At 67.2% G+C, this 50974-nt stretch carries 51 protein-coding genes, 3 tRNA genes and 1 pseudogene; 22 read left to right on the top strand and 33 right to left on the bottom strand.

Going from position 1 to position 50974, the window contains the following annotated elements:
- Positions 1–142: 142 nt before the first annotated feature.
- Positions 143–218 (top strand) — tRNA-Cys (locus ACFQEY_RS09155).
- Between the two features lie 101 nt (positions 219–319).
- Here the strand turns inward: ACFQEY_RS09155 and ACFQEY_RS09160 are convergent.
- Complete coding sequence (locus ACFQEY_RS09160) at positions 320–1123, bottom strand: DUF7839 domain-containing protein (protein ID WP_379767561.1); 804 nt, start codon at positions 1121–1123, stop codon at positions 320–322.
- 309 nt (positions 1124–1432) lie between these two features.
- On the opposite strand from ACFQEY_RS09160, the gene ACFQEY_RS09165 reads away from it, so the two are divergent.
- Entirely contained in the window at positions 1433–2239 is an 807-nt protein-coding gene (locus ACFQEY_RS09165; protein WP_379767962.1) for a hypothetical protein, read from the top strand.
- A gap of 134 nt (positions 2240–2373) precedes the next feature.
- Positions 2374–2583, top strand: coding sequence for a hypothetical protein (locus ACFQEY_RS09170; RefSeq protein ID WP_379767564.1), 210 nt, complete (start codon positions 2374–2376; stop codon positions 2581–2583).
- Between the two features lie 42 nt (positions 2584–2625).
- On the opposite strand, the gene ACFQEY_RS09175 is transcribed toward ACFQEY_RS09170, so the two are convergent.
- A complete protein-coding gene (locus ACFQEY_RS09175; RefSeq protein ID WP_379767567.1) occupies positions 2626–2772 on the bottom strand; it encodes a hypothetical protein in 147 nt (48 codons plus the stop codon).
- 159 nt (positions 2773–2931) lie between these two features.
- On the opposite strand from ACFQEY_RS09175, the gene ACFQEY_RS09180 reads away from it, so the two are divergent.
- Positions 2932–3546: a VOC family protein gene (locus ACFQEY_RS09180; protein ID WP_379767569.1), complete on the top strand. Its 615-nt coding sequence runs from the start codon at positions 2932–2934 to the stop codon at positions 3544–3546.
- A gap of 79 nt (positions 3547–3625) precedes the next feature.
- A complete protein-coding gene (locus ACFQEY_RS09185; RefSeq protein WP_379767572.1) occupies positions 3626–4324 on the top strand; it encodes a DUF1028 domain-containing protein in 699 nt (232 codons plus the stop codon).
- A gap of 32 nt (positions 4325–4356) precedes the next feature.
- On the opposite strand, the gene ACFQEY_RS09190 is transcribed toward ACFQEY_RS09185, so the two are convergent.
- The gene (locus ACFQEY_RS09190) at positions 4357–5259 is read right to left on the bottom strand and encodes an endonuclease/exonuclease/phosphatase family protein (protein ID WP_379767575.1); all 903 of its coding nucleotides are present in this window, start codon (positions 5257–5259) and stop codon (positions 4357–4359) included.
- Positions 5260–5329: 70 nt separating this feature from the next.
- Positions 5330–5812 carry an RNA-binding protein gene (locus tag ACFQEY_RS09195; RefSeq protein WP_379767578.1) on the bottom strand — a complete coding sequence of 161 codons (483 nt, stop codon included), beginning with the start codon at positions 5810–5812 and terminating at the stop codon, positions 5330–5332.
- 149 nt (positions 5813–5961) lie between these two features.
- Between ACFQEY_RS09195 and ACFQEY_RS09200 the strand changes: the two genes are divergently transcribed.
- The 3 genes from ACFQEY_RS09200 (at position 5962) to ACFQEY_RS09210 (ending at position 7469) form a co-directional block, all read left to right on the top strand.
- Complete coding sequence (locus tag ACFQEY_RS09200; protein ID WP_379767581.1) at positions 5962–6567, top strand: 2Fe-2S iron-sulfur cluster-binding protein; 606 nt, start codon at positions 5962–5964, stop codon at positions 6565–6567.
- A 127-nt stretch (positions 6568–6694) separates the two neighbouring features.
- Entirely contained in the window at positions 6695–7012 is a 318-nt protein-coding gene (locus ACFQEY_RS09205; RefSeq protein WP_379767584.1) for a hypothetical protein, read from the top strand.
- A gap of 130 nt (positions 7013–7142) precedes the next feature.
- Positions 7143–7469 carry a NifU family protein gene (locus tag ACFQEY_RS09210; RefSeq protein WP_379767587.1) on the top strand — a complete coding sequence of 109 codons (327 nt, stop codon included), beginning with the start codon at positions 7143–7145 and terminating at the stop codon, positions 7467–7469.
- A 1-nt stretch (position 7470) separates the two neighbouring features.
- Here ACFQEY_RS09210 and ACFQEY_RS09215 read toward each other — a convergent pair whose 3' ends face one another.
- Entirely contained in the window at positions 7471–8940 is a 1470-nt protein-coding gene (locus ACFQEY_RS09215) for a ribonuclease FAU-1 family protein (RefSeq protein ID WP_379767590.1), read from the bottom strand.
- Positions 8941–8942: 2 nt separating this feature from the next.
- Positions 8943–9332, bottom strand: a complete 390-nt coding sequence (locus tag ACFQEY_RS09220) for a DUF7532 family protein (protein ID WP_379767593.1) — start codon at positions 9330–9332, stop codon at positions 8943–8945.
- A 112-nt stretch (positions 9333–9444) separates the two neighbouring features.
- Here ACFQEY_RS09220 and ACFQEY_RS09225 point away from each other — a divergent pair, with 112 nt between their 5' ends.
- Entirely contained in the window at positions 9445–10455 is a 1011-nt protein-coding gene (locus ACFQEY_RS09225) for a PrsW family intramembrane metalloprotease (protein ID WP_379767596.1), read from the top strand.
- Positions 10456–10534: 79 nt separating this feature from the next.
- Here ACFQEY_RS09225 and ACFQEY_RS09230 read toward each other — a convergent pair whose 3' ends face one another.
- From ACFQEY_RS09230 to ACFQEY_RS09290, 13 genes are all read right to left on the bottom strand, one after another.
- Positions 10535–11515, bottom strand: a complete 981-nt coding sequence (locus ACFQEY_RS09230) for an ROK family protein (protein ID WP_379767599.1) — start codon at positions 11513–11515, stop codon at positions 10535–10537.
- Between the two features lie 90 nt (positions 11516–11605).
- Positions 11606–12064, bottom strand: a complete 459-nt coding sequence (locus ACFQEY_RS09235) for a universal stress protein (protein ID WP_379767602.1) — start codon at positions 12062–12064, stop codon at positions 11606–11608.
- A 210-nt stretch (positions 12065–12274) separates the two neighbouring features.
- A complete protein-coding gene (locus tag ACFQEY_RS09240) occupies positions 12275–12658 on the bottom strand; it encodes a DUF5611 family protein (RefSeq protein ID WP_379767964.1) in 384 nt (127 codons plus the stop codon).
- An 82-nt stretch (positions 12659–12740) separates the two neighbouring features.
- Entirely contained in the window at positions 12741–14003 is a 1263-nt protein-coding gene (locus ACFQEY_RS09245; protein ID WP_379767605.1) for a DUF7093 family protein, read from the bottom strand.
- A gap of 492 nt (positions 14004–14495) precedes the next feature.
- On the bottom strand, positions 14496–14690 hold the full coding sequence (locus ACFQEY_RS09250) for a cold-shock protein (protein ID WP_004048101.1): 195 nt from the start codon (positions 14688–14690) through the stop codon (positions 14496–14498).
- Positions 14691–15328: 638 nt separating this feature from the next.
- Positions 15329–15402 (bottom strand) — tRNA-Phe (locus tag ACFQEY_RS09255).
- A 237-nt stretch (positions 15403–15639) separates the two neighbouring features.
- Positions 15640–15710, bottom strand: a tRNA-Pro gene (locus ACFQEY_RS09260).
- A gap of 71 nt (positions 15711–15781) precedes the next feature.
- Positions 15782–17836: a DEAD/DEAH box helicase gene (locus ACFQEY_RS09265; RefSeq protein WP_379767609.1), complete on the bottom strand. Its 2055-nt coding sequence runs from the start codon at positions 17834–17836 to the stop codon at positions 15782–15784.
- Positions 17837–18042: 206 nt separating this feature from the next.
- Positions 18043–18573, bottom strand: coding sequence for a 50S ribosomal protein L16 (locus ACFQEY_RS09270; RefSeq protein ID WP_379767612.1), 531 nt, complete (start codon positions 18571–18573; stop codon positions 18043–18045).
- Positions 18574–18703: 130 nt separating this feature from the next.
- Positions 18704–19438, bottom strand: coding sequence for an endonuclease NucS (gene nucS, locus ACFQEY_RS09275; RefSeq protein ID WP_379767615.1), 735 nt, complete (start codon positions 19436–19438; stop codon positions 18704–18706).
- Between the two features lie 462 nt (positions 19439–19900).
- Complete coding sequence (locus ACFQEY_RS09280) at positions 19901–21190, bottom strand: adenosylhomocysteinase (RefSeq protein ID WP_379767618.1); 1290 nt, start codon at positions 21188–21190, stop codon at positions 19901–19903.
- Positions 21191–21330: 140 nt separating this feature from the next.
- Positions 21331–22425, bottom strand: coding sequence for a hypothetical protein (locus tag ACFQEY_RS09285; protein ID WP_379767621.1), 1095 nt, complete (start codon positions 22423–22425; stop codon positions 21331–21333).
- Positions 22426–23342: 917 nt separating this feature from the next.
- Positions 23343–24689: an amidohydrolase gene (locus ACFQEY_RS09290; RefSeq protein WP_379767623.1), complete on the bottom strand. Its 1347-nt coding sequence runs from the start codon at positions 24687–24689 to the stop codon at positions 23343–23345.
- 142 nt (positions 24690–24831) lie between these two features.
- On the opposite strand from ACFQEY_RS09290, the gene ACFQEY_RS09295 reads away from it, so the two are divergent.
- A complete protein-coding gene (locus ACFQEY_RS09295) occupies positions 24832–25176 on the top strand; it encodes a dihydroneopterin aldolase family protein (protein WP_379767624.1) in 345 nt (114 codons plus the stop codon).
- Between the two features lie 69 nt (positions 25177–25245).
- On the opposite strand, the gene ACFQEY_RS09300 is transcribed toward ACFQEY_RS09295, so the two are convergent.
- Positions 25246–26883, bottom strand: coding sequence for a GTPBP1 family GTP-binding protein (locus tag ACFQEY_RS09300; RefSeq protein WP_379767626.1), 1638 nt, complete (start codon positions 26881–26883; stop codon positions 25246–25248).
- Positions 26884–27005: 122 nt separating this feature from the next.
- Here ACFQEY_RS09300 and ACFQEY_RS09305 point away from each other — a divergent pair, with 122 nt between their 5' ends.
- Complete coding sequence (locus ACFQEY_RS09305; protein WP_379767628.1) at positions 27006–27851, top strand: HFX_2341 family transcriptional regulator domain-containing protein; 846 nt, start codon at positions 27006–27008, stop codon at positions 27849–27851.
- 607 nt (positions 27852–28458) lie between these two features.
- On the opposite strand, the gene ACFQEY_RS09310 is transcribed toward ACFQEY_RS09305, so the two are convergent.
- Positions 28459–29472, bottom strand: a complete 1014-nt coding sequence (locus tag ACFQEY_RS09310; protein ID WP_379767630.1) for a transcription initiation factor IIB — start codon at positions 29470–29472, stop codon at positions 28459–28461.
- 163 nt (positions 29473–29635) lie between these two features.
- Here ACFQEY_RS09310 and ACFQEY_RS09315 point away from each other — a divergent pair, with 163 nt between their 5' ends.
- A complete protein-coding gene (locus ACFQEY_RS09315) occupies positions 29636–30181 on the top strand; it encodes a DUF7858 family protein (RefSeq protein WP_379767633.1) in 546 nt (181 codons plus the stop codon).
- Between the two features lie 98 nt (positions 30182–30279).
- Here the strand turns inward: ACFQEY_RS09315 and ACFQEY_RS09320 are convergent, their stop codons facing one another.
- The 4 genes from ACFQEY_RS09320 to rnz all read right to left on the bottom strand — a co-directional run bounded on the left by ACFQEY_RS09320 (position 30280) and on the right by rnz (position 33346).
- Positions 30280–31098, bottom strand: coding sequence for a P-loop NTPase family protein (locus ACFQEY_RS09320; protein ID WP_379767636.1), 819 nt, complete (start codon positions 31096–31098; stop codon positions 30280–30282).
- A 159-nt stretch (positions 31099–31257) separates the two neighbouring features.
- Positions 31258–31689, bottom strand: a complete 432-nt coding sequence (locus ACFQEY_RS09325; RefSeq protein WP_379767639.1) for an HIT family protein — start codon at positions 31687–31689, stop codon at positions 31258–31260.
- 78 nt (positions 31690–31767) lie between these two features.
- Positions 31768–32301, bottom strand: coding sequence for a hypothetical protein (locus tag ACFQEY_RS09330; RefSeq protein WP_379767642.1), 534 nt, complete (start codon positions 32299–32301; stop codon positions 31768–31770).
- Between the two features lie 112 nt (positions 32302–32413).
- The gene (gene rnz / locus ACFQEY_RS09335; protein WP_379767645.1) at positions 32414–33346 is read right to left on the bottom strand and encodes a ribonuclease Z; all 933 of its coding nucleotides are present in this window, start codon (positions 33344–33346) and stop codon (positions 32414–32416) included.
- Between the two features lie 127 nt (positions 33347–33473).
- Here rnz and ACFQEY_RS09340 point away from each other — a divergent pair, with 127 nt between their 5' ends.
- Together ACFQEY_RS09340 and ACFQEY_RS09345 are read left to right on the top strand one after the other, a co-directional pair.
- Positions 33474–33842, top strand: coding sequence for a DUF7538 family protein (locus ACFQEY_RS09340; protein ID WP_379767648.1), 369 nt, complete (start codon positions 33474–33476; stop codon positions 33840–33842).
- A gap of 63 nt (positions 33843–33905) precedes the next feature.
- A complete protein-coding gene (locus ACFQEY_RS09345; protein ID WP_379767651.1) occupies positions 33906–35852 on the top strand; it encodes an ABC transporter ATP-binding protein in 1947 nt (648 codons plus the stop codon).
- A gap of 27 nt (positions 35853–35879) precedes the next feature.
- Here the strand turns inward: ACFQEY_RS09345 and ACFQEY_RS09350 are convergent, their stop codons facing one another.
- The gene (locus ACFQEY_RS09350; protein ID WP_379767654.1) at positions 35880–36242 is read right to left on the bottom strand and encodes a DUF5789 family protein; all 363 of its coding nucleotides are present in this window, start codon (positions 36240–36242) and stop codon (positions 35880–35882) included.
- A gap of 301 nt (positions 36243–36543) precedes the next feature.
- On the opposite strand from ACFQEY_RS09350, the gene ACFQEY_RS09355 reads away from it, so the two are divergent.
- Positions 36544–37305, top strand: a complete 762-nt coding sequence (locus ACFQEY_RS09355; RefSeq protein ID WP_379767657.1) for a creatininase family protein — start codon at positions 36544–36546, stop codon at positions 37303–37305.
- An 11-nt stretch (positions 37306–37316) separates the two neighbouring features.
- Here the strand turns inward: ACFQEY_RS09355 and ACFQEY_RS09360 are convergent, their stop codons facing one another.
- On the bottom strand, positions 37317–37742 hold the full coding sequence (locus ACFQEY_RS09360; protein ID WP_379767660.1) for a DUF5790 family protein: 426 nt from the start codon (positions 37740–37742) through the stop codon (positions 37317–37319).
- 306 nt (positions 37743–38048) lie between these two features.
- Between ACFQEY_RS09360 and ACFQEY_RS09365 the strand changes: the two genes are divergently transcribed.
- Entirely contained in the window at positions 38049–38603 is a 555-nt protein-coding gene (locus ACFQEY_RS09365) for a DoxX family protein (protein ID WP_379767663.1), read from the top strand.
- Between the two features lie 76 nt (positions 38604–38679).
- Here the strand turns inward: ACFQEY_RS09365 and ahbB are convergent, their stop codons facing one another.
- Both ahbB and ACFQEY_RS09375 read right to left on the bottom strand, forming a co-directional pair.
- The gene (gene ahbB, locus ACFQEY_RS09370) at positions 38680–39861 is read right to left on the bottom strand and encodes a siroheme decarboxylase subunit beta (protein WP_379767666.1); all 1182 of its coding nucleotides are present in this window, start codon (positions 39859–39861) and stop codon (positions 38680–38682) included.
- Positions 39862–39930: 69 nt separating this feature from the next.
- Positions 39931–40084 (bottom strand): annotated as a pseudogene (locus ACFQEY_RS09375) (DUF7317 family protein).
- Between the two features lie 356 nt (positions 40085–40440).
- Between ACFQEY_RS09375 and ACFQEY_RS09380 the strand changes: the two are divergent.
- The gene (locus tag ACFQEY_RS09380; RefSeq protein ID WP_379767669.1) at positions 40441–41556 is read left to right on the top strand and encodes an anthranilate phosphoribosyltransferase; all 1116 of its coding nucleotides are present in this window, start codon (positions 40441–40443) and stop codon (positions 41554–41556) included.
- 177 nt (positions 41557–41733) lie between these two features.
- A complete protein-coding gene (locus ACFQEY_RS09385; RefSeq protein ID WP_379767672.1) occupies positions 41734–42159 on the top strand; it encodes a hypothetical protein in 426 nt (141 codons plus the stop codon).
- Positions 42160–42332: 173 nt separating this feature from the next.
- On the opposite strand, the gene ACFQEY_RS09390 is transcribed toward ACFQEY_RS09385, so the two are convergent.
- The 3 genes from ACFQEY_RS09390 to ACFQEY_RS09400 all read right to left on the bottom strand — a co-directional run bounded on the left by ACFQEY_RS09390 (position 42333) and on the right by ACFQEY_RS09400 (position 44328).
- Positions 42333–43172 carry an NAD+ synthase gene (locus tag ACFQEY_RS09390; protein WP_379767675.1) on the bottom strand — a complete coding sequence of 280 codons (840 nt, stop codon included), beginning with the start codon at positions 43170–43172 and terminating at the stop codon, positions 42333–42335.
- 125 nt (positions 43173–43297) lie between these two features.
- The gene (locus tag ACFQEY_RS09395; protein WP_379767967.1) at positions 43298–43906 is read right to left on the bottom strand and encodes an NUDIX hydrolase; all 609 of its coding nucleotides are present in this window, start codon (positions 43904–43906) and stop codon (positions 43298–43300) included.
- A gap of 38 nt (positions 43907–43944) precedes the next feature.
- A complete protein-coding gene (locus ACFQEY_RS09400) occupies positions 43945–44328 on the bottom strand; it encodes a hypothetical protein (RefSeq protein ID WP_379767677.1) in 384 nt (127 codons plus the stop codon).
- Between the two features lie 135 nt (positions 44329–44463).
- On the opposite strand from ACFQEY_RS09400, the gene ACFQEY_RS09405 reads away from it, so the two are divergent.
- The 3 genes from ACFQEY_RS09405 to ACFQEY_RS09415 all read left to right on the top strand — a co-directional run bounded on the left by ACFQEY_RS09405 (position 44464) and on the right by ACFQEY_RS09415 (position 47481).
- The gene (locus tag ACFQEY_RS09405) at positions 44464–45420 is read left to right on the top strand and encodes a DUF5787 family protein (protein WP_379767680.1); all 957 of its coding nucleotides are present in this window, start codon (positions 44464–44466) and stop codon (positions 45418–45420) included.
- Between the two features lie 85 nt (positions 45421–45505).
- Positions 45506–45913 carry a CBS domain-containing protein gene (locus ACFQEY_RS09410; RefSeq protein ID WP_379767683.1) on the top strand — a complete coding sequence of 136 codons (408 nt, stop codon included), beginning with the start codon at positions 45506–45508 and terminating at the stop codon, positions 45911–45913.
- Positions 45914–46017: 104 nt separating this feature from the next.
- Positions 46018–47481 (top strand): LLM class flavin-dependent oxidoreductase, encoded by a 1464-nt coding sequence (locus ACFQEY_RS09415; RefSeq protein WP_379767686.1) that lies wholly within the window; start codon positions 46018–46020, stop codon positions 47479–47481.
- Positions 47482–47762: 281 nt separating this feature from the next.
- On the opposite strand, the gene ACFQEY_RS09420 is transcribed toward ACFQEY_RS09415, so the two are convergent.
- On the bottom strand, positions 47763–48236 hold the full coding sequence (locus ACFQEY_RS09420) for a deoxyuridine 5'-triphosphate nucleotidohydrolase (RefSeq protein WP_379767689.1): 474 nt from the start codon (positions 48234–48236) through the stop codon (positions 47763–47765).
- Positions 48237–48502: 266 nt separating this feature from the next.
- On the opposite strand from ACFQEY_RS09420, the gene ACFQEY_RS09425 reads away from it, so the two are divergent.
- Positions 48503–50488 (top strand): aconitate hydratase, encoded by a 1986-nt coding sequence (locus ACFQEY_RS09425; RefSeq protein ID WP_379767692.1) that lies wholly within the window; start codon positions 48503–48505, stop codon positions 50486–50488.
- The last annotated feature ends 486 nt before the right edge of the window (positions 50489–50974 follow it).

Here is a 50974-nt window from a genome sequence, read left to right on the forward strand (position 1 = left end):
GAGAGAATATTGCTCTCCAGGAAGCTCACGGATAGTGTGTCCGTGGGCTTTTTTCATGTCTTGAAGACGCGAATTCCGCGACGCCAGCGGCTCATTCGCCGACCGCTAGGCTTAAACGCACGACTACGGTACCTTCGATAGCGCCAAGGTGGCAGAGTCTGGTCAGACGCAGCGGCCTGCAGAGCCGCCCAACGCCGGTTCAAATCCGGCCCTTGGCTTACTTTCTGTCATCCAATACGTGTATTTGCACACTCACCTGTGGGAGGCGGTGTCGTGTCTCGGAGGAGGCGATTGCTGATTGGGGGCCAATCTCGCTCGGTTACAGATCGATCGCGTCGAGTACCTCGTGTGGGATGTTTTCGTCTCGGAGCTTGGCCGTGTGCTGCGGTAACTGATCTGCTCCGACGACGAGTAGAACGTCCAATCCGCGGACTGCAGCCTCGGTGACACCGTCGACCGTTCCGAAGCGGATGTCGGGAGTGACGGCGGCGCGAGCGGCCAGCGCGTACGATTCCGTTCCCGCAACTGCGAGCAACCCCGTCGCGGGGAGGTGATCGTCGATGACTCTCGGATCCAGCGTTTCCCTGTCGGTGACCGCCGGCACGGGAACAACCGTGACGTATCCGGTTTCGTAGTCGAGCACGCCCTCGAAATCGGCGACCCCGACGGCTTCTCCGCCCTTCGCACCGGTGACGGTGACGGCCGTCGCGGCTCCGCCCGCGGGGTCCGCGTGGAGGACACCGTTGCGCATGACGAGTCCAACCTCGCTCCCCTCGTCGATATCGTCGATCGCGATCGCGGCGTCGACTTCGACGCTCCCGAGAACGTCCGAGTTGACGCGATCGAGGTACGCTTCCAGATTGTCGGTCCGGGAGATGAGCCAATCGACGCCTTCCTTCGTCACCTCGTATCGTCCCCGGCCGCCTTTCTTGACGTACTTGTGCTCCATGAGATCCCTGACGTAATCGCTGACGGCCTGCGACGTCACGCCGATCGCCTCGGCAATCTCGTGTTGACTCACGGCGGGTTGACGCGCGGCGATTTCCACCAGTACCTGATACCGCGTCGCGTCACGTTTACTGTCGAGGACTTCCGGTGGGCCGTCCCGGTCGGGATCTGCCATCGTTCGCGTTCGGCGTTCCATAATTAAAGTACTGTTGTAGTGCTCTCTCACAGCACAGCCCTCGTGCGTCACCGGTCTCGACGCTGATTCCTCGTTTCTCTGCTCGACGCAAGCGCGTTTCGGAGGCGAGTAGGCTTGTTCAGATCGAGGTAACTACTGCGCGTCTCCTGACGTGTCGGTGGGCAGTTTCGGAGCCTCTCGACAGTCGTCGACCGGCGCTGAAAGGGGCCCGCTCATCCGAAATACGAGGTCGGCTTAGTAACCGTTATACACCGGGTGACCCATGCTGGAACTATGCAACGACGCGCTGTGGCCGTGTACGCCGCGCTCTTCATTCTCATCGCGGGCGCGGCCGGTGTCCTCACTGCGACGGCTGAGAGTCCGGAAATAGCGCTCGAAAACCCCGATTTTGAGGTTTCGGAAGGAGACCAGCTCGACGTAGACGGTGAGACGTATACGGTTGCTGGGATCTCGGAAGGTGACGACGGGGTCACCGGTACTCTCGAGCAGGAGGAGGAAACCGAACTCTCCGAAACGTGGGCGAACGAATCGACGGTTGAGTTCGAAGACGGCGAGTGGCGGGTGGAGATCACGGGCGAGGAGCCCACCGAATTCACGCTCGTAGAGGTGCTCGATCGACAGGCGATCCTCGAGAACGACGACTCGGCGGACAACGAAACGGTCGAGCGTGACGACGGCGAGTACGTCGCTGTCACGGAGGACGGCGAAACGACGCTCGTCCCGGTCGACGAGTACTTCCCCACTCCAGAAGAGCAGACGTACGCGACCGGTGATTCGATCGAATACGACGGACAGACGGTAACGGTCGACGAGGTTACCACGGACCAGGCCGTGATCGTTTGGCAGGGGACACAGACGACGACGATCGAGGTCGCACAGGAGACGACCGTCACGATCGGCCAGACGGAGTTCATCGCTCACTTCCCCGATGCGTCGACGATGACGCTATCGACGGATGTCGCCGGATATGAAGCGCAGGTCGCGGAGATCGATCGGTTCGATCAGTACAACAGCGGATTGACGCGTGTGATCGTTCTCGCCTTCCTCTCGACGGTGCTGCTCGCCGCGGCGGCGTTCGTACCGTCGCGGTACTGAGACGTTTCGCTCTCTGCCGATCCGGAGCGGTTTGGGGTTCGGCCGCCCGATCCCAACTGTTCTATCGTTCCGTTCAGGCGGCAATCCGGATCGCCGACCGACAACCTATACCTCCCGCCCCCGTTTCGGACGGTATGACTTCAACTGCGGAGAAGATTCGACAGCTCGCGCCCCACTGGGGCGTAATGTTCCTCGCGATGTTCGTCGCGTTGGCGCTCGTTGAGCGCGCCATCGGCGATCTCGGATTTCTCCAGTCGATGATTCTCGTCGTCGCAATCGCGTTTGGGTACCCGTTCGTCGTCAGGGCGCTCGGCGTCGCACCCCCCGTCTGGCAGCGTCCGTGACGGCAGCTCCGGTGCTCACCAACCGTCGCTCCCCGACGGAAATCACTCCTCCGCGCGATCGCGGAACGGATTCGTTACGTTCCGCCCGTACGCCCCGGCGACGACGCCGAAGACGAAGGCAACGATCGCGCTGACCGCGATCCAGAGGGTGTTCGGATGTTCGAGCCCGGAGTGAAGTAATATCTCCATGCTGGTCACTTCTGCTTGTCCCGATTAAGCGGATCGGTTTCGGCAGTGTTTGATATCGCCGGCGTCCGGCCGTCGCTCGTCGTTCGCGATAACACCGATGTCAGCCGGTCACCCGACGGTCCCGTCCGCTTTTTTACGTCCTCGTCTCGTACGGAGTGCATGAACGACGAATCACCGGCTCCGGTTACGTCGGAGCTTCCGGACGCACCGTTTCACACCGCCGGCACCGACCACATCACCGTTTGGGGGAGCAACGAGGCGGACACGATCGCGTTCTACCGAGACCTCCTCGGAATGCCGCTCGTCCTGCGGCAGCCGAATCTTGACGATCCTTCGCAGACCCACCTCTTTTTCGACACCGGTGACGGTCGCATTCTGACGTTCTTCGTGAGCGACGACCGACCGTCCGCACGCGGCCAGCGAGCGGGAACCGGTGCGGTCCATCACCTCTGTTTCAGCGTCGATCCCGACGAGTACGAGGATATCATGGCGGCGCTCGAAGACGCCGGTAAGGGGTACAACGTGTTCGATCGAGGGATATTCCACTCGATCTACACCCAGGACAACAACGGTCTGGTCATCGAGCTGTCCTCTGACAAGTACGAGATACCCGATGACCGAAAGGGTGAGGTGCTCGCGACCGCTCAGCGTTTCCGCGAGGAGGACGGCGCTGACTTCGCACAGGACCGTCACATGGAGGCGGCGTTGGAGGATCTCGGACTCCCGATCAACAAGTACGACCTGCCCGACGCGGACGCGGGCGTCGGCGTCTGAACCCCCGATTCGCACGCGGTCGACGGATCCGCACGCTGCCGGGCCGCAGCCTTTTGTCGATCGGCGACGCAGGGCGGGTGTGACGTTCAGTATCTGCGTTCGCGAGCGGTACACTGATGACGACGGTGACGATCAGGCCCGCTACGGGGTGGCGGTGACGACGCGGCTTCCGGGCGTCGGCACGCTGTGCCCGTTCGCCTCTTCGGACGGTGCCGTCGCGACTCAGTCGCTCGTCAACGTCGAACTCGGCCGGAAGGGGATCGAGTACCTCGGCGACGGACTATCGATCGACGACGCGCTGGAATCCCTGTTGAACGCCGACGAGGGCCGCGACCAGCGACAGCTTCACGGCGTCGACATCGACGGGACGTTCGCGTTCTCCGGCGACGAGTGCAACGACTGGTACGGCCACGCGGTCGGCGAGAACTACACCGTCGCCGGTAACCTCCTGGCCGGCGAGGACGTGATCGATGACGCGGCCGCCGCCTACGAGTCGAGCGCTCACGGCGACGCCCCGCTCGCAGAGCGATTGATCGACGCCCTCGCGGCCGGTCACGCCGCGGGCGGCGACAAACGCGAGGACCTCGAGGTCCAGTCTGCGGCGCTGATCGTGACGAACACCGAGACGGGCGAGGACGATCCGTACTACAACGATCTCCGAGTTGATGCCTCTGAGACGCCCGTCGCGGACCTTCGAGAGACGTACGAGGCGGCGACGCGCGGCTACGGGGCGGTCCTCGAAAAATACGCGGCGGAGTCGAACGGCGGTGCGGAGTGACTATCCGAGCGCTCACGAATGCCGTGACCCGGCTACAGCGCCAGCTGTGAGATGATCGGCAGGTGATCCGAGGGGTACCGCCCCCTCTCGTCTCGGTCGGCGAGGGTCGCGAACGCCTCGACGTCGACGTCAGTCGAGACGAACGCGTGATCGATCCGGCGGCCGTCGATCAGTCGCGCGAAGTCGGTGAGGCTGGTCTCGGGACCGTGGCAGAGGTCGGCCACCGCCGCGGCGTCTCGGAGGTGGAGCGCGTCGTCCCGGCCATCCGTATCGTCCGTCAGGCCCGCTCCGTTCCCTTCCCCAGCCGGGTCGTCCCCGAGGAGTATTCGGTGGGGATCGGATCCCGGCGTACAGTTGAGATCGCCGACGAACGCGACGGGGCGTCTTGCGTCCCCGTCGTCGGTAGTCGCGTCGGTCCCCGAGCGTTCGGGATCCGGCCGAGACGCCGCGAGCGCAGGGAGGCGGTCGCGGATCAGGCGGGCGGATGCCCGTCGCGCGCGAGCGCTTACGTGATCGAAGTGGGCGTTGACCACGAGCAGCTCCGATCCTCCCTCGGCGTCGGACGCGGCTCGCACCCGCGCCCACGTGGCGATCCGGGGATGGGCGGCGTCCCAACCGATCGAAGGTTCCGCGGGCGTCTCCGAGAGCCAGAACGTGCCGTCGTCGACGATTTGCCAGCGATCGGTTCGCGCACCGATCGGACACCCCTCCCCGTCGCCGTCGGCGGCGCGGCCGCGGCCGACGAACTCGTACGCCGGGAGTCGGTCGCGCAGGTCCCGTCGCTGCTCCGGGAGCGGCTCCTGAAAGGCGACGACGTCCGGGCGGTGAAAGCGGACGAGCCGACCGACGGCGTCGCGGCGGTCGTGCCACGCGTCGTGGTGGTCACCGCGGTTGGCGTAGCGGACGTTGTAGCTCAGCACCCGGATCCGGGTCATTACCGAGGCAGTCGCGGGCGAGGCGATTAAAAGTCGCGGAGGCTCACTCGTCGCCCCCGGTTGCGTCCACTCAAGCGGAGAACTCGTACAGCTCGTCGCCGACGTGGTGGATCGATTCCACGACCTTCCCGCTGTCTCCGACCATCGCGTCGCCGTCGGCGAGGGCGCGGCCCACCGCGAGCACCTTCCCGTGCGTCTCCTCGGCGATCACGACGAGGTCGCCGTTGCGAATCGCGTCGTCGGCGTCGACGATCCCGGGCCGCATCACGTCAGCGCCGTCGGAGACGAACGAGATCGCGCCGGCGTCGACCGTGACGATCCCCGTTTGCGGCTCGTAGTCGTTCGCGCCGCGAACGGTCAGGAACGGCTCGTCGTCGTCGACGTAGAAGACGGCCGGCTCGCCGTCGACCAGGACGAGTTCGTAGTCCGCGTCGACGAACTCGACCAATTCGAAGGTATCGCCGTCGATGTCGACCCCGAGGTGATCCGCGACCGCTTCGCGGATCGAGCCGATATCGTCGCTTCGGAGGTGATGCCGAGATTTCACTTGCATGGGCGTCCAGTCGGCCGCTCGGCCGATAAATGGACCGCTCCGTTGCGTCGGCCGATCCCGGAACGAGCGGTCGCCTCGTCGCTCGGGTGCGATCTCACACGGTTGGACCGATCAAAACGGCCTTAAACCACCTCTTCATATCCGTTCGTATGCTCAACCCACTGGCGATCACCTCGCTCGCGAACCCGCTCGCGATCGTTATCGCGGGGATCGCGACGTTGACGATCGTCCTCGTCAGCTCGCTGAACGGGACGGGGTGGGAACCGACCACCGACATCTCGGACCGGGTGCTCGAACGGCGCGCGTCAGCGGTTCCCGAGACCGACTTCCCCGAACCCGGCAGCCGCGCGATCGGCGGCGGTGGCGGCGGCGGTGCGATCCCCGCAGGCGGCGACGGCGAAGAGGGCGAACTGGAAGACGGGAGCGCAGCGAGCGCCGGTCCCGGAGACATCCCCGAAGACGAGGTCGAGTACTTCGAGGTCGAGTTCGTTAAGCAGGGCGAGACGGTCGAACTCTCCAACGACCAACCGATCCTCGAACAGGGCGAAGACCAGGGCTGGGACCTGCCGTACGCATGTAGACAGGGTCAGTGCGTCTCCTGTGCCGGCCACATCACCGACGGCCCCTCCGAGGACTACGTCGAGCACGACAATCAGCAGATGCTCGAAGACGCGGAGATTGACGACGGGTACACGCTGACCTGCGTCGCCTACCCCCGCGACGCCTTCAGCATCGAAACCGGCGAGGCACCCTAACTCGGGCGTCGCCGATCGGTTCCTCGCTTCCCTCTCCCCCTTACTTCTCACTTCGTCCGCTTCCCTCTCCCCGTTCCCCGTCATCCGCTCGCGACACCCTTTTTCGCGTCTCGACCGAAACACGGCTATGTCACCGCTCACGACCGCAGTCGGCGGAGTCGCTACCGTCGTCGCGGCGGCGCTCGTCTATCGCGACGCCGTGCGGGTCGGCGTCGACCTCGGATCTCCGGTCCTGTGGGCCTCCCTCGTCGTTCTCACCGCCGGCGCGAGCCTGACTACCGCGCTGTTGGTCCCCGACGCTCCCCTTCCGGGAATCCTCGTATTGACGGCCCTCGGTCCGCTTTTGTACGTCCTCGAACGCGACGACTCGATGCACGGCGACGATCCGGCCGATCCCACGCTGCTCCCGAGCGAGTCGGAATCCGGAAACGATTCCGACGAGTGACCGCCCACGACGTCCGCCCGCGGCGTCGCCGCCGAATTCCCGCCGCATCGACGATGACACAGTTCGTTTCGTCCACTCGGCGTGCTCGCAAACCGCAAGCTTCCATAGGTTCGGGCGTCAAGGTTCCACAATGAGCGACGAGAGCCTCGCGGAGCGAGTCGAGCGGTGGATGGTCGGACAGATGCCGATCATCCAGATGCATGGCGGCACGAGCGTCGTGCGCGAGGCGGACGCGGAGACCGGCGAGGTCGTCGTCGAACTCGGCGGCACCTGCTCCGGCTGTGGCATCTCGAACGTCACCGCGGACAACATCCGCCGCGATCTAATCATGGATTTCGACGAGGTCACCGACGTCACCGTCCGGACCGCCTCTTCCGGCGATCAGGGCGCGTCCACGGTCGAAGGGGGACGCGGCGGCGATCTCCAACACGAGACCGAGCCCGCGAACCACTTTTAATTCATAGCGCGCTCTCCAACGCCGACGCGACGCTCCTCGCCTTCTCCGCCAGCGGCTCCGGCGTGTCGCCGGCGGCGACGGACTCTCGGAGCACGTCGTCGTCGACGCGCTCGACCGTGCCGTCCGGCAGTTTCACAACGTCGACGTGGAGATCCACGTACCGGGCGGCGTCGGGGAACACCTCGACGGGCGTGCAGACGTTGACGTAGGTCCCGCGGACCGTCCCGTCTCGTCCCCGGTACGTCGTCGGGTACCACCACCGTCCCTCCTTCAGGCTCGTCTCCGCGACGTCGCCGGCTTCTCGGGGGACGTCCAGTCCGTCGTAGGTGCCGCCGCCGGTCATTTCGCGCTCGACCGAAACCGAACCGTCTGCTCCGACCGTGGTTACGGTCCCCTCGCCGAGCGTGATGAGCCGCCCGTCGGGCTTGCCGTGTTCGATCCGGAGCGCGTCGCCCGTCGCCGGTCCGAACGCGTCCGTCACGACTCCGAACGGGAACGCACTGTCCGGATCGGGAGCGCAAAGCGCCTCCGCGAGGTCGACGCCCGTGGACGCGTCGGCAGACCCTGCCTTCACTCGGTGATGGCCCGGCATCGTCGCGGTCGCCTCCCGTCGCGCGTCGTCGAGCGCGAACCGGCTCTCGCGACCGAACCAGGCCCAGAATCCGTCGTTCGGCGTCGCGATCGGACCGTCTCCAAGGCGGTCCGAACCGTCGAGGACGCCCGCGCCGCCGGCCGCGTCGACGGCCGCGTCGAGGTTCTCTGCGGCGTCCACCGCCCGGCGCAGGCTCGCTTTCAGCTCCTCGGTGCCCGCGTCGACCGCGGGGCGCTTCCAGACCGCCCGCCAGCCGTCCGGGGGCTTCAACCCGAGCAGGTCGAGCATCCCCGCGAGCTCCCGCGCGGCCTCGTCGTTCCGGACGTCGACGCGCGTCCCCGACCCCGGTTCGAGCGCGACGAGATCGCCTCCGACACGGAGCGAGCCGTCGAGTTCGGGACGACGATCACCCCACGGCGGCGCGGACTCGCGGACTTGGACGCGGACCGGATCCCCGGCCTCGACGCGGTCGTCGACGCGCCCGTACGGGAGGTATCCCTCAGCGGTCGGGCCACTCTTGTGTTCGCCGTCCCCTCTGTCGCTCCCCACGCGAAGCCGCACCACGGCTCCCCCGCCGAGCGTCTCGGTCACTTCGCCGTCGAGCACCGCCCCTGGCGGCGTCGGGTCCGTCCACGCGAGCGCGTCGAGCCCGACGCCGGTCAGCCGGTCGCGGAGCGTTTCCACCGCGTCCGGATCCCCGTGAGCGCCGACGCCCTGCCGATCCGCCGAGGTCGACACTCGGACGTCGGGCGGCGCGTTCGGAAATTCGGCGTCGAACCGCCGACGGATCGGCGCGGACGCGTCGACGACTCCGTGATCCGCCTCCAACAGGAGCCGTGTGATCGCCGTGGCGTAAATACCGCGAACGCGCGCGTTCACGGTCACAACTCCCCGCGGTCGCGCGAGAAGCGAACGCGACCGTGTATCGTCGCGCCGAGCGAGAGTTCGATGAGGGCGGGAGAGCCGTCCCCCTCTCGCAGCACCCGTCCCCCCTCGACTGGGATGCCCCACCCGTCGAGCGAGAGGTAGCCGCGGAGGTCGTCCCCGTGCGTGAACAGGTCGACGTCCGCGGTCGGGTGCTCCTGCGTCTCCGCGGTGCTGTGGGCCAGTTCCATGTCCGAGTAGTACGGTCCGTCGCGATCGAAGAAATCGCCGAGCCGGTCGGCGTCCTTGGCCGTCAGGTCGGCGATTCGCTCGGAAGCCGCGACGATCGCCTCGGCATCGAGCCCCGCCTCGCGAAGGGCCTGCTGCGTCCGTCCGTCGAAGTGCATGCCCGCTCTTCGGGCGGAGCGGTTTCAATTCTGTCGGCTCGGAGGTGGCCGTGCCGCCCCCGGAGCTCGCTCCTCGCCACGGCTTAAGTTGCCGGGGGCCGAATCCGGTTACATGCCATCCCGGTCGGACCCGATAGAGTCGCGCGCAGACGACGACCGAGACCTCTACGACGTCGCCACGTGGGAGGAACGGACCTCCCTCGACGGACTCTCCGTCGCGCTGTACTGGCTCATCACTCGATCGGCGAAGGGACTCGTCGTGTTCATCGCCCTCGTCGGTCTCCTCGCGATCCTCGGCTCCTTCGGACTCGGACTCGTGTTCGACCCCGCGGTGGCGGTGCTCGTTGGGCTGTCCGCGTTCCCGGCGCTGGGGTTGGCGGCGTACGTGTACGTCTCGGACGTCACGACGGGAGAGCCGCTCTCGCTGCTCGTGGCGACGTTCCTGCTGTCGATCCTGACCGCCACGTTCGCGGCGATCCTCAACAGCGTTGCGCAGCCGTACTTTCGTCCGTTCGGCTTCCTCGGCACGGTCGTCTTCTTCTTCGTTATCGTCGGTCCGATCGAGGAGACGGTGAAGCTGCTCGCGGTTCGGCTGTACGCGTACACGGACGACCGCTTCGACGCGGTCATCGACGGGGCGGTGTACGGGGCGATCGCCGGACTCGGGTTCGTCGTCATCGAGAACCTCGTGTACATCGCGCAGACCGTCGACTTGGGCGAGTTGACGATCGGGATCGCGGCGCTCGGCGCGGGCGACGGTATCGCCGCGTTGCGCGCGCTGGCCGGTCCGGGACACGTCATCTACTCTGCCTTCGCCGGCTACTACCTCGGACTCGCGAAGTTCAACCCCGAGAACCGCGGCCCGATCGTCGTGAAGGGGCTGATCATCGCCGCCGCGATCCACGCGCTGTACAACACACTCGTCGGACCGGTCACGACCGTCGTCTCCGCGGCGACTGGCCTCCACCGAGTCCCCGCCCTGTTCCTCTTCGTCATCGCGTTCCAGGGAGCGTTCGCGTACGTCTTGGTGCGAAAGATCCGACGCTACCGCGACGCGTACCTCGACACGCGGGACGCGGTCGATCCGACGATCGAGCCGGAGCTCACGGAGTTCGAGGACTGACCCGGCGACCGGTGAGGATCGTCGCCGACACCTGCTGCGCGGTCGGCGTGGGTGGCCGCCGTCGCTCTCGGCGGGCGCGTCACGGCGTCGATCGGTCCAGCCGCGAGCGGTCGCCGGTTCCGCCCGTGAGCGCGCTCGCGAGCGCACCCTTGACGACAACCTCGTCGCCGAGGTTCGTCACCCTGATCTCGGGGACGTTGATGAACACCATGTCGGCGAGCTTCTCGCGGACCGGGTCGAGGACCCGATCGGGGTTGTTGAGCGCGACCGCACCGCCAACGCTCACGACGAGCGGGGCGTACGCGTGAATGACGTTGGCGACGCCCATCGCGTTCCAGTGGGCGACCTGGTCGATCACGTGATCGGCGAACGTGTCCTCGTCCGCGGCCTCGAACACGTCGACCGCGGAGAAGTCCGGATCATCGATCGGGAGGGCTGTCTCGACCGGGTCCTCCTCGTGGAGTTCGCGGGCGTAGTCGGGAATGTTGCTGCCGGCGCAGTACCCCTCCCAGTGGCCGTCGAGACCGCACCCGCAGGTCATGAACCCCTGGGGATCGACGGTCATGTGACCGACCTCGCCGGCGTTTCCGTCCCATCCGGAGAGCACGTTTCCGTCGACGGCGACCCCCGCGCCGATCCCCGTCGAAATCGTGAGGTAGACCATGTCGTCGGGGTTTCGATCGGCGTGGAACCGCTCGCCGATGACGCCGGCGACGGTGTCGTTGTGGAGGTGAACCTCGTCGGTGTCGAGCAGTTGAGATACCGGGCCGACGAGCGGTATCCGCTCGACGGTGTCCGGGAGGTTCGCGGGGCCCTGTACGACCCCCGCCGCGAGGTCCAGCGGGCCGATAGAGCCGATCCCGGCCGCGACGACCGTCGACGGATCGACCCCCGCGTCGGCGCACGCGCCGCGTACGACGCCCAACACCGCCTCGGTCACGGCGATCCCGTTCGGTCTGCGGGGCGTCCTCCGCGAGTCCGTTCCGAGAACGGTCGCCGATCCGTCGCCGACGACCGCTCGGACGTTCGTCGCCCCGAGGTCGACGCCCACGTAGTACATCGGATAAACGGGCGAACCGGTGTCACTTAAGCGGGACGCTTCCGGGGACTCGTCGACGTCCCTCGCATCGTCGCATCGCCTCGTCACGCGTTACGACGCGGTCTCCCGGACGAAGGTCACCGGACACGGTGCCGAGAGCATGACTTCCTGTGCGACGCTCCCGAAGACGGCTTTTCCCGTCGGCGACCGGCGTCGGCCGCCCACGACGACCCGGTCGGCGTCGACGTTCGACGCGGCCTCGACGACCTCGTCGGCGAGGTCGCCGACCGCGCCCCGGACCGAGTGGTCGACGCCGGCGTCGGACAGCGCCCGTGAGAGCTCCCGCGTCGTCGTGTGTCGATGGGCGACGGCGTCAGGGGCCGATTGCTCGCTCCCCTCGTCGACGCCAAGCCGATCTCTGATCCCGGCGAAGTCCTCGCTCGTGAACACGTGGGTCAACACGACCTCCGCGCCCGTCGGTTCGGCCACGGCGATCGCCTCTCTCGCGAGCTGTTCGGTTCGTTCCTCGTCCTCAGTCCCGACCGCAAGCAGTACTGTCTCGATGCTCATACTTCCCCTTTGACACCGCGGATATTAAAGTCATCATGTTTTAACTCGACTCCGAATAAATTTTCATCCGATCGATCCTGATGGTTCTCCGCGGTTCGGCGTTGGGCGTCGTTTCCGCTATCACGCTCGGCGTTGGGCGTCGTTTCCGCTATCGACGCTCGCCGATGCAGTCGCTCGCACGGCCGTCGCCGCCTGAACAGAGAATTCTGTTCAGTAGTCGGGGGCGTCGTCCTCGACCTCGCGCTTCAGCGAGTCGCGCCGGGACTTCGCGTCGCGACCGGTGGCCTCCAACAGGAATTCGTTTTTGGCGTCGACCGCGTCGGCGGCGGCGTCGGCGTTCCCCTCGGCGATGACGTCTTCGGCGGGACGCTCCTCGAAGTGGACCGCGAGCTTGTCCTTCTTCCCGCTGTACTCGGTCGCACCGACGACGATCCGATCGAACACCGGATTGTCGGGGTCTCCGACGACGTACAGCTCGTGGCCGTTCCACTCTTCGGTGCCGGAGACCTCGCCGAAGTACTCTTCGACGGAAGCTTTCAGGTCGGGCATGCGGTCGTCCAGATGCTCGCCGCGTCGCATCTTGTACTCCTTCATGTCGCCACCGTTCGACAGGGTAGCGTAAACCAGTTTCGTCACGGGGTTTCGCCGGCGCTGAGCGTTTTTCACCGGTGGCGGCTCAGATCGGGCGCTCGTCGACGTAGCCGCGCTTGCACTCGGGACAGATGTCTCCCGCACGCATGGAATTCCCGTCGGCGTCCCGGGTCATCTCGCACTCGGGGCAGTAGTACTCCGTCGTCACGTCCGCGGTCGAAACCTCGATATCGGGGCTCTCACCGCGAGTGATCTCCGCGCCTTCGTCGACGGTCCGATCCCCGACCGCTGCACCCCTCGAACCGGTACCTCTCGACCCGGCACTGCCCGGCCCGGGGTCACTCGACCCGGCACTGCTCGGCCCGGGGTCACCCGACCCGGTATCGCCCCGCCCGGGGTCGCCCGCATAGTCGTTCGAGTTACGCTCCGGCGCTTCGACGTACTCGGCGTCCGCGTCGTCGATCGAACCGTCGGCGACCTCGGGGGTGAGCCCGCCGCCGAACTCGACTGCCCCCTCCGCCTCGCCGTCGTCGATCTCGGCGCTGAACCCCTCGTCATCGCCGCGCTGCTCGGGCCACGGCGTCGGTTCCGCGCCCGCGGTCTCGTCCTCGTCGACCGCGGGCCAAGCACCTCGCTCTCGGTCGCCGCTCGAATCCCCGTCCTCGTCGAGGATCACGCCGTCGTCGGTCTCGGCGTCTTCCTCGTCGTTCGTCGATGTCCCGGTGGGCTCGCCGTCGGGATACTCCACGTACTCGCTCACCCCGTCGCCGCCTTCGAGAGCGTCGGCTTCCTCGCCGTCGTCTTTCTCGGCGTCGCCCGCCGACGGCCCGTCGTCGAGCAACTCCGCGCCGTCGTCCTCGGCGGACGACTTCGTGTCCGGCTCGGATTCGGCGACCGTCGCCGTCGAATCGTCCGACATCGGGGCGTCGGCCGCCGCTGAATCGTCCCCGGCCGTCGGTTTTCCTTCTCCCGCCTGCGAGGGGCCATCGTCGAGGATCACGGCGTCGTCGTCCGTCGCCTCCGTCTCGTCGAAATCAACGGCGATGTCCGCGGCGCGTTCGTCTGCCGCCCCGCCTGTGCGCTCGGGCTCCGCCGCAGATCCGGGAGGGCTCGAACCGCCGCTCGGCGACTTGGTGCTTGCCGCGTCGGCGCTCGCGGCGGCGACTTCGTCGGTCAACTGTTCCATCGTCGTGACCTCGGTGTTCTCGCTGACGATCTGCGTCTCGCCGCAGCGAGCGCAGGTCTTCACCTCGGTGACGGTCGTGACGACCTCGTTCCCGTCCTCCTCGCGCTCGCGCTGTAGTTCGGGCTCGCCGAAGTCGTGCCCGAGCAGACACCTGAGTCCCATTATGCCTTCTCTGCGGTTCCGAGGGTAAAAAACGCCCCGTCCGGTGTCCGACGCCCGGCAGACGGGCCGCCTCGATCCGAGGCAAACCGGTCGCAATCCCCGGGATCGATCGATTCGTTCATCGCTGTCGTCCTTGACGACCCCTATGGGAACAGCTCACACGTCTCTCGTCCGTCCTTGCCGACCGCATCCGACCGAGGCGAGGAGATTGAGTGCGAGGCGGGGACGATTCTCCGCGACGTGCTCGCGGAGGCGAGCTTCTCGGTGTACAACTGACCGGCCGCGGAGTCTGGAGACAACAATCTGTGGGCTCGGTCGGTCGTCGGAAACAGCCGAAGCTCGTCGTCGAGAACCTCCCGGATCGGCGGCACCGACGCTCGTCGGTGTAATAAAAACCCGGGCGGACGTGAATCCGCGGCGGGCAAAAGTCTCGTTGTCGCGTGTCAGAGCCGTGTTCGGCGTCAGCCGGACCGACCCACCTATCGGATCGGCTTACTGCCGAACGACGTTGGACGCGCGCGGGCCCTTGGGCGAGGACTCGATGTCGAACTCGAGCTCCTGGCCCTCTTCGAGGTCCGGCCCTTCGACGTCTTCCATGTGGAAGAACACGTCGTCGTCAGCGTCGTCAGTCTCAATAAATCCGTAGCCGCCAGTGTCGTTGAAGAAATCAACCTTTCCGGTCGCCATTGCGTATCAATATAGGCCCCCTTCGGGGATAAGGATTGCGAGTGTACAGTTACCACGACGGTCGGCGGACATTCGTTTTGGAATCGTTGTGTATCTCGGTGATCGGTGACCGTACACGCGGACTCGGCGGGTGAGTGCGAACGGATCGTCGGTTCCTCACCGAAAACGCGTCGAAGTCGCGATCCGGCCGTCTCTGTATCTTCGACGCCGAGGACCGCCGCCGGTCGCGGTCTGCTCCGTGCCGAACCCCTCGCCGACGCCCGTGCGATCGGTCTCGATGCGATCGGGTTCGTGGCCGAGATCCCGAATGATGCGCCGCGGTACGTGGTGTGCTTCGAAGTATATTCGAATAGAATCGGATTGCCGCCTCCCCGATTTGAACTCCGGAAGACGGTCGCGCTCATTTCGTTCGCGCGCTGCAACTTCCGTGCTCAAATCGGTTCGGGAGCATTTTCTCTGCTCACGGTTCGATCGCTCCGATCCCTCACGAGTTCGCGGGAAAATGCCGCCTCCCCGATTTGAAACGCGTGAGACTCCCTCCGGTCGTCTCACTGTTCCCCGCTCGCTGCGCTCGCGGGGACGGGGGACAGCTCGATCTTCAGTCGAGACTAACGAATGCGGATCGCGCTGAAAAGCCATGCCGCCTCCCCGATTTGAACGGGGGACAGCTCGATCTTCAGTCGAGTGCTCTCCCAGTCTGAGCTAAGGCGGCTCGCACTCGGAACAACGCCGATTCGAGACAAAAGGATTTCGAAAGGCGGCGGGCGGATCGCCCGCGATGACCAACGCTGCTGCGATGCTCGCGGCAGTGCTCACAGACTGCTCGCAGCAGCAGAATGGGGCCGCCCGGATTCGAACTTCACTCGTTCCGCTCGCGTCGCTCGCTTCACTTCCTAGTTCGAATCCGCTTCATCAGCTGCTGCTCGCAGGGTTGCTCGCAGCAGCAGAATGGGACCGCCCGGATTCGAACCGGGGTCACGGGCACCCAAGGCCCGGAGTATACCACTAACCCACGGTCCCGTACCAATACATACCCACATCGTCCGCTAAAGCGTTTCGTTGCGCGGACGGAGGCTTTCGCTCGAACCGACTCACTCCTCGTCGTCGCGCAGTTCGAGGTCGGCGACGATGTCGTAGGGATCGGTCCCCGTCCGGATCGCGTCGAGGATAAAAAACGCCTCGTCCGGTGCGAGGAAGTGCCGCGTGATACCGCGACCGAGTGGCGTCGGCGAGAAGCCGTCGATGAACTCCCACTCCAGCAGCTTGCCGATCGCGTGTTTCGTCGGCACCTCACCGATCATCCGATCGTTGAGTCGCTTTGCCTTCTTGCCCGCGACGACGACGTTCGCCAGCGTCTCCTCGACGGCGGCCGTCTCGTCGTAGTGGGTCGCGACGTCCTCCATCTCGCCTTTAAGCAGGGTGAACGCGACCTCGTCCTCCGTGCGGTCCATCGAGTTGTGGTAGACGCCGTCGGGCTCGACGAGGAGGTAGACGCGCCCGCGATCGTGGTAGTCTGGCCGTCCGGCACGCCCGAGCATCTGCGAGAATTCCTGGACGGAGAGCCACTCGATCCCCATCGCCAGCGAGTCGAATATCACCTGCGAGGCGGGAAAGTCGACGCCGGCCGCCAACGCCGCGGTCGTGACGACCGCAGAGAGGTCCTGGTTCCCGAACTGCCGCTCCACCGTCTTGCGCCGACCGTAGTCGAGCCCGGCGTGATACGGCGCGGAGTCGTACCGGAGCTTCCGGCTGATCTCGTGACAGCGCCGCCGCGAGTTCGTGAAGATGATCGTCTGTCCGCGGTATCCCTTCGACGACTTCGTGTCGAACTCGCGTTTCACGAGCTTGTCGGCGATATCCGCCTTCTCGCGGCCGTCCGCGAAGGTGACGTGGCGCTCGATGGGGACGGGTCGCTCCTCGTACTCGATGAGCGTCGCCCGCAGCTTCTCGGCGAGCCACTCGGGGTTCCCGACCGTCGCCGAGAGGTAGACGAACTGCGTGCCGTCGTACCCTGTATGCGTCTCCTGACGTTGCTCGCTGTAGTACTTCAACCGCGAGATGAGCCCGTCGAGTCGGTGGCCGCGCTCGCCCTCCTTCAGGGTGTGGACCTCGTCGATGACGACCGTCCCCACGTCGCCCAGATCCTTCCCGGTCCGGAGCGCGTGGTCGATCCCCTCGTAGGTCCCGACGATCACGTCCGCCCGCGGATCGAATCGGTTACCGTCGTCGTTCACCCGCGAGGAACCGACCCGGATCGAGACGTCGAGCAGGTCACCGTAGCGATCCTCGAAGTCCTCGTGTTTCTGGTTGGCGAGCGCGACGAGCGGGACGAGAAAGAGCAGCTTCCCGTCGCCCTTCAGCGCCCGGTCGATCCCCGCCAGTTCGCCGACCAGGGTCTTGCCCGTCGCTGTCGCGCTCACGACGAGCTGGTCGTCGCCGTCCAGGAGCCCGTTTCGCACCGAGAGGCTCTGGACCGGGAGCAACTCCTCGAAGCGTCCCTGGAGGTGCGATGAGAGGTCCGGGTGCAGATCGAGGTCTTCGGTCCGAACCGGGGAGATGTCGTCGACGTTCGCGGAGACTTCGTCGTACTTCGTGAGGTCGGGATCGAGTCCACCCTGCAGGAGGTTGACGATCCGGTCCAAGTCGCCGGACTCGTAGAGAAGCTCCTCCAACCGCTCCTCGGCGGCCCCCGTGAACTCGCCTTTGTACGACAGTTCGCGCTCCAGCTCCCGGCGGGCGCAGTCCCGACAGATCAGCTCGTCATTGTGCTCGATGGCGGTATCGGCCGTGATCGGCCCGTATCGCCCGTCGTTCGCGCAGCGCCGGCAGGTCCTGACGGTCAGCGACTCCAGTTGGTAGCCGTCCAGCATCGTCTCCAATCGCGTTCGATTCTCCGGGGAAGTCTGCTCGGAGATGCGGATGCGGTCGGCCGCCCGGGCGAGTTCGACGAACTCGTCGGGCTGCCGGGGATGGTCCTCGCCGTCTCGGATGACGCGGAATTTCCCCGGGCGTGGGCCGGCGGACGTCTCCTTGAGTTCGAGCCGCCCGCGGAGCACCCGGTTGCCGTCCCGGTTCGCGACGACCGTGTAGTCGCTCCGCGCCTCGTGGAGAAACAGCGTCCCGACCTCGGCCAACTGCTGTGACACTGCCCGTCGGTACGCGAGCGAGGTATTTCAGGCGTTCGGCTCGGTGTGTCCCAGCGCCCCCGGCGCGACGATCCGAACTGTACCGCCGTTCGAGCAATGGTATCGCGGTTCGTGGCCGATAGGGTTGCTCGTGGCCGGTAGTGCGATCGACGATCCCGTGGCTGGAGGGAGCGAGAACCGCGCCTCGAAAGGATTCGGTCGGTCGTCTACGAGACGAGGAGTTTCTCGCCGCGATCGACCGTGATCCGACACGGGGGCGAGAGTTTGTTGTACGCGCGGCGGAACGCTTCCTTCACGACGGGTGCCTGGTCGGCGTTGCAGTAGGCGGTGAAGACGATGTCGTCTTTGTTGAGCCGCGCGGCGGTCCCGACCGGCTTGCCGAACGCCTGGCGCATCCCGTCGGAGACGCGGTCTGCGCCCGCGCCGGTCGCCTGCTTGTTCTCCCGAATGACCTGGTGGGGGAACTTACGGAGGGTCATCTTGTAGTTGCCCTCGCCGAGCTCCTTGATGAGGTGACGGTTGGCCGAGAGCCGGGAGCTCTCCAACGAGCCGTGGCGGATCTGGAGCTCCTCCTCGACGCGGAGGCTGATCTGGACGGGGTAATCGTCCGGCTCCGCGGACAGATCGCCCATGTTGTGCTGGGCGATCTTCGACCCCGGAATGCCCGTGATGTATTCGCGGCGGGTGTACGACGGCTTGTCGATCGTCCGATACATAGAGGCGGGTTTGTCAGACATGGCTACTTGTCCGATGTAGCCTCCGCTGCGGCGATAAACCCTTCGATACCACGGCGTCGGCGGCGGTTCGACGGCAACTCCGGACCCCTCTGTGTCGATTTCGGTGTCGCTCTCGGCGTCGCCCTCGGAGTCACTCTTCGGCCGTCGGTTCGAGCGCGACGTGGTCGAACCCTCGGTCCGAGAGGCGCTCCGCGGCCCGGTCGGTGATCGAGGGCGCGACGAGGACGCCGCGGACGGTGCGATCGCGCTCTTCGGCTCCCAGCTCCTCGCGGAGCGCCCGAACGTACCGCGCGAGCTGACCGACCGCATCGGGGCCGACTCGCCGCCGTTTCAGCTCGACGACGACCGGGTTGCCGTCGGCGTCGACGCCGAACACGTCCATCGGCCCGGCGCTGGAGGGGCGCTCCGTCGCCGTCGGTTCGAACCCGGGCTCGACGAGTTCGGGCTGTTCGAGGATCCGAGTCCGGAGGTCCTCCTCGCTCCCGTGGAGGGTGAGGTCGCGACCGCCCGTCACGGCCATCGCGGTGAGCCGGTGCACGTCGGAAAAGCGGACAGTCAGGGTCTCGTCGGGGTTGTTTCGGGTGGAGCGCACGCGGAGCCGGCCCTCACGGACCGCGGCGCGGTGCTCAGACCCCGGCGGTTGCCAGTTGACTGGCCGGTGTCCCTCGTCGGTGTGGACGAGCGCCGCGCCGTCGGGTTTCAACACGAGCAGCCGGTCTCCGGTGCCGAGGTCCGTGGCAGCGCGTCCCTCGTAGACGATCGTACAACGCCCGAAGATGCTTATCAGGTCGCCGCGATCGAAGGCGTCCTCCAACTCCCAGAGGGCTTCGCGGTGGCTCGGGTCGTGGACGCTCGTGACTGTCACTACTACTCGTACGTGGTTGCGGCTCAAAAAGGGCGCGAGGGAGAGGTCGGTGAGAGTGATCGGGTGTCCGTCGCCGGTATCGCCGGTGAGGTGCTGTAAGAGTTCGACGCTTCCGTTGACTACTTATCAATCGTTGCTGGCGTGGCGAACACCTCCAAAGCCCCACCGCGAGGGCCCGATGTGCTCGCTGCGGTCCTCGTCGCTCGCTTCGCTCGTTCCTGCGGTCCTTACATCACGCGTCTTCGTCCTCGCGACTGCCCCTTTGAGTCCCACCCGCACAGCACCGCACCCGCACCTCACGCCTCCCCAGCCTCGTCAGTCGCCTCGTGGCGTCCCTCGCGGGCTCTCGCCGGCGGCTTCGCCGCCGGCTGTCAGAGGGACCTTCGGTCCCTCCCTACTCGCGGCCTACCGGCCGCTCGGAGGCGCGCCACCGCGTTATCCGTTATAAATATCGCTACCGTCCTATGTCCCGTGCTCCCAGCTGTCCATGTACTCGCGCTGCTCGGCGGAGAGGGCGTCGTGTTCGACGCCCTCCGCGGCGAGTTTGATCTCGGCAACCTCGCGGTCGAGCTCGTCGGGGACGTCGTGGACGCCGGGTTCGTAGCGCTCCCCGTTCTCCGCGAGTTCGCGGACGACGACCGCCTGCACGCCGAAGCTCTGGTCCATCACCTCGACGGGATGGCCGAGCGAGATGGGCGCGGCGAGGTTGACGAGTCGGCCCTCCGCGAGCACGTTCAGAACGCGGCCGTCGGCCATTTCGAAGCCTTCGACGCCGTCCCGGGCCTCGAAGCGGTCGACGGCCAAATCGTCGAGATCCTCGAGGTTCACTTCGACGTCGAAGTGCCCGGCGTTGGCGAGAAGCACGCCGTCCGGCATCTGCTCGAAGTGCTCGCGGGTGATCACGTCGCGGTTGCCCGTCGTCGTGATGAAGACGTCGCCCTTCTTCGCGGCCTCGATCATCGGCAGCACCTCGTACCCCTCCATGTGCGCTTCGAGCGCCTTGCGGGGGTCGACCTCGCAGACGATGACGTTCGCGTTCTGTCCCGAGGCCTTCTTGGCGACGCCCTTCCCGCACTGGCCGAATCCGCCGACGACGACGTTCTTGCCGGCCCACGAGAGGTTCGTCGTCATCGCGATGGTCGCGAGCGACGACTCGCCCGTCCCGTGGACGTTGTCGAACAGCTGTTTCATCGGCGTGTCGTTCACGGCGAAGACCGGGTAGTGGAGCTCGCCGTCGGCGTCCATCGCGCGCAGGCGGTGAACTCCGGTGGTCGTTTCCTCCGCGCCGCCGACGATGGAGTCGATCAGCTCGGGATACTCCTCGTGGGCGAGCTTGACCATGTCCATCCCGTCGTCGACGGTGATGGTGGGCTCGTGGGCGAGACAGGCGTGCATCGCGTCGTAGTACTCCTCGTCGTCGACGCCGCGCACCGCATAGGAAGTGATCGACTCGTGGGTGTCGAGCGCGGCCGACACGTCGTCGTGCGTCGAGAGGGGGTTACAGCCGGTGATCGCGACCTCGGCACCGCCGTCGGCGAGCAGCTCGACGAGGTTCGCCGTCTTCGCCTCGACGTGCATCGCCATCGCGATCGTCTCGCCGTCGAGCGGTTGTTCCGATTCGAACTCCTCGCGGAGCGCGTTCAGGATCGGCATGTGCTGGAGCGCCCAGTCCATCTTCCGGCGTCCCTCTTCTCGGGCCGCTTCGAGGTCCGAGAGATGCTTTGACACCGGCGAGTACGCGGTTTCGCTCATGTCTCCCGATTCGCTCACGCCGCACTAAACCCTGCCGACAGCGGACGATCGCAAAAAAAGACCACCGCGTCGGCGGTCCGTGGGAGAGGACACTCTCGCCGTTCGGCGGACGCAACCTCTCGGGTTCATCGTCCCGTCAGCTACGGCGGGCCGCCGCCGTTACCGTTGCCGGCACCGTTGCTGTTTCCTTGACCGTTGGCGGCGCTCCCGCCGCCGTCAGCGTCGTCCTCGTCGTCTTCGTCAGCCTCATCGGCGTCGTCATCGACGTTTCCGTCTCCGTTACCCGCGTGGTCCGGGGGTCCCTGGCCGTCGTCGCTCTCGTTATCGTTGCCCGCGTGGTCCGGCGGACCCTGCTCGCCGCCGTTTCCGCTCCCTGCGTTGTCCGGCGCGTTGCCGGGGCCCTCGCTCGCGTTGCTCGCGTTACTCGCGTCGCTGTCGCCGTCGCTCGCGTTACCGGCCGCGTCGTTCGGGCCGCCGGGGTTCCCCGCGTGGTCCGGGGCGTTCCCCGGGTTGTTCTCCGTCACGAAATCCGAGACAGCGGTGCCGATGCCGCCCTCGCGGTCGCTGATGCGGTCGACGAAGTCTTGCACCAACTGACCGAACGGCCGCTCTTCGGCCGCCCCGTCCTCGCCGTCACCGGCGGTCAGGTCCGCGGTCGTCGAGACGGATTCGTTCTCGAACGTCGCGATGACGTCGACCGTGACGTTCTCCTCGGCGGCGTCGAGCGTCACCGTCCCGTTCGCGTCGGTCTCGTAGTCGCCCTCGCCGACGTACGTGACGTTCTGGTCGTCGGCCGTCGTCACGTTCACCGAGGCGTTCTCGACAGCGTCGTCGTCGTCAGTCACCGTGACGACCGGCTCCCCGTCGGCGTTCTCCACGTCGACGGCGAGTTCGACCGGCGCTTCGAGATCGACGGTCGTTGACGCGGTCCGGTTCTCGGACGCGGCGGTCACCTCGACCGTCACGTCCTCCTCGGCGGCGGGCAGCCCGACGGTGCCGTTCGTGTCGGTCTCGTACTCGCCGGTCCCCGCGTACGACTCGTTCGTCTCGTCGACGACGCTCACGTTCACCGTCGCGTTCTCGACCGCGGTGTCGTTCTCGGTCACCGTGACCGTCGGTTCCCCGTCCGCGTCGTCGACGGTCACGCCGAGGTCGCCCTCGGCGGCCGCGACGCCGGTCATCGCGCCGAGCGCGACGACCACGACCAACAGCAGGCCAATCGTGCGTTCTCTCATGTCCACTCGGGCCGTGTCGCCGGTACCCTATAAAAAGGAAACTCCGTTAAGCCCGTTTAAACCGGATTGTATTCGGGTTAACGGCGCTGTCTCAGCGATTCGGTGATTCAGTGGGATCGGGTCGTCGATCGACCCGAATTGACGTCGATTCGCGTTCGGATGGGGCCGGTCCGCGGTTCGGACGCGGCTCAATTTCGATCGGTCCGTGACCGTGAGTCAGATCAGGAGTAGGTATGTCAATTCGGAGGAGTGGTTGTTTATACGTGACAGAGTGGTGTTGCCGGCGGCTGTTTATATCTCGTTGCTGGCGCGGTAGAGTGCTGTATCTCTAGCGGTGATTGCTTATAAGTGATTGACGGTGCGGTGAACACTTACAAAGCCCCAGCCGCGAGGACTCGCGCGGCTTGTTGCGCGCCTCGCTCGCTCGCTTCGCTCACTCGCTGCGGTGTCGCCGGACTACGTCCGGCTTCAAGAGGGACCTCCGGTCCCTCCCTGCTTACTGCGCCGTGCTTCGCCCTCGCGGCAGCGAGGCGCGGAGCGCCTCTGGCAGCCGGCGGCAGAGCCGCCGGCGACTGCCCCTTTGAGCCCCACCCCGCACAGCACAGCACCGCAACCGCACCTCACGCCTCCCCAGCCTCGCCGCTTCGCGCCTTTAAAAGGCGCTCGCGGCGTCCCTCGCGGGCTCTCGCCGGCGGCTTCGCCGCCGGCTGTCAGAGGGACCTTCGGTCCCTCCCTACTCGCGACCATTCGGTCGCTCGGAGGCGCAGGGCGAGAGCGAAGCTCTCGCTTGAAGCCGGCGCGGAGCGCCGGCGACGCCACCGCCACGTTCATTTATAGGCAGTCATCGCCGCCCCCGCTCACTCCTTTTATATACCAATCGTTGGCGGCGGTCTGCAATACCTACACCCACGGTATTGCTACTCGCCGACCCGATCGACGAGATCGCTTGCGGCCGTGGCGGCCCGCTCCTGAACCGCGTCCGCGTCGAGCGTCAGCACCTCGCGGTCGCGCATGAGCACCTCGCCGTCGCACACGGTGTGGCGTACGTCGCTGCCGCGGGCCGCGTACGCGAGGTGCGAGACCGGGTCATGGACCGGCGTGAGGTGCGGCGCGTCGAGGTCGACGACGGCGAGGTCGGCGGCCGCGCCCGGTTCGATTCGACCGCCCGGGAGTCCGAGGGCGTCCGCGCCGCCGGCCGTCGCCATCTCCACGACCGCTTCGGCGGGGACCGCGGCGGCGTCGTCCGCGGCGAGCTTGCCGAGCATCGCGGCGTCACGCATCTCGTCGAACACATCGAGATCGTTGTTCGAGGCCGCCCCGTCGGTGCCGAGCGCGACCGTCACGCCCGCGTCGCGGAGCCGCTGGACGGGGGCCATCCCGCTGGCGAGTTTCATGTTCGAGGCCGGACAGTGGACGACCGCGGTGCCTGCCCCGGCGAGCCGGTCGATCTCCGAACCGTCGAGGTGGACACCGTGCGCGAAGAAGTCGTCCGAACCGAGCGCGCCGACATCGGCGGCGTACGCGATCGGTCGCTCGCCGCGTTCGTCCACGATCGGATCGACCTCGTCGGTCGTCTCGTTCGCGTGGAGGTGGATCGGGACGCCCGCCTCGCGAGCCTCGGCGACGCCCTCGCGTAGGTACTCCTCGCCGACTGTGGTCATCGAGTGAGGCATGAAGGCGGTTCGAATCCGGCCGTCCGCCGCGCCGTCCAGTTCGCTGGCGACGGCGAGGCTCTCCTCGACGTCCGCGCGCGCGTCGCCTTCGTCCTTCCCGACCGTCACGACGCCGTGCCCGAGTCGCGCGCGCAGTCCCGCGCGCTCGACCACGTCGGCGACGCGGTCCATCGCGAAGTACATGTCCGCGAACGCGGTCGTCCCCGATCGGATCATCTCCAGCGCGCCGAGCTCGGCTCCGGCCTCGACGTCGTCCGGCGTGAGCGCCGCCTCGGCCGGCCAGATGTCTTCTCGCAGCCACGGATCGAGCGGTTTGTCATCGGCGTACCCGCGCAGCAGCGTCATCGCGACGTGCGTGTGCGCGTTCACGAGTCCGGGGATCACGAGCCCGCCGTCGGCGTCGAGGGTCTCTTCGGCGGCCGTTCTCTCACCGGCAGCGGTCTCCCCACTACCGGCCGTCTCCCCACCATCGGCCGTCTCCTCGCCGACCGCGAGTATCGTCCCCGCGTCGCGGTCGATCGTCACGTCCGACTCGGTCACGCGGCCGTCCGGGCGGAGCACCCGTCCGCCCGTCACGCGAAGCGCGTTCATACCCCCCGATTTCGGCCGCCGGACCTAACGCCTTCCGTTCGGCGTCGGCGAAGAGGCGGCCGCCATTGCCCGCACGTCCTGTGAGGCCGCCGATGCGGACTGTCCCCGAACGTTCTTTCCCCGCCGCCGCCGGAGTTCACCCATGGCAACCGACGCCCAGCAGGCGTGTTTCGAGGCCGGGATCAAGTTCGGCTCGCTGTACCACCAGTTCGCGGGGACGCCGGTCAGCCCGTCGAGCACCCGAAGCCTGGAGGCCGCGATGGCGGAGGCGATCGAGAACCAGCCGTTCTGCGAGTCGGTGACCGTCGCGATCCGCGACGATCGCGTCGCCGACGCGATCGATCACGACAACGGCTACACGGAGCTCACGGGCTCGCTGATGGACGTCGAGATGCGGATCGACTACGAGGGCGTCCGCGTCCGCACCCGGATGTCGATGGTCGACGGCTACCCGCTGATGGAGCTCGTCGAGGTGGTCGACGACTGAGCTATCGTCGTCGTCTGAACGATCGCGGTTGTCCGAACAGTTGCCGTCGACCGACCAGCCGCTATCGACTCACTTTCCCGAACTCACGTCCCGGATCGTCCCGACGCCCTTGCTCGATCCCTCGCGGAAGACGAACCGCTGGCCCTCCTCGATCAGGTACGGACGGAACTTGAACCGGACCCGCGTCCGCCCGGTGTCGCCGGGGAGGAGCTGACCGCCCTCGGGGGAGAAGACGGCCGCCTCCGAGACGGTCTCGACGTGCACGACCGGTTCGTACCCCTCCTGTATCCGCGTCGGGTGGTTGAGTACCATCGCCTCCGCCTCGAACTCGCGGACCGGTTCCGGGTCGCTCGCGCGCGGTACGAGCGCCATCCCGCGTTCGATCTCAACTTCGTCGACGCCCTTGAGCGCGATCCCAACGATTCGCCCGGCCTTCGCCTTGTCGACCCGGTGGTAGTGCATCTCGATCGAGCGCACCTCCACCTCCCGGAACGAGCCGTCGGCCATCGGCCCGAGGAGGAGTTCGTCGCCGGCCTCGACGGTCCCGGAGTTGACGGTTCCGGACGCGACCGCGCCGACGCCCGTCACCTTGTAGCTGCGGTCGACGTACATCCGGAACTCCGCGCGCTCGGGGGTCGCCCGCTTCGGGAGCGTCTCGAAGAGCCTGTCGAGCGCCTCGACTCCCGCTTTCGTCACCGCGCTCGTCGACAGCAGGGGGACGACGCCGTCGCCGATCTCCGCGACCGCTGCGTCGATCCCGTGCCGGTCGACGAGGAGCGGAGTCTGTCCCGCGTCTCGGAGCATCGACTCGACCTCGCGTTCGGCCGCGGCGAGGCGCTCGTCGCTCACGGCGTCCGCCTTCGTGATCGCGACGATGGTGGGAAGCTCCGTCGCCAGCAGGATGCCGAGGTGCTCGCGCGTCGTCTTCGTCGGGCCGTCGTCGGCCGCGACGACGAGCAGCCCGTAGTCGAGCTTCTGGCCCACGAGCCCGCGGATCGTCGTCCGGAGCCACGGCTCGTGGCCCACCGTGTCGACGAACGAGACCAGTCGGTCGGCCTCCTCGACGATCCGGGCGCGGTCGGACTTCCGGTGGGGGTTGTCCATCCGTATCGGTCCGTCGGCATCGGCGTCGTCGTCGAACCCGTAGACCGCGTACGAGAGGTCCGCGGAGAGTCCCCGCTCGACCTCGTGGGGCTGCACGTCGAGGAACCCGCGCGTTCCGCCCTGTCCGTCGTCCGCTCGCCCCGTGACGAGCGTTCCGACGAGCGTCGACTTCCCGTGGTCGACGTGACCCGCCGTCCCGACCACGAGGTGCTCGTCGTCGGTCTCGAACATCCCGCCGTCGCGGAGGGTGGCGAGCCCGACGAGCCCGTCGGCACCACCGTTACCGGCAGATCCCGCGCTCCACGTCTCCACGTCGGCGATGTGGGCGTCGGCCTCGTCGGCGAGCAGCGAGAGCACGTCCATCGTCTCGGAGAAGGTCTCGGGATCGACGCCCGCCAGCCCGCCGTCGTCGGTGACGCCGACGACGTAAGTCGCCTCTCCGTCGCCGGAGAGCACGCGATGCCGGAGCTGGGCCACGAGCGATTCCCGCCGGCCGTCGGCGAGGTGGACCTCGCGAGTCAACCGCTCTTTGAACTCGATCGCGCCGCCGTCCCGTTCACCGCGCTCGATGGCCCGCCGTAACGCGGACCGGTCAGCGCTCATGGGCGCTCGTAGGCGACAGCCGGGCTTAACGGTTTTCGTGCGATCCGTCCGCACGTGACGCACTCGTTCGAACCGATGCCGCTCGACGTACCTTTTAACCGAGCGCCGTGGGGAACGGGGATATGGACACAACGGTCCCCCGCGTCGCCGAACGGCGCGTCCATGTCGCGCCGCTCGGCCACGAGCACGACCGAATCGTCGAGCCGCTCCGTCGTCACGGCGCGGACGTGGTGTACCTGCTGGCTGACGCCCCCGACCGCGCCGCCGACCGCGGCGCTGTCGACTTCGAGGCGGCGAGCGCGACCGACCCGGCGGACACCCGCGTCGACGTCGACCGCCTCACCGACTACCAGCGCGACGCGTGGGCGGACGCCGCCGAGTTCGCCGCCGTGCGCGCGCTTCCCGTCGAACTCGCGGACGTGTACGACGTACTCGGCGTGACGACGACGATCGCCGCCCGCCACCGGGCCGGCGAGTCCGACGGTGACCGGCTGTTCGCCAACGTCTCGACCGGCCCGCGGATCGCGGCGGTCGGCGTCGCCATCGCGTGCATGATCGTCGGCGCGCGACCCTACAGCGTCGAGCCCGAGACTCACCAACACGACGTGGACGAGACGCCACTCACCGCCGGCGTCGTGGAGACGGTCGACCTCCCGCTGTATCCGATGGACGCGCCGACGACCGACCAGGTCGCGGTGCTCGGCCGGCTCCACGAGAGAGCCGGCGACCACCTGGCGACGGACAAATGGAACCTGATCGAGTGGGCCCGCGAGGGCGACCTCGCGTTCCTGCGCGAGGCCGGTGAGAGCCGTACCGCGAAGTACCGCGCACTGGAGACGCACGTGCTCTCGCCACTGCGCGACCGCGGATACATCGAACTGGAAGATGTGGGTCGGTCCGATACCGTCCGGCTCACGGAGACCGGCCGACGCGTCTACTTCGCGTTCCAGCACAAACTCGGCGGATAGTGAGTTCGTTCGAGTGTGGGACGGGCGCGGCGAGCGTGTTGATTGGGTGAGCGTGCTGAGGGTGTGAGCGTGCTGGCGGGATGGACGCTCGGCCGACACGTCCGTCGCGGTTCGTCCGCCGTGCGCGGATTGTACGGTTTATCCGGACTGTCGACGGCTAACGTAGAATGTTCAACCGGGCCTCGATTCAAGTGCGTGACGCCCGGGCGGTCGCGGTTCCCTCTGCCCTCCCCACCGCTCCGCCCTCCCCACCGGTTCGACCGTCGGCTCGCTGCGGCCTTCGCAGCGGTCCCCGCTGACGCGTTCGCGGCCGTTCGGAGCGTCACGGACGGCGGTTCTTACCGTCGTTTTTCCCGATACTGACCTTCCGACGGCAAGCCGCTCGTTTCTAAGCAGTTGGCTACACGGGTACACCTCCAAGACCCCGCACCGCCGCCCAGCAACAGCAGCCTCACGCCTCCCCAGCCTCGTCGCCGACCGCTCTGTCCGTTATAAGTAGTTGTCACTGCCGTCGTATTCGTTTATATTCGCGATCGTGGCTCGCTGTTTCGCGTTCGCTTCTTCTATCGGCGTTCGTCCGTCCGCTCCGTCGGATCGAGTTCGCCGCTCACTCGTCGGTCAGGTCGACGTACGTCCGGCGGACCGTCACCGGCGTCACGTCGGCGACGTCGGCGGCCTCCTTTTGGGTGCAGTCCCCGTCGCACTCGCGGGCGGCGGTGTACAGGCAGGCGGCGGCGACGCCGACCGGGTTGCGGCCGTTCGCAATCCCCTCCGTGACGGCGCGCTCGGCGAGTTCGCCCGCGCGTCGCTCGACGGCGGCCCCGACGTCGAGGTCGCTCGCGAACCGCGGGAGGTACTCGGCGGGGCCGGTCGGGCCGATCGGGAGCCCGAGTTCGCGGTTCATCGCGTCGAAGGCGGCGCGGTGTTCATCCTTCGTCGCCTTCGCCGCGTCGCAGATCTCGCCGACGGTCCGGGCCACGTCGGCGGTGCGGCAGGCGACGTAGACGCAGGCGGCCGAAAAGCCCTCCAGCGAGCGGCCGCGGAGCAGGCTCTCGTCCTGCGCGGAGTCGAAGAGCGTGCAGGCGGTGTCGCGGACGCTGGTCGGCAGTTCGAGCGCGCCGGTCAGCCGCCGGATCTCGGTGTAGGCGTACACCTTGTTGCGGTCGCGCTTCGTCGAGATCCGCGCGCGGTTGTGCTGAGTCCGCATCCGCGCGAGTCGCCGACGCTTCCGACCCTTCACGCGCGTCGACCGACCGATCTCGGTCGAGAGCCCGCGGTCGTGCCGGGAACGGGTCAGCGGCGCGCCGGTGCGCTTCGGGTTCGTGTCGTCGTCCGCGAACGACCGCCACTCCGGGCCGTGGTCGATCCGGTCGGCCTCGACCACGAGCCCGCAATCTGTACAGACGCGTTCGGCGGCGTCGACGCGGGTCCGCCCCCCGCACTCGGGGCACTCGTCGACGGCGACCGCCGTCGCCTCCTCGTCGGTGGCGGCGGTCGTCACCTCGTCATCGTGGCCGGCAGCGGTTTTCGCCTCCTCGTCGTTGGCGGCGGTCGTCTCCTCGGCGCTATCTGTCGTCTCGGTGCGGTGCGAACGGACGCGGGTCGAGCGTGCCTGACTCATCACACATCGTACTCGGGCCCGATGCCTTACTTAAACCCGGGCCGATCGGCGGTGTTTCGTCCCAATCGGCGCAGTCGAACCGACCGGTTATCGGTCGGTAATCGGGATCGCTATCACGGCGCAGTACGGTGGTTTTAACACCGCGACCGGCACAGCTGTGTGCATGACGCTGTCGGAGATCGCGGACGGCCTCGAAGTGACCGCGAGCCAGCGCGACCGCGGGGTCGCCGTCGCGGACGACACGGAGACGCCGCTCGTCGATCGACTGTCCGAGCACGGCGACGACCTCCCGTGCACGCCGGCCGCGACCGCAACGCTCGTCGACGCCTACACCGCCGGACGGAGCGTGGGCGAGGCCGCCCGCGAGGCCGGGGTCACCCCGATGACCGGGGCGAAGGCGCTCCATCGCTGCGGCGTCTCCGGGGTCTGCCCGCTCGCGCCGAGCCGCCGCGGCGTCGTCCGCGACTGGCTGGACGGACGGATCGCCCGCAGCGAGGCGGTTTCCCTCGCCGGCGGCGACGAGCCGGACTTCGCGCTGGCGACGTACGTCGAGACGCACGACCCGGTCCCGGTGGTCGCCGACGCGGTCGACGCGCACCTCGCGGGATCCGCCCCGCTGGGCGACGGCCTCGGTGGGGGAGGAGGGGCGAACCGCGGAGACGACGGCGTGCTCTCCGGCGCGCTCGGCAATCCGGACGAAGTCCGTTGATCCGACGTTCCAAACGGGCTCCGTTGATCCGACGTTCCAAACGGGCTCCGCTGATCCGACGCTCCGTCGATTTCTGATGGATCGGCCGCGACGCGATCTCAGTTCGAGGGTTTCAGCCGATCGATCAGTCCGGGATCCTCGAACTCGATCCCGAGCGACGTGTCGAACGCTCGCTCGTACGCGTCCGCGATAGCTCGCGCGTACTCCCCGGTCGCAGTCGTCGCCGTCGGCGCGGCCGCGATTGCGGGATCGATAGCCGGGAGGACGGTGTCGGCGTCTTCGATCTCCGCGTCTCCGTCGGTTTCCGTACCCGATCCGATCCCCGCACGCACCGCGATCGACCCGTCCACGGTCCCGCCGACGTCCGCGATCCGCCCGCGGAGCCGCTGGAGCGCGTCGCGACCGTGCGCCGTCGCCGGGCGCACCGTCTCCACGCGGTCGGCGGCGGTGACCGCGGCGACCGCCTCGTTGGATCCCGCGGGAGCCGCGTCGACGATCACGGCATCGTACGCGGTCGCCGCTTCGCCGATTCGGCGCTCTAGCTTCCGGGCCGCCTCGGCCGTCTTCGCCCGAGCCACCCGTTCGAACGGAGCACGAGCGGGGATCGCGTCGGCCCGGCCGGGCGAGTCGACGCGCCCGGGCGAACCGCCGCGGTGTTCGGGGCGCTCATCGCCGCCGCCGTCGAGCGGGTACGTCGCCGCCGACAGCGACACCTCGGTCTCGTCGGTGATCAGTGCGGTGAGATCGGTGCCGATCCGACCGGTCGCGTACTCGGAGAGCCCCTGCGTCGTGAACGCGGCGTCGACGACGGCCACGTTCTGGCCGCCGCGCGCGCCCATCGCCGCCAGCTCGACGGCGGTCCGAGTCGTCCCCGCGCCGCCGGCCGCACCGACGAGCGCGAGCGTGGTGGTGTGCATGGATCCGCCTCTCGCCGTTCGGTTCTTAAGCGCCGCGAACCGCGACGGCGACGGAGAGGGTGAGGAGTGGGGGTGAGATGACGAATCGGGGGGTGAGATGACGAATCGGGGGGTGAGATGACGAGTGAGGGACGGCTGTCGTCGGCACCCGCCGTTCGCTCAGCGGCCGATCGCGGCCGTCACGTCGGTAGCGATGGCGTCCAGCTCCTCCTCAGAGAGGTCGGGCCGCTTCCCGGCGACCGCGTGGATCGGCGCGCCGCCGTCGCCGTCGAACCGCGGGACGACGTGGACGTGAACGTGCGGAACCTCCTGTCCGGCTGCCTCGCCGTCGTTGATCCCGACGTTCGCGCCGTCGGCGTCGACGGCGGCCTCGATCTCGGGCGCGATCGCCGCGACCGCGTCGAACACCGCACCCGCGAGGTCGGGGTCGAGGTCGCCGAGGCGCTCGGCGTGCGTCTTGGGAATGACGAGAGCATGCCCCGGCGCGAGCGGGTTCGCGTCGAGGAAGGCCAGCACGTCGTCGGTCTCGTGGACAGTCCGAGCCGGGATGTCGCCGTCGACGATCGAACAGAAGATGCAGTCGTCGGACATACGCGAGGGGTCGTGGCGGCGACTCATCAAGGTTTCCCGGGGCGCGGACCGCCGTCCGCGCGGTTCGGCTCGGGTCGGCTACTCGCCGGCGTCTTCGTGGGCGGCCTCATCGGTGTCTTCTCGGACGGTCCCGCCGACGACGAGCGCGGCTCCGATGATTACGAGATTCTTGATGATGTACTGTCCCTCCACGGTCAGCTCGTGCGGGAACGTGACGAACACGACCTCCGGGAGGAGCAGGACCGGCAGGAAGGTACCGGGCATCTGGAGGAACAAGAGCAGGATCCCGACCCTGATGAGCGGCCGGTACAGCAGACACAACCCGATGAGCACCTCCCAGACGCCCAAAATTGGGACGAACAGCTCGGCGGGCACCACGTACACCGTCGCGGCGACGAGCTCCGCGGCCGGGCTCCCGCCCACCACCTTCAGTCCGCCGAACCAAACGAACACGATCCCGAGCGCAACGCGAAGGGCGGGGATCCCGAACCGGCTCATTTGCCGCGCTATCTCGCGGTCGATCCGATCGAAGCGCTCCCGAGCCAAGCCGAGCCGATCAGTCGCGTCGGGATCGCCCTCGGTTTCGGTTTGGGTCCTCTGTGAGGCGGGCATTGGCGTACGCGATCGCTAGGAGATCGATACGCAAAAACCCTCGTTGGGTGCTCTCAAGCGCCTGAAAAACACATCTTCCCGTGAATGGATCTCGCAACTCGGTGTCTTTCGCTCAGTCGTCGTCGTCCGGGAACGGCACCTCGATCAGGTCGCCGTCGTCCGGGAGGAGGCAGTCCCCGTCGAACGCCTCCCGAGCCTCGCGGACGATCGGCGACGCGTCGCCCGCGTATCGCGAGGAGATGTGGACGAGCGCGAGCCGTTTCGCGTTCGCGCGGGCTGCAATCGATCCCGCCTCTCGGCCGGTCGAGTGGGCGGTGTCTCGCGCGCGGTCGGCCATGTCGTCGGCGAAGGTGGCGTCGTGGACGAGAAGGTCGGCGTCGGCGGCGGCCTCGACGGTGCCCTCTCGCGGGCGCGTGTCGGCGGTGTAGGCGAACGTTCGGCCGGGTCGTGGCGGGCCGACGACCCGATCGGGCTCGACGACGGTCCCGTCCTCGGCCTCGACGGGCTCTCCCGAGTGAAGGCGGCCGAACTTCGGACCGACGGGGACGCCGAGCTCTTCCGCCTTCGGGCGGTCGAACCGCCCAGGACGGTCGTCTTCGTCGAGAACATACCCCTGCGAGCGGGTCCGGTGCTCCGTCTCGAAGGCGCGGACTTCGTAGCCGTCGGCGTCGAGCGCGACCTCGCCGGGGGCGACGGGCTCGATCCGGACGCGGAACGCGGGGTCGTGCCCGACCGCGTGCACGAGGTCACGGAGATCGCCGTCGGTTCCCGGCGGGCAGTGGATCGTCAGCGGCTCCGCCCGGTCGTTGAAGCCCAGCGTCTGAATCAGTCCGGGGATTCCGAGGACGTGATCGCCGTGGAGGTGCGAGACGAACAGGTGGTCGATGCCGAATCCGGTGCCGTACCGCATCATGCCGCGCTGGGTGCCCTCGCCGCAGTCGAAGAGGAGGCGGTCGCCCTCGCGGTTGACGAACAGTGCGCTCGGCGCGCGCTCGGTTGTCGGGACGGCACCGCCCGTCCCGAGGAAGGTGACGCGAAGGGACATACCGGTCCTGCGACCGGCGGCGATAAACTCCTTTCGAGGCACCGCTGTCCGCGGGGCGTCGGTCGAGGGGTTCACGGAGGCGGCCGCCGGTCGAAGCCGACATGTGTTCGCGCCCCCGAGATCAACCATGTACGAGTCGATCGCCGCGCTCGTCGATCAGGAGGGATGGCGCGCCGAGGGGGCCGCCGCGCGCGTCCACTACGACGGCGGCGGCGACAGAGTCGCGATCGAGTTCTACGCCGCCGCCGGCCGCGTCCTCTACTGGCGGGTGCCGTCTCGGTCCGACGCGAGCGGTGGTGCGAGCGACACCGACGCTCCCGCCAACGCCGACGCTCCCGCCAATGCCGACGCCGACGCCGACGTCGACGAGAAGAACCACACGGGCACCGCCGCGCCGATCCCTCGCGACGAGATTCCCGATCCGCTCCGCCGACGGATCCGCGAGGACCTCGACGCCGCGGGCGTCGACCCCGAAATCGAGCGGAAAAGCGTTTGACGCCCTTCCGTCCAGATCGATCCGAAGGAAACGCACTTCCCCGGGGACCCGGTAGTCTCGGTGATGAGTAGCGCCGAGTGGGACGAAGACGATCCGTTCGAGGAGCAGCGTGAGCAGGTCGAGAATCCGATGAAACGGCTGTTCCTCGCGTACGGCCGCGACTACATCCCGCAGGTCTCCGTCGGTATTCTCGCCAGCGTCTTCGCGCGCCTCCTCGATCTCCTTCCTCCGCTCATGCTCGGGATCGCCATCGACGCGGTGTTCTACGAGGACGCGACCTTCAGCGAACAGATCCCGCTCGTCGTGCTCCCCGACGCGTGGCTCCCGACCGGACAGACCGAGCAGTTCTGGTTCACCGTTTTCGTCATCGGCGGCGCGTTCGTCTTCGGTGCCGGGTTCCACTGGGTCCGTAACTGGGGGTTCAACGCCTTCGCCCAGCACATCCAGCACGACGTCCGCACCGACACCTACGACAAGATGCAGCGGCTGAACATGGAGTTCTTCTCCGACAAGCAGACGGGGGAGATGATGTCCATCCTCTCGAACGACGTGAATCGGCTCGAACGATTCTTAAACGACGGGATGAACTCCCTGTTCCGGCTGTCCGTGATGGTGGTCGGGATCGGCGTCCTACTGGTGTGGATCAACTGGCAGCTCGCCCTGGTCGCGCTGCTTCCGGTCCCCGTCATCGCCGGGTTCACGTACCTGTTCATCCGGGCCATCCAGCCGAAGTACGCCGCGGTGCGCTCGTCGGTCGGAACGATGAACTCCCGGCTGGAGAACAACCTCGGCGGCATCCAGGTTATCAAGTCGTCGAACACCGAGCCGTACGAGTCCGACCGCGTCGACGACGTCTCGATGGACTACTTCGACGCCAACTGGGACGCGATCCGGACCCGGATCACGTTCTTCCCGGCGCTCCGCGTGCTCGCGGGAATCGGGTTCGTGTGCACGTTCGTGGTCGGTGGGCTTTGGGTGTTTCAAGAGGCCCCGCCCGGGCCGTTCACCGGCGACCTCTCCATCGGAATGTTCGTCGTCTTCATCCTCTACACGCAGCGTTTCATCTGGCCGATGGCGCAGTTCGGACAGATCATCAACATGTATCAGCGCGCCCGCGCCTCCTCCGCGCGGATCTTCGGGCTGATGGACGAGCCCTCGCGGCTCGCCGAGGATCCGGACGCCGAGGAGCTGGTCGTCGACGACGGCGAGGTCGAGTACGATCACGTCTCGTTCGGCTACGACGAGGAGACCATCGTCGAGGACGTCGACTTCGCAGTCGACGGCGGCGAGACGCTCGCGCTGGTCGGTCCCACGGGCGCGGGCAAGTCGACGGTCCTCAAGCTCCTCCTCCGGATGTACGACGTCGACGAGGGAGCGATCCGGATCGACGGACAGGACGTTCGCGACGTGACGCTCAAATCGCTCCGGCAGTCGATCGGCTACGTCGGCCAGTCGTCGTACCTCTTTTACGGTACCGTCCGCGAAAACATCGCCTACGGCACGTTCGACGCGGACGACGAGGCGGTGCGCGAGGCCGCGGAGGCGGCCGAGGCGCACGAGTTCATCGAGAACCTCCCCGACGGCTACGACACGATGGTCGGCGAGCGCGGCGTGAAGCTCTCCGGCGGCCAGCGTCAGCGGATCACCATCGCACGGGCGGTGCTCAAGGACCCCGACATCCTGATCCTCGACGAGGCGACCTCCGACGTCGACACCGAGACGGAGATGCTGATCCAGCGCTCGCTCGACCGGCTCACCGCCGACCGGACGACGTTCGCCATCGCGCACCGCCTCTCCACGATCAAGGACGCCGACACGATTCTCGTGTTGGAGGGCGGCGAGGTCGTCGAACGCGGCACCCACGGGAAGCTGCTCGACAACGGGGGGCTGTACGCGCATCTCTGGGGCGTGCAGGCGGGCGAAATCGAAGAGCTGCCACAGGAGTTCATCGACCGGGCACAGGAGCGGACCGCGCGGCTTATCGAGGACGCCGAGAGCGACGACGACTGAGATCCGGAGGGCGACGACGACCGAGTCCTAGTTTTCTGCTTCCGACAGCTGACTCCAATCGCCCGCCGCGTCGACCGTCTCGTTTCCTCCGTCCCGGTCCCTTCCGCCCTCGTCCCCCGCGTCCGAGCGATACCCGACAACCGCCTCGTCGTCGAGTCCGTCGAGGATCGCGTCGCGGACCTCCCACGGCTCGGCGAACGTCGACTCCTCGGAGCGCTGGAGCGCGGACTCCAGCCGCTCGCTTCCCGCCGCGGTCTCCAGCTCGAATCCACCGTACTGCTCGACGAGCTCCCCGACCGACACCGGATACTGGTGCTCTCTGAGCGCCCGTTTCAGCGGGCCGAACGTCACCCCGTACGCCCGCGCGTGCTCCTCGGTCTCATTCCCCATGGTACCAGATCGGCGGGCGGGGAATTAATTCTCCCGACTGTGGCCCCAGCGCCTCCCGCTCGCCACTACCCGATCTCGCCCGGCTCCGTCCAATCTCGCCCGGCTCCGTCCGATCTCGCCCGGTTCCGTCCGATCTCGCCCGGTTCCGTCCGATCTCGCCCGGCTCCGTCCGATCTCGCCCGGTTCCGTCCGATCTCGCCCGGTTCCGTCCGATCTCGCCCGGCTCCGTCCGAACTCGTCCGGCTCCGTCCGGTTCCGCTCAGACCGTCGGCTATACGGTCCGTCCGGTCGACGACCAGGTATGCGACTCGCGGACGCCACCTGGACCGACGTGCGGGACGCCGACGTCGACGTCGCGTTCGTCCCCGTCGGCAGCACCGAACAGCACGGCCCCCACGCGCCGCTCGGCACGGACACGCTCGACGCGGTCGCGGTCGCGGAGGCGGGCGCGACAGCCTACGAGCCGGCGGCCGCCGGGGGCGACACCGCCGCGTCCGGCGATGTCGCCGTCGCCCCGCCGATCCCCGTCGGCGTCGCGGAGGAGCACCGCGCGTTCGACGGGACGATGTGGGTCTCACCGGACGTCTTCCGGGCGTACGTCCGCGAGGCCGCCGAATCGCTTCCGGCGCACGGGATCGACCGGATCGTGTTCGTCAACGGACACGGCGGCAACGTGGAGGCGCTCGCCGAGGTCGCCCGCCGGTTCTCGAGGGACGACGCCCACGACGGCTACGCGGTCGCGTTCACCTGGTTCGAAGCGGTCGGCGGGCACGCGGACGACATGGGCCACGCCGGCCCGCTGGAGACGGCGCTGCTGCGCGCGACGAACCCCGGCCTCGTCCGAGAGGACCGCGTCGCGGCCGCCGCCGAGGGGAGCGCGGATCGGTGGGGCGAGTGGGTTTCGGGGGTGAACCTCGCGCACGACTCCGACGAGTTCACCGACAACGGCGTTGTCGGCGATCCGACCGCCGGCGACGCGGCGCGCGGCGATGAGCTGCTCGCCCTCGCGAGCGGCGCACTCGTCGACCTCGCGTCGGCCGTCGTCGAGCGGGAAACGCGGTAGCTGCGGCGTCGCTACTCCTCGTCTTCCTCGCTCCCGCCGTCGCCCTCCTCCGCCGCGTCCTGGAGTGCGCCGCGGATCGCGGGCACGGTGCCGGTGAGCGAGGCGACCGCCTCGGCGGCGGATTCGATGTCGCCGACGAGCGACTCCAGTTCCTCAATCTCCGCTTTTAAATCGTCGGCGTCCTCGAAGGCGTCAGCGCGCTCGCCCAGCACGTACGCCTTCTTCGCCGACCGCACGCTGTCCATCGCGTCGCCGGCGTCGAGCGCGGACTTCAGCCCGTTGAGCGCGCCGAGCACGTTGTCCGCGTCCGTCTCCCAGACCGCGTCCGGATCGGGAAGCTCTGCGCGGGCGGCCGCAAGGTGCTCTTCGACCTCCGCGCGGGTCTCCGCGGCCGCCTCGCCGAACAGGTCGTCGTCGTCGAACGTGGACTGGCTCATACCCGATACGTCGTCCCGCCGCCTTTTAAAAACCCGCCCGAAAGCGAAAGTGAAACCCGACTCACCGCGGTGTCACGGCTCCGGTTCGCCGCGGACGGACGTTCAGTTCCGCTCCGGTTCGTCGTCGGGCTAGTCCTAGTTCGTCGCGGCGTTCAACTCCGGTTCGTCGCGGCATTCGTCACGGCTCGACGCTGAGCCCGATACGCGCTCTAACCGACTGACAGCGGCTCCAACTATTCAGAATCCGTATTTGACCCCTGAGAATCTCCCTGTTCTTTTATCAGCTCTGCGAGTGTTGTTGCTCGTATGTCATCACAGGAAGTCTCGCTGCGAAGCACGATCGGCGGCGTCTCGGTCGAAGGGAAACTGCACACGCTCAGCGTCTGGTTCATCCTCGCGCTCCGGTTGATGATCGGACTTGCGTTCTTCCAGAGCGGCCTCGATAAGGTCCTCAGCGGAGAGTTCAGCGCGGTCGGGTACCTCCAGAACGCGCCGGCCGCGAACGGGAGTCCGGCGGCCGGCCTGTTCGCCGCGATGGGAGAGAGCGCGTGGTTCGTCGAGTTCGTGAACGTCGCGGTGCCGTGGGGAGAGATCTTCATCGGACTCGGCGTGATCGTCGGGCTCCTCACGCGGCTCGCCGCGTTCTGGGGCGCGTTCATGATGCTCCTGTTCTACCTCGGCAACTGGGACATCTCGCACGGCTACATCAACGGCGACTTCGCGTACATGCTCGTGTTCCTCTCGGTCGCCGCGTTCGGGGCCGGGCGGATTCTCGGCCTCGACGCGTACGTCGAGGAATACGAGGTCGGCGGGCAACCGCTCGTCCAGCGGTACCCCTGGACTCGGTACTTCCTCGGCTGAGAGAGCCCGTCCGCTTTCATCGAGTCGAGCACTCGTCTCGCCGTCGCGCTTTCCTTCGTTCACCGTCGCGCTGCTTTCAGTTACCGTCGCGCTTTCCTTCGTTCACCGTCGCGCTGCTTTCAGTCACCGTCGCGCCGCTCTCCGCAGACTCCTCGTTCGCGACGAGGTCCTCGTACCGTGCGCCGGTCTGTTTCAGCGTTTCCGTCGAGTAGAGCCGCTCGTGGGGGAAGGGAAGGTGGTCGGCCGCCAACTCGTCTATCTTCGCGTCGACCGCCTCGGCCTCGCGGCCGTGGATCATCGTGAACAGATTGTACTCCCAGTTCTGCTTCGGGCGGCGCGGGCGGTGATAACACAGCGTGACGTACGGGAGGCTCCCGACCGCCTCGCCGAGCCGATCGAGATCGTTGTCGGGCACGTCCCAGACCACCATGCAGTTGTTCGTGAACCCGGTGACGACGTGGTTGACGACGCAACCGATCCGCTTGATGCACCCGCCCGCGAGCAGGCGCTCGACCGCCGCGAGTACGTCGTCGAGAGGTGCGTCGATCTCGTCCGCCACGTCGGCGTAGGGGGTCGCAGACAGCGGGAAGCCGTTCTGTATCGTCAGGAGGAGGTCGGCGTCGAGGGGTGCGAGGTCGCCGCGGGCGTCCTCAGAGATGCGCGTCGCGGAGACCGCCGTCTCGGACGCTCGCAAACCGCTTCGTTCCCCGCTCGCGGATTCCGAGGCGCGAAGCACCTCGCCCGACTCCCTCGCGAACCGATCAGCGTTGACCACGGGAAACTCCAGGTCGATGTAGTAGTCCGTGAGCATCGGGAGGTTCAGCACCGCACAGCCGGTTCGTTCCTCGATCTCCGCGAGGATCGCGTCGCGCCGCTCGCGGGATCCCGCGGTGACGACGAACCACTGGTTCCACTCGTGATCGCGGCGGTAGTTGTGGTTCACCTGCCGGTAGCCGTTGATCACCTCGGCGATTTCGTCGAACCGGTCCTCGGGCGCTCGCACCGCCGCCAGCGTCGACGACCCGATGACCGGTGGGTTGAGCACCGCCCCGAACCGCCGGAACACGCCCCGCTCCCGGAGGTCGCGGACGCGGTCGAGGACCTCGTCGGCGTCGACGTCGACGCCCGTCTCCGCGGCGACCTCGAAGGCGACGCGCTCGAACGGGCGCTCCTCGACGGGAAAACCGCTCTGGTAGTCGTCGATGAGCGCGGCGTCGACCGCGTCGATCCCGGCCCGCCAGTCGGCGTCCAGACTCATTGTGCCGGATAAGGACCCCCGCGTACGTACGGGTTTCGGAGCCCCGCCGCAGCCGTGTGAGGGGCGAACTCAGTCGTCAGCGGGCCTCGGTGGGGTTCTCGAACGCCCGCGCGCTCGCTTCGAACTGCGCCGTCGAGCACCCGCCCACGGTCGCAGCCTGTTCGAGCGTCAGGGTGCGAGAGCGATACAGCGTCAGCGCGGTCGCCACGGATTTGGACGTCATCGGATACATTCTTCTACTAGGTGGACGAATATATAACTCTAGCGCTATTAGAGATTTAGCAAGGCATCTTATCAGAGTATAGTTAGACGAATGTAGTTAAAAACATTTTAAAAAGAAACATTCGTTTTCACATCGCATGGGGATGTGTATCACGGAACGGCTGAGTGGGGTCAGTCGATTCGGCTTCGTCGTTCGCGCGCGCTCACGTCTTGACGGAGGGAGCGGTATCTGACGGACGGGATGGTATCGTCGGTCGGAACGTATCTCTGTCTTCGGCGGGCAGCGTTCCGGCGGCCGGTTCCCGCCGCGCGGGAGTCGAGCGAGGGACTTTTCGTTCGGAGCCCCAAACGACGCCTATGGCTCAGGCGACTCAGGAGTTCGGCGACTGGCCCCTCAAGCGGCTGATGACCGACGTCTGCGGTTCCGGTCACAAGTCGGCAGACGACCTGACGGGCGCGCAGGCGACCGAGGCGTTCGAGCGCATCCTGGCGGACGAGCCCGACCCGACGACGCTCGGGGCGTTCTGGCTCGCGAACCGCTGGAAGCGAAACACGCCCGAGGAGCTGGGCGCGTACGTCGACGTCATGTGCGAGCGCGTCGAGTACGCCGAACCCGACGCCGACCCAGTCGACTGCGGCGCGAACTACGACGGCAAGGGACGCACCGCGATCCTGGGCGTCGCCGCGGGCGTCGTCGCGGCCGCCGCGGGCACCCCCGTCGTCGTCCACTCCGGCGACCGCGTCCCCACGCAGAAGCAGGACGCGTACAAACACGTCCTCGACGAACTTGGCGTCCACACCGAACTGACACCCTCGGACTCCGCCGACATGGTCGACGAGACCGGTTTCGGCTTCTACTACCAGCCCGCGTTCAACCCCGCGATCGATGACCTGTTCGACCGCCGGGACCAGATGGGCGTCCGCACGTTCGTCAACACCATCGAGACGCTGGCGAACCCCGCCGGTGCGTCGGTCCACCTCGGCTCCTTTTACCACCTCGCGTTCGCAAAGAAGGTCGTCGACACGTTCGTCGCGAGCGAGTTCCACGACCTCGACCGCGTCCTCATGTTCCAGGGGATGGAGGGGTACGACGACGTCCGCCCCGGGTACACCAAGGTCGCCGAGTGGGAAGCGGCGGGCGACGGCGACGACGCGAGCGGAACCCCCGGCGACGCCGGCAGCGAGGGCGCGTCCTTCGACGACTTCGACATCGAGACCGCCGAGTACGGGATGGACTTGGAGGAAGCCGACCTCGCGGTCGACGACGTCGCGACGGAGTCGGCCGCCATCACCGAGGCGGTCCTCGCCGGCGAGCGCGACGGCCCCTTCGCCGACGCGATCGCGGTCAACGCCGCCCTCCGGATCTACGCCCGCGAGGACGCCGACTCGATCGAGGAGGGTCTCGACGTGGCCCGCGCCGCCATCGACGACGGCTCGGCGCGGGCTGTGCTCGAAGCACTCCGCGAGTTCTGAGACCGGCAGCACCTTCGCTACTGTTTCTGCCGACGGACCTGCAGAAAATGACACATTCTACCCCGTGTGCGGTCAGTACAGGGCACTCACGGATCGCTCACTACAGCCCACTGTGGATCTACCCGTACCTGCGGTGGGGTGGTGATTTTTATTTGCATAGATGACACAGTAGCGATAATGTATCGAAAGACGGTAGAAGTACGGGGGACGGCAGTTGAGGAGTTGCCGGAGTCACTGCACAATTCCCTCCGTGAGGCCGACGGGAAAGAGGAGAAAACGGTACAGCTGGGTGGGTCACTGTACGGGAGTTCAGATCAGAACGACGGGAAATCCGTAGTGAGACATTCGGGCAATGGATTTGAAGTCATCGTAGCCGAACAGTACTACTTGCGGACGAATTCGGACCTCCAAGTGACGATCGTGATTGAGCGGAAAGCCACGGATCAGGCGTCTGTGACGGTGATCGCAGGTGGCGGCGCAACCGGACTGGGGCCTCTGAGCTGGGACTTGGGTTCGGAATCGGCTCAAACCGATACTATCGTTTCTATGCTCGAAGACGTGTGCGACCAGTTGGGTTTGTCGATCGACCCAGACGAACGGTAGTGCTATTTCTCCAGAACCATCTGTAGTTCCGTAGAATATACGCCTTGCCTCTACTACGTTCGCACTCTTCAGCGAGCGGCTGTTTCGTCCTGTCTTGTGTATAAAAAAGTGTTACAACGGTGCCAAACGGGCGACAATAGCGGCAGCACCGATCGGCCGAGACGCGCATTCTCTCATAAATCCCGATCCGGCGCGGGGGGCATCGAGCGCTTGTGGGCGCTGCGCTCGACGAGTTCGACCACTCTGTCGACGGCCGCCTCCGGTACGCCCAACTCCCGCACCGTCGCCGCTCGGGAGAGACCGCCGTCGACGTGGACCGCCAGGATGGCGTCGACGGTGTCGTAGTCGAAGCCCATCTCGTCGGCGTCGGTCTGGCCTTCCCACATGCCCGCGGTCGGCTCCTGCATCACGAGGTCGCGCGGGACGCCGACGTGCGCGGCCAGCTGGCGGACCTGCTGTTTGTACAGATTCCCGATCGGGTTGCAGTCGACGGCCTGATCGCCGTACTTCGTGAAGTACCCCGTCATCGCCTCCGCGCGATTCCCCGTCCCGAGCACGACCCGGTTTTCCGCGTTGGCGACGAAGTAGTTCAGCACCGCACGGGTCCGGACGTAGACGTTCCCGCCGGCCATCCGGTCGTCTGCGGCCTCCGGAACCGCCTCGAAGACGGCCTCGGCGATCGGCTGGATCTCGACCACGTCGTACTCGATCCCGAGGTCGCGGGCGACGCGCTCGGCGTCACTCATCACGTCCGGGTCGTTCACCTCGGCGGGCATGGTGATCCCGTGGAGGCCGTCCTCGCCGAGCGCCTCGACGGCGAGGTGCGCCGTCAGCGTCGAGTCGATCCCGCCGGAGAGACCGAGGACGGCACCCTCCGCGCCCGCGTCGTCGACGAGATCCGCGATGAAGGAGACGACGCGCTCGCGGGTCGCCTCCAGTTCCGACTGGGAGAGGCGGAGGTCGAGCGGCGGGTCGTCCGACAGCAGTACCGACTGATCCGGCGTCTGGCTCATGCGCGAATCGACGGCGCGAGGAGACTAATATCTCCCCGTTGCCTCGAGGAACTGGACGCGCGTCGGGTTCTGCGACGCCCAACCGCATCGACCCGCCGTTACTTCTCGCCGCTCCTACGAACTCCCTATAAAAACCCCTCCTCTTTGGCCAGCAGCAACCCCTCCAGCGTCGCGTCGTTCGTCGGCGGCTCCCTGGCGATCGCCAGCGCCTCGTCGATCGGGACCGTCCGCGGGACGAGGAACTCGTTGCTATCGTGGTCGACGTCGACGGGCTCCAAGCCCTCGGCGAACACGTAGCCGCGCTTGTGGCGCAACACGCCGGTCGAACACCACACCTCTTGAAGCAGCGCGGTCGACGACGGGGCGAAGCCGGTCTCCTCGGCGAGCTCGCGAGCGCCGGCGGCGGTGTACGACTCGCCGGGCTCGACGATTCCGGCGGGGAGTTCGAGCTGGGTGTTCCGGACGGTCGGCCGGTACTGCTCGACGAACAGCACTCGGTCGTCGGCGACCGCGACCACCACCGTCGCGGGCGACAGCTCCGCCCAGTAGTAGTTCTTCTCCGATCCGTCGGGCTGCTCCACGCGGTCGTACCCGCCGACGAACCAGCCGGGGTCGTACTCGACGGCGACCTCCCGGACCGGCCACTCCGGCTCGCCCGGCAGCGAGTGGGTCCGCCCGTCGGAGAAGGCGGGGAGGTCGGCGAGGTCGGCGGCGGGAGCGTCGCCGTCGTCGATCGCTTCGTTCGGAGCCGACGAATCAGTTTCCTCGTCGCTCACGGCCGTCTCACCTCGACGTCGTACGTCTCGCCCTCATAGCTCACGCGGACGCCGTCCTCGGTCGCCGCCTCCGGCATCTGCTGGGCGAGCGCGTCCACCTCGTCGAAGGGCGTGTGGGTGAACCACTCTTTCATCCCGTATGGGCCCGTCTGGTAGCCGTCCGAGCGGCCGTCCTCGCTCGTGAGCGCGCCCGTGAGGTACGGGTACCGGCGGTCGGTGACGTTGTTCACGTCGACCGCATCCCCGTCCGTCTCGATCGGCTCGGCGGTGAGGTAATAGGGGTCGCCGCTGCCGAGGTAGCTCGGAAGCGCGCCCAACGCGAGCAGCGCGACGACGACCAGCGCGATGGCGACCACGAGGTTCCGGGTGACCCGGCGCATGGACGACCTAGTCGCCGACGCGGAATACCGGTTTCGACCGGAACGGGGCGGCCCTGTCCCCACCTCTGCCACCGCCTTCGCCCTCGCCATCGCCGCCGTCGACGCGCTTTACTCCGCGGCGCTCCTCGACGCACCATGGAGTTCCGGTTCGAGCTGTCGCTTTGCGCCGCGCTCGAATCCCCGGACCGCGTCGTCTCCCGCCAGCTCGGTTCCGGGATCACGAACCCCGGCGGTCGGATCGTCGACGTCTGCGTGCTGACGCCCGGTCCGGAGTTCGACCGGCGCGCGGCGATCACCCCCGAGCGGATCCCGGCTCCCGCGATCGAGGCGTCGATCGGCCCCGGAGAGGCGGTCCCCGTCGCCGACGCGTTCGACCTCCCGCCCGACCGGGCCGCCGCGATCGTCGACCGCGCGGTCGACGTGGGATTCCTCGAACGCGAGCGCCGCGACGGTCGTCCCGTCGTCCGCGCGGCCGCCAGATACCCCGATAACTGGATCGGATCGCTAACCGCGATCGAGAACAAGCCCGACCTCGGGACGCCCGGTGATCTCGCGGCGCAACTGCGGTACGACGCCGCGCTCGGACTGTTCGACGAGGTGGTGCTCGCGACCGCCTCGTACGTCACCCGCGCGCACCTCAACCGGATACCCGACGCGATCGGCGTCTGGCGGTTCGACCCCGGGACGGGAGAGCGAGAGATCATCCGGGAACCCGAGCCGCTGACCCCCGATGAGCCCGGCGTCGAAGTCAGGGAGGAGCGCGCCCTCCGAACCGACGTGGCGTTTGTCGATCCGAGCGCGAAGGCCAGAAAGCGGTGCCGGATCGCCGAGCGCGCGTACGGGAAGGGATGGCGACCGACGCCGCCCGGCTGCTCGCACGCGATCGCGACCGAAGACGGTCGCCCGTACTGCGAGTGCTTCGCCCGGGTGATCGATCCGGGACGCGACTGCGGCGTCGACTGCGCCGCGTACGACGCTGCCGACCCGCCGGAGACCGGCGCTCCCCGGCTTCGCGACGAGCGGACCGCGTGGGTCGCCGATCCGGACGGTGATGGACCTCGCCAGCAGTCGGGACTCTCGCGGTTTCTCTGACCGTCACACGCTTCGATCGGTTCGTGCGGAGTCCTCAGGAACCTACGTAGGAACGTTTTATACGCTGACGCCGGAACGTACGCCCATGGATGACATCGATGACGTGTTCGTCGCGCGGTTGATGACGAGCGAACTCCACACGGTCACTCCGGACACGCTTGTCGAGGACGCCGCGGCCGTGCTGCTCGACAACGACATCAGCTCGGCGCTGGTCGTCGACGACGACGGAGCCTTGGTCGGCATCCTCACCACGACCGACTTCGTCGACATCGTCGCCAAGAGCCAGCCGAAAGCCGAAACCACCGTCGAGCGGTACATGACCCCGGACCCGCTCACGGCCGGCGCACAGGACTCCGTCTCGGCGGTCGCGGCGACGATGGTCGAACACGGCATCCACCACGTCCCGGTCGTCGACGGCGACGCTCCCATCGGGATCATCACGACCTCCGACTTCGCGGCGTACGTTTCCGCGCCGGAGACGCTGTCGCCGTAGAGGGCGCGCTTCTCACTTCCCGACGCTCTCGATTCTCGTCCGCGACCACGACAAGTCCCGCCACTTTCTGGGGGGTAATACGTTCGGATCGCTTACGGTCTCCCATGCCCGATCGGCTGCACCTGAATCTCTTCACGATGGCCTCCGTCGAGCACGTCTCGCCGGGATCGTGGGCCTACCCCGGCGATCGATCTCCGGGATACGCGGACCGCGAGTACTGGACTGAGGTCGCCCGAACCGCCGAACGCGGCGGCTTCGACGCGGTGTTCTTCGCTGACGTCCGCGGGGTCTACGACGTGTACGGCGACGACCGAGAGGTCGCCGTCGAGAAGGCGGTCCAGACGCCCGCGAACGACCCGCAGCTCCTCGTCCCCGCGATGGCGGAGGTCACGGAGGACCTCGGGTTCGCCGTGACGCGCTCGACGACGTACACCCACCCGTACCAGCTCGCGCGAGAGTTCTCCACGCTCGATCACCTTACCGACGGTCGGATCGCGATCAACGTCGTCACCTCCTACCTGCAGTCGGCGGCCGAGAACCTCGGACTCGACGAGCGGATGGACAAGGAAACGCGGTACGACCGCGCCGACGAGTTCCTCGACGTGTGCTACGCGCTCTGGGAGGATTCTTGGGAGGACGACGCCGTCGAGATCGACCGGGAGAGCGGAAGATACGCGAATCCCGCGAAGGTTCACGCGATCGACCACGTCGGTGACCACTTTTCCGTGCCGGGACCGCACGGCTGTGAGCCCTCCCCGCAGCGGACGCCGGTCATCTATCAAGCCGGATCGTCGGACCGCGGACGGGAGTTCGCCGCCGCGAACGCCGAGGCGGTCTTCGCCAGCCAGCCTACCGAGGCGGGCGTTCGCGAGTACATGCGGGACGTGAAATCCCGCGCGGCCGACCACGGGCGGGACCCCGAGCGCCTCCGATTTTTCATCGGTGTCGTCCCGATCGTCGGCGAAACGGAGGCGGCGGCCGAGGCGAAACACGACGCGTACGCGGCTCACGTCGACGTCGAGGCGACGCTCGCGCTCCTCTCCGGGTTTCTCGACATGGACCTCTCGGAGATCGATCCCGACCGGAAAGTCGAGCACATCGAAACTGACGCGATCCAGGGTACCATGAACGCGTTCACGAGGTCCCAACCCGACCGCGACTGGACCGTCCGCGAGGTCGCGGAGTTCTGCGGGCTCGGCACCACCTCCCCGACGATCGTCGGCACCCCGGAGCAGGTCGCCGACGAACTGGCGTACTGGCACGAGGAGGTCGGCGTCCACGGATTCAACGTGAAGGAGATCGTCCGTCCCGACTCGCTGACCGACTTCGTGGACCTCGTCGTTCCCGAGCTTCGCGAGCGCGGCCTTGTCTCGGATCCGAAGTCGGCCGGCGGAAGCGGGGGGAGACGCGCGAGCGGGACGAACTGGGGAAGCGGACGGAGCCGCCGGAGCGGGACGAGCTGCGGGAATCGCGGCGGTAGCACCCTCCGCGAGCGTCTCCTCGGTACCGGACGGGCCCGGCTTCACGATGACCACCCGGCCAGGCGAGAGCCCGCGTCCGAGCGGTAGACGGATTCCCGCTGGCGGCCGGACTCCACCGGATCCCACCGGACCCCCCACCTGCGGTCCCTACCGGACATCCCGAAGGCACCGTCACCGTCTGCGACGACAACTCTGCCGCCCCCGGCACGCTTAAGTAGATTCCACCGATCGATTCAGGTGACGCTTCGCTTGGAGGGCCGAAGCGTCAGCGGGGACCTACTGAACGACACGCTCGTGCCACCTTTTCCCGGCACGGGCGTGCCGTTCTTCCTTTCGTACCCGAGAGTCGCTGCTTCGCTAGCCTCGCGTCAGAGTCCCTCGCCCTGATACTCCCCCTCGTAGGTCCCCTCGTGGTCGGCGCGAGCGAAGACCATCTGTGCGATCCGCGCGCCCTGCTCGATCTCGATGGCGTGGCCGACGTCGAGGCGTCCCTCGCCGACGCCCTCGTAGCCCGCGTCCCAGACCGCGGTGTCGAGCGTGCACGAGTTTCGCAGCAGCGTCGACCTCGGGAGCACGAACCCGATCCGCTCCTCGGGGATCCGTACCGGCTCGCCGTACCTGACCACGTACGTGCCGGGACCGAGCCGATACCTCCCGTCCTCGGCAGCGACCTCCTCGCGATCGCCGACGCGCTTCCCGTTCCGGCTGACGACCCCCGCCTCCGCCTGTTCGAAGACAGCGCCGAGCGTGAGATCCACGCCGTTTGGCTGTCGCTGCGCGTCGTCCAGCTCCGCACCCCCCGCTTCGAGCGCCGCGGCGACCGCCGTTCCCGAATCGTACATACCCGACCGAATCCGCGGGCGAGACTAAACGGTGTCGACCCCCGTGCCCGGCATCGATGTCCGCGGAGCGACCACACGGCGGAAGTCCTCGAACGGCCGATATTCGCCTTTATGGGCCTTATACTCTCCTTACGATCGATCGTGACATGCTGAATGATACCGTAGCATTTACGGACCAATTATTGCCAGCTCGGCCGATCTAACACGGTCGATCTTTCGGGAAACTCGCGGGTTTTATATCCACGGGAGAGCCAACTTCGGATGATATGGGACAAACGATTACGGAGAAGATCCTCGATGACCATCTCGTCGAGGGCGAGCTGACGCCCGGCGAGGAGATCGGCATCGAGATAGACCAGGTGCTGACGCAGGACACGACCGGGACGATGGTGTGGCTCCAGTTCGAGGCGCTGGACCTCGACGAGGTTCAGACGGAGTTGGCCGCGCAGTACTGCGACCACCAGACGTATCAGTTCGACTTCAAGAACACCGACGACCACCGCTTCCTCCGCTCGGCGGCCGGCACGTACGGCGCGTACTTCTCTCGACCCGGCAACGGCATCTGCCACCAGGTCCACAAGGAGAACTTCGCCGCGCCCGGCAAGACACTGCTCGGCTCCGACTCGCACACGCCGACTCCCGGCGGACTCGGCCAGCTCGCGATCGGTGCCGGCGGGCTCGACATCGCCGTCGCCATGGGCGGCGGCCCCTACTACGTCGAGATGCCGGAAGTCGTCAACGTCCACCTCGACGGCGAGCTCCCCGAGTGGGCGACCGCCAAGGACGTCGCGCTCCACCTGCTGGGCGAGCTGACGGTCAAGGGCGGCGTCGGCAAGATCTTCGAGTACACCGGGCCGGGAGCCGAGAAGCTCACGATCCCCGAGCGGACGACGATCACGAACCTCGGCACCGAGCTCGGCGCGACCTCTTCTATCTTCGCGACCGACGAGAAGACCAAAGACTGGCTCGCGCGCCAGGACCGCGAGGAGGAGTACGTTGACCTCCAACCCGACGACGACGCGGAGTACGCGGAGACGATCGAGGTCGACCTTGGCGACCTCGAACCGCTCGTCGCCGCCCCGTCGATGCCCGACAACGTCGCCCCCGTCAGCGAGTACGAGGGCACCGACGTCGAGCAGGTCATCGTCGGATCCTGTACGAACGGTGCCTACGAGGACATCCTCCCCAGCGCGAAGATGCTGGAGGGACGCGAGGTCGCCAAGCAGACCGAGATGATCGTCGCGCCCGGTTCCAAGCAGGCCTCCGAGATGCTGGCCCGCGAGGGCTGGACCGCGGAGATGATGGCGGCCGGCGTCAACTTCTCCGAGGCGACGTGCGGTGCCTGTATCGGCATCGGCCACGTGCCCGCCTCCGACTCCGTCTCGCTGCGTACCTTCAACCGCAACTTCGAGGGCCGCTCGGGCATCGAGGACGACTCCGTCTTCCTCTGCTCGCCCGAGGTCGCCACCGCGGCGGCCATCACGGGCAAGATCGTCGACCCGCGCGACCTCGCCGACGACCTCGGCGACCTCGAAGCGCCCGGGCTGGAGATGGGGACGAAGTACGGCCCCGGCATGGGTCAGGACGACTCCGACATCATCTCGCCCGACGAGGCGATCGACGACGGGCTCGTCAAGGGCCCGAACATCGGCGACGTGCCGCTCAAGGACGGGATCGACGTGGACGGCGGCGAGGCCCTCCTCAAGATGGAGGACAACATCACCACCGACCACATCATCCCGGCGACCGCGGACATCCTGAAGTACCGCTCTAACATCGAGAAGCTCTCCGAGTTCACGCTCTCTCGCGTCGACGACACGTTCGCGCAGCGCTCGCTCGACGCCGACGGCGGCGTCCTCGTGGCCGGCGAGAACTACGGACAGGGCTCCTCGCGCGAGCACGCGGCCCTCTGTCCGATGTATCTCGGCATCGAGGCCGTGTTCGCACAGAGCTTCGCCCGCATCCACAAGGCGAACCTGTTCAACTTTGGTATCGTCCCGCTCGCTATCGACGCGGAGACGTACGAGAAGATCGACCAGGGCGACGACCTCGAAATCGTCGACGACGTGCCCGCGGGCGTCCGCTCCGGGCAGGAGGAGTTCACCGTGAGCGTCAACGGCGACTGGGAGTTCACGGCCGACCTCGACGCCTCCGAGCGCGAGCGTGACATCCTCGCGGCCGGCGGCAAGCTCTCGTGGGTCAAACGGCAGCACTCCGACGGCGGCTCCGGCGCAGCGCCGGCCGACGACTGAGCGCTCGCGATCCCGCGAGAGGCGGTCATCTCGGATATCCCTCTTCTCCGTTTTCCGCTGCTACCACTCTTCAGTCGTAGCGGTGTGGAACTGCAGAGCGCTGCCGTTGACGGTTTGTTTGATCGCGGGAAAATGGATCTCATTGCGGTACAGTAGATATTTATAAGTGAATGAGTGGTGTTGCCGTCGGCTGTTTATATAACGTTGCTGACGCGGTGAATCGCTGTGTTTCTGGCGTTGGTTGCTTATAAGTGATTGTTGCTGGCGCGGTGAACACTCACAAAGCCCCAGCCGCGAGGCGCGGAGCGCCTCTGGCAGCCGGCGGCAGAGCCGCCGGCGACTGCCCCTTTGAGTCCCCCTCCCCGCACAGCACCACCGGAAGACGATCGCCTCGCTCCGCTCGGCGCTGCGACTTCCGTACTCCCGCTCGCTCTACTCGCGGGACCGCACCCGCACCTCACGCCTCCCCAACCTCGCCGCGGGCGC

Source organism: Halorubrum trueperi (assembly GCF_042662525.1).
GTDB classification, from domain to species: Archaea; Halobacteriota; Halobacteria; order Halobacteriales; family Haloferacaceae; genus Halorubrum; species Halorubrum trueperi.

What these genes read in the sequence shown, in the direction of transcription:
- ACFQEY_RS09315 (WP_379767633.1), top strand. Translation starts at nt 29,636, where the DNA reads ATGACGCTGTCGGAGATCGCGGACGGCCTCGAAGTGACCGCGAGCCAG.
- ACFQEY_RS09225 (WP_379767596.1), top strand. Translation starts at nt 9,445, where the DNA reads ATGCCATCCCGGTCGGACCCGATAGAGTCGCGCGCAGACGACGACCGA.
- ACFQEY_RS09385 (WP_379767672.1), top strand. Translation starts at nt 41,734, where the DNA reads ATGTATCGAAAGACGGTAGAAGTACGGGGGACGGCAGTTGAGGAGTTG.
- ACFQEY_RS09270 (WP_379767612.1), bottom strand. Translation starts at nt 18,573, where the DNA reads ATGTCTGACAAACCCGCCTCTATGTATCGGACGATCGACAAGCCGTCG.
- ACFQEY_RS09330 (WP_379767642.1), bottom strand. Translation starts at nt 32,301, where the DNA reads ATGCCCGCCTCACAGAGGACCCAAACCGAAACCGAGGGCGATCCCGAC.
- ACFQEY_RS09320 (WP_379767636.1), bottom strand. Translation starts at nt 31,098, where the DNA reads ATGCACACCACCACGCTCGCGCTCGTCGGTGCGGCCGGCGGCGCGGGG.
- ACFQEY_RS09175 (WP_379767567.1), bottom strand. Translation starts at nt 2,772, where the DNA reads ATGGAGATATTACTTCACTCCGGGCTCGAACATCCGAACACCCTCTGG.
- ACFQEY_RS09180 (WP_379767569.1), top strand. Translation starts at nt 2,932, where the DNA reads ATGAACGACGAATCACCGGCTCCGGTTACGTCGGAGCTTCCGGACGCA.
- ACFQEY_RS09240 (WP_379767964.1), bottom strand. Translation starts at nt 12,658, where the DNA reads ATGAAGGAGTACAAGATGCGACGCGGCGAGCATCTGGACGACCGCATG.
- ACFQEY_RS09195 (WP_379767578.1), bottom strand. Translation starts at nt 5,812, where the DNA reads ATGCAAGTGAAATCTCGGCATCACCTCCGAAGCGACGATATCGGCTCG.
- ACFQEY_RS09350 (WP_379767654.1), bottom strand. Translation starts at nt 36,242, where the DNA reads ATGGGGAATGAGACCGAGGAGCACGCGCGGGCGTACGGGGTGACGTTC.
- ACFQEY_RS09380 (WP_379767669.1), top strand. Translation starts at nt 40,441, where the DNA reads ATGGCTCAGGCGACTCAGGAGTTCGGCGACTGGCCCCTCAAGCGGCTG.
- ACFQEY_RS09300 (WP_379767626.1), bottom strand. Translation starts at nt 26,883, where the DNA reads ATGAGCGCTGACCGGTCCGCGTTACGGCGGGCCATCGAGCGCGGTGAA.
- ahbB (WP_379767666.1), bottom strand. Translation starts at nt 39,861, where the DNA reads ATGAGTCTGGACGCCGACTGGCGGGCCGGGATCGACGCGGTCGACGCC.
- ACFQEY_RS09190 (WP_379767575.1), bottom strand. Translation starts at nt 5,259, where the DNA reads ATGACCCGGATCCGGGTGCTGAGCTACAACGTCCGCTACGCCAACCGC.
- ACFQEY_RS09285 (WP_379767621.1), bottom strand. Translation starts at nt 22,425, where the DNA reads ATGAGAGAACGCACGATTGGCCTGCTGTTGGTCGTGGTCGTCGCGCTC.
- ACFQEY_RS09305 (WP_379767628.1), top strand. Translation starts at nt 27,006, where the DNA reads ATGGACACAACGGTCCCCCGCGTCGCCGAACGGCGCGTCCATGTCGCG.
- ACFQEY_RS09205 (WP_379767584.1), top strand. Translation starts at nt 6,695, where the DNA reads ATGTCACCGCTCACGACCGCAGTCGGCGGAGTCGCTACCGTCGTCGCG.
- ACFQEY_RS09235 (WP_379767602.1), bottom strand. Translation starts at nt 12,064, where the DNA reads ATGAGCATCGAGACAGTACTGCTTGCGGTCGGGACTGAGGACGAGGAA.
- ACFQEY_RS09170 (WP_379767564.1), top strand. Translation starts at nt 2,374, where the DNA reads ATGACTTCAACTGCGGAGAAGATTCGACAGCTCGCGCCCCACTGGGGC.
- rnz (WP_379767645.1), bottom strand. Translation starts at nt 33,346, where the DNA reads ATGTCCCTTCGCGTCACCTTCCTCGGGACGGGCGGTGCCGTCCCGACA.
- ACFQEY_RS09310 (WP_379767630.1), bottom strand. Translation starts at nt 29,472, where the DNA reads ATGAGTCAGGCACGCTCGACCCGCGTCCGTTCGCACCGCACCGAGACG.
- ACFQEY_RS09210 (WP_379767587.1), top strand. Translation starts at nt 7,143, where the DNA reads ATGAGCGACGAGAGCCTCGCGGAGCGAGTCGAGCGGTGGATGGTCGGA.
- ACFQEY_RS09290 (WP_379767623.1), bottom strand. Translation starts at nt 24,689, where the DNA reads ATGAACGCGCTTCGCGTGACGGGCGGACGGGTGCTCCGCCCGGACGGC.
- ACFQEY_RS09230 (WP_379767599.1), bottom strand. Translation starts at nt 11,515, where the DNA reads ATGTACTACGTGGGCGTCGACCTCGGGGCGACGAACGTCCGAGCGGTC.
- ACFQEY_RS09400 (WP_379767677.1), bottom strand. Translation starts at nt 44,328, where the DNA reads ATGCGCCGGGTCACCCGGAACCTCGTGGTCGCCATCGCGCTGGTCGTC.
- ACFQEY_RS09280 (WP_379767618.1), bottom strand. Translation starts at nt 21,190, where the DNA reads ATGAGCGAAACCGCGTACTCGCCGGTGTCAAAGCATCTCTCGGACCTC.
- ACFQEY_RS09415 (WP_379767686.1), top strand. Translation starts at nt 46,018, where the DNA reads ATGCCCGATCGGCTGCACCTGAATCTCTTCACGATGGCCTCCGTCGAG.
- ACFQEY_RS09405 (WP_379767680.1), top strand. Translation starts at nt 44,464, where the DNA reads ATGGAGTTCCGGTTCGAGCTGTCGCTTTGCGCCGCGCTCGAATCCCCG.
- ACFQEY_RS09325 (WP_379767639.1), bottom strand. Translation starts at nt 31,689, where the DNA reads ATGTCCGACGACTGCATCTTCTGTTCGATCGTCGACGGCGACATCCCG.
- ACFQEY_RS09160 (WP_379767561.1), bottom strand. Translation starts at nt 1,123, where the DNA reads ATGGCAGATCCCGACCGGGACGGCCCACCGGAAGTCCTCGACAGTAAA.
- ACFQEY_RS09250 (WP_004048101.1), bottom strand. Translation starts at nt 14,690, where the DNA reads ATGGCGACCGGAAAGGTTGATTTCTTCAACGACACTGGCGGCTACGGA.
- ACFQEY_RS09340 (WP_379767648.1), top strand. Translation starts at nt 33,474, where the DNA reads ATGTACGAGTCGATCGCCGCGCTCGTCGATCAGGAGGGATGGCGCGCC.
- ACFQEY_RS09360 (WP_379767660.1), bottom strand. Translation starts at nt 37,742, where the DNA reads ATGAGCCAGTCCACGTTCGACGACGACGACCTGTTCGGCGAGGCGGCC.
- ACFQEY_RS09420 (WP_379767689.1), bottom strand. Translation starts at nt 48,236, where the DNA reads ATGTACGATTCGGGAACGGCGGTCGCCGCGGCGCTCGAAGCGGGGGGT.
- ACFQEY_RS09295 (WP_379767624.1), top strand. Translation starts at nt 24,832, where the DNA reads ATGGCAACCGACGCCCAGCAGGCGTGTTTCGAGGCCGGGATCAAGTTC.
- ACFQEY_RS09245 (WP_379767605.1), bottom strand. Translation starts at nt 14,003, where the DNA reads ATGGGACTCAGGTGTCTGCTCGGGCACGACTTCGGCGAGCCCGAACTA.
- ACFQEY_RS09410 (WP_379767683.1), top strand. Translation starts at nt 45,506, where the DNA reads ATGGATGACATCGATGACGTGTTCGTCGCGCGGTTGATGACGAGCGAA.
- ACFQEY_RS09220 (WP_379767593.1), bottom strand. Translation starts at nt 9,332, where the DNA reads ATGCACTTCGACGGACGGACGCAGCAGGCCCTTCGCGAGGCGGGGCTC.
- ACFQEY_RS09200 (WP_379767581.1), top strand. Translation starts at nt 5,962, where the DNA reads ATGCTCAACCCACTGGCGATCACCTCGCTCGCGAACCCGCTCGCGATC.
- ACFQEY_RS09425 (WP_379767692.1), top strand. Translation starts at nt 48,503, where the DNA reads ATGGGACAAACGATTACGGAGAAGATCCTCGATGACCATCTCGTCGAG.
- ACFQEY_RS09390 (WP_379767675.1), bottom strand. Translation starts at nt 43,172, where the DNA reads ATGAGCCAGACGCCGGATCAGTCGGTACTGCTGTCGGACGACCCGCCG.
- ACFQEY_RS09365 (WP_379767663.1), top strand. Translation starts at nt 38,049, where the DNA reads ATGTCATCACAGGAAGTCTCGCTGCGAAGCACGATCGGCGGCGTCTCG.
- ACFQEY_RS09355 (WP_379767657.1), top strand. Translation starts at nt 36,544, where the DNA reads ATGCGACTCGCGGACGCCACCTGGACCGACGTGCGGGACGCCGACGTC.
- ACFQEY_RS09345 (WP_379767651.1), top strand. Translation starts at nt 33,906, where the DNA reads ATGAGTAGCGCCGAGTGGGACGAAGACGATCCGTTCGAGGAGCAGCGT.